Genomic DNA, 57108 nt, shown 5'->3' on the forward strand with positions numbered 1-57108 from the left:
TTCAGTACTCACAGATACAGATACCGGAAACGGCAAATCAGCCTGCGGCAAGGGCAAGTCTGATCCGGCTGCTTCAGACCATTCAACCGGAGTCGGCGGAGGAAGCTGCCCCGGCTGAGGCAGCTCCCGCAAATGTCCGGCAGTGTATACCTTCATTCCCGCGATTAACGCAGCTTCAGCCGCATTGCCGGGCGGCACCAGAACAGCATGAATTCCGGCCTGCCGCGCAGCCTGGGCCATGGATAATACCCCATTTACCGGCCGCAGACTTCCGTCGAGCGCAAGCTCACCAATCAGCAGCATCTGCCCGGCTTCCGGCATGACAAGTTGGCCGCTTGTCGTCAGTATCCCGAGGGCAATCGCCAGATCAAACGCAGAGCCCTCCTTGCGCAGATCGGCCGGGGCCAGATTAATCGTCACCCGCTGCTGGGGATAGCTGTACCCGCAATTTTTAACGGCGGCCCGTACCCGTTCTACCGCTTCCCTGACTGCCGAATCTGGCAGACCGATAATATGGGTCTGCGGCAAGCCGTTAGCCAGATCCACCTCCACTCCAATCATTACACCTTCAATGCCATACAGGCATGCGCTATGCATTTTTCCATACACAAATAAGCACCTCTTCTCCAGAAATACACCCGCAGCGGGTGTTCATTTCCAGGAAAAAAGGTGCTTCCTCTTTTTCCGTAAGCTCAATTACACTCAGTATACCCACAACCCTACACAACATGCAAGGTTATTGCGCATAAAATGCTGCACAAAATTCAGAATTCAATCATCTTGCATAATCATGCAACCATGACCAAAGAATCATTTTTTAGCCTTCTTCACTGGCTACCACTGAATCCCTGATCTGTTCAAAGGACAACGGAGTGTAATTCCAATGCTCCACACAAATATTAAAATGATGATTGCCTTCATATTTCTGTCCATGAATATGTCCGTGCACATTCACGTAAGGCATATGCTTGTTCATATACATTGGCTCATGCGAGAGCAGAAAAAACTCCTTGTATATCAGCGGATACTCACTGACCTCATCAAACCCGGCTTCCAGCCACCAGCCCCGTCCGCGTCCACGGTCATGATTGCCAAGTATCAGAATTTTGTACCCGTTCAGGGCAGCCACAATGCTCAAGGTATCCTCTTGATTCCTGAAGGAAAAGTCTCCAAGATGAAAAACCGTATCCTCCTTGCCTACCACAGCATTCCAGTTCGCAATCATCACCTTGTCCATCTCTTCCGCACTGCTAAAAGGCCGCGATTCAAAATCAATGATCAGCTTGTGGCCAAAATGATGATCTGAGGTGAAAAATACTTTGGACAAGACCGTTCCCCGCTTTCGCTAAGTGCTTTATTCCTTAATCATTCCACTTCCGCTTGGCTCCTCGCCGGTTCACATCCATTTGTATTAATTCCGCCACCGGCGGCGCTTCCTCATGCTCGATCAGCCATTTGCGCATTTCCTTAATGGCCTCCACTTGTCCGTTGCCCTTGTCGCGCCAGGTCAACAGCTCGATCACATTGATGACCAGTGACAAGAGACTGCTGTTGCTGTCTTGGGTTTTCTCAGCACGCATCTTGTGGAATAACGCTTCATTCTCCCAGTCAATCAATATCTCTTCCGCTATTGCAGGCCGCATAACGGTAAATGTCTTATTACAATTACTGCAGCATACAACGGATAAGGGCTCTGCGCCAAGTTCCGCTACTATATTATGCTCACAATTTTGGCAAGTAAAGCTTACTTGTATATTCATTGGTTGATTCCTCATTCCGGCAGCCCTCCTCATGGTGGCATTAAAAGTTACACTAATGTTTACCCACTTCTTTTGAGAAATGACCCATGAAGTCCGGCATCTGTCAAGGATAATTGTTAATTTTTACCCGATTCTTGCAATCAGAGACAGCTAAAAGGCTTCCCGGAGATGCCGCAGAGAGGCGATGCTTAAATCCGGCTGAAGCTGTACAGTAATCACATCGAATGCAATTGCAGCCGGCTGGAGTCCCTGCATGTGCAGGTAGACCCGGGCCGTCTCTCTCACCTGACGGATTTTGCGCGCATCGACCGACTCCTCCGCCGTGCCCTGAAGGGCTGATCCGCTCCGGCTGCGCACCTCAATGAAGACCAGCGTGCCGTCATATTCCGCGATAATATCCAGCTCTCCGCTGCGGCAGCGCCAGTTAGAATCCCGGATGAGGTAGCCCCGCGAAGTCAGATACATTCGGGCCGCCTGCTCGGCAGCAGCGCCTTTCTCCTGGCGGGTGTAAATTCTGCCGTCCCCGTTAAGGCTCACTTCTGTCTCCGTTCCCCGGCAGTCCGGTCACTCTGGTATACATAGCTGAGAATCTCAGCCACCAGTTGGTAGAGCTGAGGCGGAATCTGCTGGTCGAGATCGAGCTTCGACAGCACCTCTACCAGCGCAGCATCCTCCTGGACCGCTACTCCGTTTTCCTTTGCCTTTTGCAGGATGATGTCCGCAACCGAGCCTTGCCCCTTAGCAACAACCACCGGCGCTTCGCTCTGGCCCGGAATATATTTGAGCGCCACTGCCTTCTTGAGATTCTGAGGAACCTTCTGTTCAGACTCACTCATATGCGGTAATCTACTCCTTTGTACTCCTGCGGAGCATAATCGGACGGCTTCACCGCAGCAGCGGCCACGCTCCGCTCCGGCAATGCCTCCGTGCGCAGGCTGGACAGCTGATAGCCTATCCCTTCGACCGCCGCCTTCATCTCTTCGCGGCGGCCCTCCAGCAGCTCCAGTACCCAAGGTTCATCGTTATGCAGCTTCAGGCTGACGATGCGGTCCACCACCTGCACATCGATCATCGTCTGGCCGAGCTGCTTCATGTCCAGATCGAACCACAAGCGGCAATTCGCCGCGTCGAGCTCTCCTTTGCTGCCGCGCCGCGACTGGATCTGGACGGAGGCCGTCTCCCGGCCATCCGGTCCGTGCAGCGGCAGGAACATCGTCACCTGCGCGAACGGCGCGGTGCGGTCTGTATTCAGCAGCAGCTGCTGGCCCGTCAGCTGCTGCACCAGCTGGCCCGCGGCTTCCTTGACCGCGGGCGGGGCCTCGCTGCTGCCCAGTACCTGCAGCAGCACGCCCTTGAGCGTACCGGCGGCATCTTCCGCGCCGCCGGACGCTGCCTGCGCAGCGGCGGTATGCGCCCCGCCGCTGCGCAGGAGCTGCTGCTCGTGCTCCGCACCGAGCAGCTTCAAGATCCGCCCCACCCAGGGGTCAATCCCCTGGGTGGCGGCGGATTCCCCCTGCGGCTGCGCCGCCGCAGGGGCTGCACTGCCGCCCGCCGCGCCGGAGGCGGGCGGCGCTTCGGCGAGCTGCGGCAGAGCGCCGCGCAGCTCGGAGAGCACGCCCTGCAGCTTCGCGAGCAGGGCAGGCCCCGCAGCGCTCTGCGCCTGCGCGGCAACGCCCGCGCCCTCACGCACTCCAGCTGCGTTCCCCGCACCTTCGCCACGCGCTCCTGCTACATTCCCCGCACCTTCGCGCGCTCCAACAACAGCTCCCGCTCCTTCACCACGCGCTCCTGCTACATTTCCCGCGCCTTCACGCGCTCCAGCCACGCTTCCCGCTCCTTCACCACGCGCTCCTGCTACATTCCCCGCACCTTCACGCGCTCCAGCCGCAGCTCCCGCTCCTTCACCACGCGCTCCTGCTACATTCGCCGCACCTTCGCGCGCTCCAGCCACAGTCCCCGCACCTTCGCCACGCGTTCCTGCTTCATTCCCCGCTCCTTCACCACGCGCTCCTGCTACATTCCCCGCTCCTTCACCACGCGCTCCTGCTACATTCCCCGTGCCTTCGCCACGTATTCCAGCCACGCTCCCTGCACCTTCACGCGCACCCGCAGCATTCCCGCTTCCTGCCGGTTCTGCGTCTCGCGCTGGCACTAATACAGCTTGTCCATTTGCACCCAATGCCTGAGAGATGCCAGCATTACCAGTCTGTCCCGCCTGAGCATTCGCCCCGGCAGTCCCTCCATTGCCAGCCAGCCCGGCATTTGCTCCGCCTGTCAGCAGCCCTGCCATAAGTCTGCTATTCCCCGCAGCTTGACCTGATCCGTCGCCGTCCACACCTTGCTGCAGCCAGACGTTCACCGCAGTCTCCAGCTTTGCCAGCAAATCATGCAGCTTCGGCCCGAATACAGCCTGCTGCAGCCCCTTCACCGTCTCCGCCGTTACAGGCAAGCCGCGCTTCACTGAGATTACAGCCGCTTCCAGCCATTCTGAGGCAGGGACACCGGGAGGTTTGGCATTCATTACAGCATCCAGCTTCGCCGCAGTCTCCTTAGTGAAGGCGAGTCCTCCGGCTTGCATCGCTTGAACAATCTCCCGTCCCGCCTTGGAATTGGCAAGTCCAAGTGACTCCAGCGCCTCGCCCATACTCTGCGGTGAGACCATAGCCGCTTCCCCCAGAGAGACCGGCTTAAGCACCGGCAAGCCGCCTTCTCCTGGTGCCCCCACCTGCAGGTTAAGCGTCTGACCGGCTGCCAGCGGTGTTTCCAGTTCAGCCCGTACCGGCGTCCCCTGAATCTGCACCACCGCTTCTTTTCCGGAATCGGATACGCTTAGCACAACGCCGCGAACAACCTGACCTTCCTTAAGCTCTACAGATTTGGCCTCTCCCGCCTTGCTGTCGCCAAGCAAACCGCGAACCAGTGACCCGATGTTCATGTTGTCCGCCTCCCTTCTTTTTATTTATATCGGTATTTCACCTACAATTGTGATTATCCAGATTACACGCCAATTGGAAACTGCTATGCCATCCTTTTTTAGAATAAAGACAGCTGTTCCTGCTCCGCCAGAATATTGCCGATAAAACTGCGCCGGTGCATCGGGGTTACACCAAGTAGCTTGATCTGCTCACGATGCAGCTTGGTAGCATATCCTTTATGTACTTTGATCCCGTAATCCGGGTATAATTCCTCCCACAAGCCCTCACAAAGCCGGTCACGGGTCACCTTGGCTACAATGGAGGCGGCAGCAATCGACTGGCTGTTGGCATCACCTTTGATGATGGCGCGCTGCGGCAAGGGCAGGTCCACCTTTTCCGCATCAATCAGCATATAGTCCGGCTGCTGGCTTAATCCTTCAACCGCCAGGCGCATCGCCAAACGCGAAGCCTGTTTAATATTAATTTCATCGATTATAGCCGCCTCTACATGCCCTAAGCTTACTGCCAGCGCCTGCTCCATAATGGTCTCATACAGAGCCTCACGCTTTTTGGCCGTCAGCTTTTTAGAATCATCCACACCCTCAATAATCAGTCCCATTGGCAAAATTACAGCTGCAGCCACTACATCTCCGAACAAACAGCCACGGCCTACTTCATCCACACCCGCGATGTGACGGAAGGATTGTCCCCAGCCTTCTTTTTCATACCCAAGCATATCTGTCTCACTCATCGTCTCTCCACCTGCCCACTAAAAATAAAATAAGCTACATCTATGATCTTCTTACGAATATATGACATAATGCGAATTCTAAAAAAGCTTCAAACTCGCACTTACTTCCATCCATTCCCAGTCTCCGATTCTTAAAATTCTGCACTAAAGACAACAATCCCTTCATTAATACTGCGAAAATTCAAAAAAGTTGTATGAAAAACAGCATTTCTACTCCCCCAAGCCGCCAAAACGAGGGCATTCCTGCATTTCATACAACACTTCTGGTACTCCGTTCAATATCAATAGAGAAGAGTTGTAATTCTTACAAGATTACTTCGCGCACCCTCTCATCCCCCCATTCTCAGCAACTTTCACAATATCTGTTTGCTCCTTCTCACACCACCCAGCACTAACGCCTTCTAGATCTATCTTCCTCAACCCTCTACACGCAAAAAAAGAACCACCCCACATTCACGGATGGCTCTTCCATTCCATACTACAGTCTACTATTCAGGTGTCTCCAGTGTAAAGCGTCCAAGCTTTCCGGCACGAAGCTCATGCAGCAGCGCGCGTGAAGCCTTCTCCAGGTCTACACGGCCGCCGCTCATCAGACAACCGCGCTTACGTCCGACCGCTTCCATAACGGCCACAATTTCGTCCGGGTTCTCTAAGTCCTCCGGCAGCTTACTGATATCAAAGCGCTCCTGGAACCGGCTTCCGTAATCCTTCACCAAATATTTCACCGCATAATAAGCGATATCCTCGATATTCAGGATTTCTTCCTTAATGGCCCCGGTTACTGCCAGCTTATAGCCTACCGTCTGGTCCTCGAACTTCGGCCAGAGAATCCCCGGTGTATCCAATAGCTCCAGACTGCCGCCGGTCTTTATCCACTGCTGGCCCTTGGTAACCCCCGGACGGTCACCGGTAATCGCAATACTTTTTCCAGCCATCCGGTTAATGAGAGTCGATTTGCCTACGTTGGGAATGCCCACAATCAGTGCCCGCATCGCACGCGGATTCATGCCCTTGGCAATTTGCCGGTCGATCTTGTCCTTCAGCAGCAGCTTCACCTGCTCCGGAATCTCTTTAATCCCAGTGCCAGTAGAAGCATCTACCGGATAGGCAACATGCCCCTGCTCCTTGAAATAAGCCAGCCACTTGCGCGTAACTTCCGGATCGGCCAGATCTGCTTTATTTAGAATAATCAGTCTTGGCTTGTCCCGCAAAATATCGTCAATCATCGGATTGCGGCTCGAAATCGGCAGACGGGAATCAAGCAGTTCTATCGCAACATCAATCAGCTTCAGCTTATCCTCGATTTGCCGTCTAGCCCTCGTCATATGACCAGGAAACCATTGAATGGCCAATGCCGTCACCTCCTTTGACTTCTGTCAGCTTCATAAATGAATTAATGATTTATTAATGAGATATTCTTCACCGGCCAGAAAATAAGGTCTGCACGGCCGACAATATCCCCCAGCGGCACATAACCGATCATCCGGCTGTCCGTACTGTCAGAGCGGTTATCCCCCATTACGAATACATGGCCTTCCGGCACCTTATTGTCCGTAAACTGCTCATTCGGGAAGTTCTTATCGTTGTACAAAATGTTGTTATTATGCGCATCATCAATCGCGCCCTGGATATACGTTTCGTTCACAGGCTCTCCGTTCACTGTAACGACATCCCCTTCAACCGTGACTGTATCGCCCGCCACACCAATGACACGCTTAATGAAATCCCGGCCCTCTGAGGGCACATGGAACACAATGACTTCCCCGCGCTCCGGCTTGCGGATATCGTAGAGAATTTCGTTAACAATCACTCGTTCGCCGGTATGGAAGTTAGGCTTCATGGAAGGGCCGTCTACGATAAACGGTTTGAACAAAAGCCAGCGTATTAGAATAACCAGAACCAATGCAATCGCTATCGCTTTAATCCATTCCAGGACTTCATTCTTTGGCTTCCGGGGGCTCTGGCCGTTAGAATCAATCACTTCGCCTTGCCCTTGCTGCAAATCCTGCTGCATAGTTCACCGTCCTCTCCAATAATTGTTATCTCCACTATACAATACAAAAAAGCTCCTGCCAAAAACTCCCCCGCGATTACTCCTTCAGGAGGCCTTTTCGGAGAAGCTGTTCCTAAGGCACATATGTCTGAAAACCCGATTCTTTAATTACAAGAAATAAACGAAAGGGGCTTGAATTCAAGCCCCTTTCCTTTGTCACTATTCTAGCGACGAATTTCTTTAATTCTTGCAGCTTTACCGCGCAGGTCACGAAGATAGTACAGCTTCGCACGACGAACTTTACCGCGGCGAGCCACTTCGATTTTCTCGAGTTTAGGGGAGTTGACTGGGAATGTTCTTTCCACACCAACACCATAAGAGATTTTACGAACCGTAAAAGTCTCACCGATACCGCCGCCGCGACGTTTGATTACAACGCCTTCGAACAACTGGATACGCTCACGAGTTCCTTCGATAACTTTTACATGCACCTTCAAAGTGTCACCCGGGCGAAAACTCGGGATATCTTTACGAAGTTGCTCTTGTGTAATTGCTTGTAGGATATTCATTAAGGACTTCCTCCTTCCGTACAGGTGTTCTTGCCTCTTCCGGAGAGCCATTGCTCTCCCTCATTATCCGCAGAGGACCACCGTATTCCACACAACAGAAGTAATTTTATCACAAACAAAAGGCGTCTGCAATAGTTATTTTTAGTTTATAGAATTAAAGCGGCAGCATATCCCGTTTCTTCGCCTTCACCTTACAATCCTTGCAGAGTCCGACCACACTTCCGTCATCCTGGGCATAAAAGATCAGCTTGCCGTTCTTCTTCTTGCAGGAGGAGCACTGCTGATCCGCAGCATTCTGCTTGGCCTTACGGTGCCCTTCCATAGAAATTACGTTACTCGCCTTCCCCTGCTTCGGCGCTTCAGACTGTTCTTGGCTCATCCGGCTGCGGTACACGGTATAGACAACTGCGCCCACCAACACAACGATCAGGAATGCTGCATACTGCATTTGGCTCATCCGCCCCTCTGACTTATTCAGTCAAAATAGTAAACAGACCGTCTCCCGGGTCTGCTTCCGTACCGGCCCTCCAGCTGTCACATTTCATTCTTCCGGTCCTTCATCTAACGCAAGTGTACCATAATGCAGGATTGAAATGTAGCCGAACGCTTACTGGACTATAGTCTAGTAGAACAACCCGCCGCCAGGCTGTTATCCAGTGTTTTCCCATAATATATAATATTGAGTATACATAAGCAAATAATCATGCCTTTAGGAGGGCCTATATAAAATGAAGAAACATCACAGTACAGCAATTATTGCAGCCATGGCCGTATTTTCTATTGCACTTACCGGCTGCCGGGAGCTTCCCGGCAAGGAAGCGGCGGATAATCAATTGGAGCAGACGATCTCCGGCAGCTTCACACAAGAGGCAGCCGAAGCCGTGAAGCAGAGTCTCAGCGATGCCAGTGCTGCTGTAGGTGACGCGACCCAGAACATAACAGGCATGATTGAAGATCAAATGAACACTAGCGGAATTAGCCGGGAATTCTCCACCTCCCTGCCTATTGCTTCGGCTTCCGTGCTTAAGCTGGACAATGCAGTGGGTGAAGTGGAAGTAGTGCCAGCTTCAGGTGATGAGATAACTGTCCAGGCCACCGTCATCGTGCATGAGCAGACAGGCCACAAGCTGGTATCCGGCGTGCTGGATCATACGGAAGTTTCTATCGAACACAAAGGAGACGCCCTAATCGTCTCTGCTCATGGTGAAGGCAATGCGAAGAAGGACCTCTGGGAATGGGCGCAGCATGAGTACGGTGATTCCAACTTCAGCATTAATTATGTAATCGGGATTCCAGAGACCGTTGACCGGTTTGAGATTGATAATAATGTAGGCACTGTTCAGCTCCGCGGGCTAGAGGGGACTTTTGAGATTAACAGCAATGTGGGCAGCATCATCCTGCAAGACACCGTGTTCACAGGCAAGTCCAGTGTAGAGTCAAATACGGGAAGTATTGAGCTTGGAGTATCCAGCATGACAAAGGGCAGCAGCCTCAAGGCTAAGAGCGATATCGGAAGAATCTCCGCCGATCTGTCAGCATCAACCGCATGTACGGTCAAAGCCCGCAGCGAACTCGGCCATATCTCCGGCACCGACAACGGTACATCAAAGGATTATAACGGCGGCGGTCCGCTGGTATCGTTAACCACGCAGATCGGAGCCATATCCGTTAACTAAATCAACCTGTCATTACGCCAAAAGTGGGCCTTCCTGACTTCCAGGAGCCCACTTTTGTCTTGTTCAGCCTATCGTCAGATTAGTGCAATTGCCAAAAGCGTGAACAGGCTCAAGGTAAGGATCTGACTGCCGTAGCCATAGTAGCCGCCATAGTAGTTTCCCGCACCGCCCGGGTAAAAGGCCGAGGTTTGCATTCTGCCATTGCCCTTTGTTTTAAGATACACATTGTTCCGGTCCACATCCACAATAATTCCTTCATGGCGTTTGCCGTCAGAAGTCATAATACGTACACGCTTATCTTTGCAATGGAGACAATTATAATAAGCTTCCATCTGCTGTTTCCTCCTTAATCGTGGTTCTGTATCTTATGAGGGGAGGGATAAGCCGGTAACGGCTATCGTCACGCAGCAGCTGTCTATAAGTAAAATAGCTGTGAAATGAAGAACTTGTGAACATTGTGTATCAATTTTGTGGAAAAAGGGGTAATATTAAAGTAACAAAAACAATTAACCGCTTACGGTTGTGAACAATCTTCTACAATCCATAAGGAGGCAGGAATCATGAGTACAGCAGGCAGACGTTTTATTAATGAAGGAGTACTGCGGATCGCCTGGTTTATCATCTTCGCTTCGCTCACCTACACGGTGCGCAATTATACTTGGGCCATTGTATTGCTTATGGTTGTTGCCTTGTATTCACTGGTCACGGGAGTCATCATGCTTACCCGCCGGGATGGAGACAGGGGCAGGTATTAACTTAACCGCACCTGGGTCTTATCCTCAAAATAAAAACACTTCCTACAGAGCGTAACACGCTGACGGAAGTGTTTTTTATGTAAGTTATTTGTAACGTCTCATCAATACTAATAGTGTTTGTTTGTGTTGTAATGTTAATTGGACGGCTCAACTCTTTTTGTCGCTAAAAACACATCTGAAAACTTGTCTTGTGGTATACGTCTGTTCATACCTTTTTTGACTTTAAAACAACGCAAAAAAGAGTGGAAATATCTGCCACTCATCTAAAAAATATGATATAATCACAGAAGCAATAGAATAGGCTTATAGAGGCGTGTCGGCTACCTCTCTAGAAGGGAGGGATGCCTTGTGGAAGTTAAAGACACTTTAACGCTAATGATCTCATTTGCGACTCTGGTTGTTCTAATACATTCATTCCATAAACGCAAATAGACCGCGCCCCGGTTAGGAATCGGTCTATTTGTATCCGTCATTCCACTAAAGCTGACCGCCCTTAAAAGCGGCTCTATTGCGCAGGGGAGTCGTGTTGACCGCACGGCTCTTTTTGTTGACTATAGTATATCACGTTTTGTTTTACTTTGTAATACAAGTATTACACCTTTGTATTACAGTTTGTATTATAATTCGAGACTACTAGCATCCTCTTCTGCGTCAAACAAAATTTTAACAACAAAATAAAGCTTCCTTTAAAAAGTGGCTATAACCTTGATACATTAGTATAATCGGAGTAACAGGATTTGAACCTGCGACCTCACCCACCCCAAGGGTGCGCGCTACCAGGCTGCGCTATACCCCGACATTTCAAACAGAATCCAATACAATACAGCGGCCTTACGTTTACCGCGTACCTATGATTAAGATACGTTCACCCGATGTAAAATATGCCAGTAAGCGGTTACTTGCTGCTTATACTATAAATATACCCTACTCACGCAGCCGTTTCAAATAGAGTTCAGTATTTTTATAGAGTTCAATATTTTTTCGGATGTTATTAAAATTTAATGGATTTTCCGTAAAGGCTGTGCTATACTCTTGGCACAAGGAAAGGAGGTGCGTTCACATCAAGCATGACATGCTGAACGTATCCCTTACCCGGACCAACGGCTGAATGTTGTAGCCTTGGTGGCGCGGGATACGGATCAAAGTTACAAACTAGCGCCTCGGGTAGAGAGACCGTCTTCGGACGGTCTTTTTTTATGTGGTATCATCTTAAAAATAACCGCTTGAGCCATCAGGATCTTACGTCCTTCTGCTCAAGCGGTTATTGGTGTAATCTGCTGTATTACTGAGGCTATGGAACCTGATACCAGGGTCTAATTCATTCCTTGCATATCTTAGTTATGATTTACGATTCTTATAGAAATCGATAATATCACTCACTGTGCGGAGCGGCTCCGCCTCTTTGTTGTGGACTGTGTCCACGGCTGGCTTGAATGGTTCATGCGTATTCGTAGTCACTTCAGTCATTCCTTTCGATAGTTAAGCTAGCTGTGTCTTAAGCTGCATCTACTCTTGCGGCGCCTCTTATTATTACCCTTGCACACGGGTACCGACACACCCCTGCTTCTATTTTCAAAATAAAAATCTACTCTTCCTGCCTACCTGTCACCTCCATGAAACATGTCTTACAATCCCCAGCACACAGCAAAAAACGCCTCCCTAACGTAATATACGTTAAAAAGACGCCAGCTATGACTCTATTCAGGCCCAAATTTACAATTAATTATTTTTGAGGCTTGCCTGCTCCTGCAGCCGCTTCAGCGTCTGCTTGTCCTTCACCGTCAGCTCAGCCGTCTCCAGCAGATCCGGTCTGCGTTCAAGGGTACGCTGAAGCGCCTGCTCTCGCCGCCACACCTCGATATTGGCATGATGCCCGCTGAGCAGCATGTCCGGCACCTTCCAGCCCCGGAACTCTGCCGGGCGGGTATAATGCGGGTACTCCAGCAGCCCGGTGCTGAAGGAGTCGGAGATGGCAGAGGTCTCGTTCCCCAGGGCCCCCGGCTGCAGCCGCACGATCGAATCTATTACGGTCATAGCAGGCAACTCACCGCCGGTCAGCACATAGTCGCCAATTGACAGCTCGTCCGTCACCAGATGCTCACGGATTCGCTCGTCATAGCCCTCATAATGACCGCAGATGAAGATCAGGTGCTGTTCCTGTGCCAGCTCTTCGGCGATCTGCTGGTTATAGGTCCGGCCCTGAGGGCACATCAGAATAATACGCGGCTTCACTGCCTCTGTATCCCCGCTCTCACCTTGCTCCCCTCCGGCGGTACTCTGAGCCAGCACATGCTCCACCGCTGCGAAGATAGGGTCAGGTTTCAATACCATCCCTCCCCCTCCGCCGTAAGGCGTATCATCCACGCTGTTATGCTTGTTGCCCGAGAAGTCGCGGAAGTTCACAGTGTTCAGTGAAGCAATGCCTTTCTCACGGGCCTTACCGAGAATGCTGGTGCCGAAGACGCCTTCACACATATCCGGGAACAGCGTCAGCACGTCGATGCGGATCATGGGAGCAGCCCTTCCATAAGGTGCACAGTAATTTTTTTGGCTGCAATATTGACGTCCAGCACTACATCGTTAATAACCGGAATCAGAATATCCTGGCCCTTCTTCGGCTTCACTACCCAGACATCGTTGGCCCCGGGCTGCAGAATCTCTGTAATCGTTCCCAGCGGCTGGCTGGCATCTTCATCTGTGTAGACTTCACAGCCTACGATCTGGTGGAAGTAATATTCGTTCTCCGGCAGCTCAACCAGATTATCACTAGGTACCTTAAGCATACTGCCTTTATACTTCTCAATCTCATTAATGTTCGTATACCCCTTAAGCCTCGCGATATACATCCCTTTATGCTCTCTCGCCGCTTCGATCGTAACCTCGAATTTCGGGCTTCCGTCTGCGGGAATCAGCAGCAGCTTGTTGCCGGGAGCAAACCGAACCTCCGGAAAATCGGTATGCGACAGGATTTTGATCTCCCCGCGGATGCCGTGCGTATTCACCAGTCTGCCTACGGTTAACTCTTCTGTCATATGTTCATCTCCTTCACTTTAATTATTCAGCTTATAAATTCTTATATTTTCAACAAAAAGGAGCCGGGATATACTATCCCTAGCCCCTCCTTGTGCGCATCCTTAAGATAAAATATCCACGGTAACGCGTTTATCACTTTTGACTGCTGCAGATGTGACTACGGTACGAAGCGCTTTGGCGATCCGTCCCTGCTTGCCGATGACCTTGCCGACATCATCAGGATGCACGGATAACTCATAGACTATCAAGTGATCCTTCTCCACGGTCCGTACGGCCACATCCTCCGGATGATCCACTAAAGCCTTAGCAATAACACCAACTAATTCTTCCATAGAGGACCCTCGCAATCAGTCATTATTTCTGAAGCTTTGACTCATGGAACTTCTTCATCACGCCAGCTTTGGAAAGCAGGTTGCGGACGGTATCAGATGCTTGTGCACCTGTCTGAAGCCATTTAAGAGCCTTCTCTTCATCAATCTTAACGACTGCCGGTACTTCGATCGGATTATAATAACCGATTTCCTCGATAAAACGGCCGTCACGAGGAGACCGGGAATCGGAAACCACTACACGGTAGAAAGGCGCTTTATGTGCTCCCATTCTTTTCAAACGAATACGTACTGCCACGAAATTCACCTCCTTAAAAGAATATCGAAATATAGGGAAAGAAGATCAACGGAACGGGAACTTCATGCCGCCTTTGCCGGCAAGGCCCTTGAGCTGCTTCATGGCGTTCTTCTTACCGCCCTTGCCGCCTCCGCCGCCCATCATGCCGGAGAACTGCTTCATCATCTTGCGCATTTCATCGAATTGCTTGATGAGCCGGTTCACTTCAGCGACGTTGGTACCGCTGCCTGCTGCAATACGCTTGCGGCGGTTATGGTTGATAATCTCAGGCTGGGCTTTCTCGGCCTTGGTCATGGAATGAACAATGGCTTCAACGCGGCCCATCTGCTTATCGTCCACCTTCAGGTCCTTCATGCCCTTGGCCTTGTTCATGCCAGGCAGCATATCAAGAATCTGATCGATCGGGCCAAGCTTCTTCACCTGATCCATCTGCTCCAGGAAATCATCGAACGTGAACTCTGCATTACGCATCTTACGTTCCATTTCCTTGGCCTTCTCGGTATCGATGTTGGCCTGAGCCTTCTCAATCAGCGACAGCATGTCGCCCATGCCGAGAATCCGCGAAGCCATCCGCTCCGGATGGAACGGCTCCAGCGCATCGATCTTCTCGCCCAGAGCGGCGAATTTGATCGGACAGCCGGTGACCGCCTTGACGGATAACGCAGCACCACCACGGGTGTCGCCGTCAAGCTTCGTAAGCACTACGCCGGTAAGCTCCAGCTGCTTGTTGAAGCTGTCCGCCACATTCACAGCATCCTGACCGGTCATAGCATCGACTACCAGAAGCACTTCATCCGGAGTTACAACGTTATGAATCTGCTTCAGCTCTTCCATCAGCTCTTCATCAATATGCAGGCGGCCTGCCGTATCGATCAGGACATAATCCAGGTTATTATCCTTCGCATGCTGAACACCTTGTCTGGCAATCTCTACCGGACTGGTCTGATCACCCAGCGAGAAGACAGGAACCTTAATCTGTTCTCCGAGCACCTGCAGCTGCTTAATCGCAGCCGGACGGTAGATATCGGCAGCTACGAGCAGCGGGCGGTGATTGCCCTTCTGCAGCAGCTTCGCCAGCTTACCGGAAGTGGTCGTCTTCCCTGCGCCCTGCAGACCCGTCATCATAATGACTGTCGGCGGCTTGTTCGACTTAGCCAGCTTCGCCTGGCTTCCACCCATCAGCTCGGTCAGTTCCTTGTTAACAATATCGATGATGACCATGCCTGGCGTGAAGCTGTCCATCACTTCCGTGCCAACAGACTTCTCTTTCACCTTGGACACGAAGTCCTTGACGACCTTGAAGTTAACATCGGCTTCCAGAAGGGCCAGCCGCACTTCACGCATCGCTTCGTTTACGTCATCTTCGGATACTTTCCCTTTGCCGCGCAGTTTGCTGAACACATTCTGCAATCTTCCGGTTAATCCTTCAAATGCCATAGGCGGCTCGCTCCCTTCTTCCTACTCTAACTTCTGCAGCCGGTCCATGAGTTCCATGAACTGCTGTTTATATTGCTCAGGCAGCATTGCCGTATCCTGCAGTCTGCGCATTTCTTCTAAGTATTTGTTACGGTCTTCATGCTTGGACAGGAGTCCAAGCTTCTCTTCATAATTCTCAAGCACTTGCTCCGCCCGCTTGATATGCTCATACACAGCCTGGCGGCTAATTTCAAATTCCGCTGCGATCTCCCCCAGGGAGAAATCATCATGGAAATAATATTTGAGAAACGTCTGTTGCTTGTCAGTAAGCAGCCGTTCATAGAAAGCGAATAACAGGTTGATCCGGTTGGTTTTCTCGAGCCTATTCTCCTGACTCATTAAGGGCACTCCCTTCGTCAAGGAAAAACACTTTACAGCTTCACAACGTCCCTTATGATACCGAAAACAAAGAAAGATGTCAAGTCTTTTTACTTGTCATCTTTCACTTTGTCTAAAACCGGCATTCCTGCGCTGAAATCCGGCGCCATTCCTGCCTCATATATTCCGCTTTTAATGAATAGGGAGAATATATAACAATACAACGAAGAAGTGCAGGACGGTTCCGGCAAGCACGAATAAATGCCAGATCGCATGATGATACGGGAAGCCCCGCCATACATAAAAGACGGTGCCGAGCGTGTACATCAGCCCCCCTGCTACCAGCAGTGTCATCCCGCCGCTGGCAACAGCCTGGGACAGAGGGCTCCAGGCGATTACGATCATCCAGCCCATCGCAATATAGAAGATGGTGGACATGAACAGGAATTTTTTGACGAAAAAGGCCTTGAAGAAAACACCGAATACCGCCACGCCCCAAGCGATACCAAATAAAGTCCAGCCCAGCGGTCCGCGGATCGCCACCAGCATAAACGGGGTATACGTTCCGGCAATGAATAAATAAATTGAGGAATGGTCAAGAAATTCAAAGAAATCCTTCGCTTTCCCCTCCCTGAGACTATGCACCATCGTTGAATTAAAATACAGCAGCAGCATAGTAGCGCCATAAATGGAGAAACTGACTACATGCCAGGCTGTGCCATTCTGAGCAGCATATACGACCAGCAGCACCAATGCAGCAATGCTTAAGACAGCGCCGATCCCGTGAGTAACCGCATTAGCAACTTCTTCCTTGCGGCTGTAAGTGTGAGTATTAGCCATACCACGATTCCTTCCGTTTGCGGTTTCCTTCTATTATAGCCGTTTCTCCGAAGTCCTTCCAGCTTACGGATGCCGCAGGGCAGGCTGCTGCTGTATCATTCAACCGCCTAGAAGCCATCATTTGCTGATGCAGCAAGGCTTATTCAATTCTTATAGCTTGTAAAGCTCGGTATACTTCGCTTCCAGATAATCTGCCAAATAATCGGGATTCAGCGGTTCGCCTGTGACTTGCTCGATAATCTGCGAAGGGGTCAGGCTCTGGCCGTAGCGGTATACCTTGCCCGTCAGCCATTCCTTGATCGGCAGCAGGTTACCGGCGGCAATCAGCTCCTCGAACTCCGGCAGCTCCTTACGCAGGGTGTTCAGCATCTGGGCCGCATACATGTTACCCAGGGAATAGGAAGCAAAATAGCCGAAATCTCCACCGGACCAATGCACGTCCTGCAGCACACCAAGCGCATCCGTAGGCGGTGTAATCCCTAAGTATTCCTGATACTTCGCGTTCCAGGTCTTAGGCAGGTCCTTAACTTCAAGGCCTTCATTGAAAATCAGCTTCTCAATCTCATAGCGCACAATAATATGCAGGTTATACGTCAGTTCATCAGCTTCGATCCGAATGAAGGAGTTGCCTACACTGTTGATCGCCCGGTAAAAGTCTTCCATCTCCACGTCCGCAAGCTGCTCCGGGAAATGCTGCTGCAGATCGCCATAGTAACGCTGCCAGAAAGCCCGGCTGCGGCCGATCATATTCTCCCACAGCCTGGACTGGGATTCATGAATTCCCATGGAAGCACCCTGTGCCAGCGGTGTACCAATCAGCTCTTCTCCGAAATTCTGCTCGTACAGGGCATGTCCGCCCTCATGCAGCGAGCTGAAGATGGAGCTGGTCACATTGTCGAGCAGATAGTTCGTTGTGATGCGTACATCGCCTGGATTCAGGCCTGTTGCGAACGGATGCACACTCTCATCCAGACGTCCTGCCTCAAAATCATAGCCCATCTGCTCTAGTAAGAAGAGGCCGAATTTCTCCTGCTGCTCCTTAGGGAAGATCTGGCTCAGGAATTCCGTGTCAGGCTTGTGCGGCGAGGCATTGATCGCTTCGGCCAGCGGAACAAGGCGGCTGCGCAGACGGGTGAAGATGGCATCCACCTTCTCAACCGTCAAATCCGGCTCGTACATATCCAGTAGTGTGTCATAACGCGAGCCTTGCACACCCCAATAATCAATGAACTCTTGTTTGAAAGCCACAATCTTGCTTAGATAAGGCTCGAAGGAGGCGAAATCATTATCATCCTTAGCCTCTTCCCAGACGGTCTGCGCATGGGCGGTGAGCACCGAATATTCCTCGAAGGTCTTGGACGGAATGCTCTTACTGCGCTGGTACTCCTTGCGGGTATCCTTCACAATCTTATTCTGATTGCTATCCAGTTGCTCCGCTACTTCGGGGCGGCTGAGATACTCTGTGAACGCCCTGATCTCTTCCGATACCTGGAGTTTGAACGCCTCTGCACTCAGCATACCAAGCGTGGCGGAACGGATCTCTACGCCTTTGCGGGGCGCACCTGTACGCAGATCCCAGCCCAGAAGTCCAATTGCTTCATAATAGCCTTTGATTTTAGATAATAACTCGCTGAATTTATCCCATTGTTCCCGGACCTGCTGTTCCATGTCTGAGCACCTGCCTTGTCATTTTTTTCTACTCCTCTTGATGATACTTTTTATAATCGCTATAATCAAATTCGGGCGATATCTCTTCAAATTTGAATTAGTTAACGGCTCACAGGCGCGGAGACAGGCTCCGCTTAGATTTTGCAAAATTTGATTACAGGAAGCCCTTTATGTTCACGGCTAGACGCAGTACAATGGATTACAGTTTAATCAATTAAGGAGGCGCATGCTCATGAGTCAGATTACAGACATTATGGAGTTCAACAAGCATTTTGTAGAGGAAAAGGCATACGAGAGCTATCTGACCAGCCGCTTCCCGGATAAAAAAATGCTGATCATCACCTGCATGGACACACGGCTTGTTGAGCTTCTGCCCAAGGCCATGAATTTCAAGAACGGTGATGTCAAAATCATCAAGAACGCCGGAGCCGTCATCTCCCAGCCGTTCGGCAGTGTCATGCGCAGCGTCATGGTTGCGCTATACGAGCTGGATGCAGACGAAGTCATCGTCGTCGGGCATTATGAATGCGGCATGGCTTCCCTGAACGCGGACAAGATGATTAACTCCATCAAGGAGCGCGGCGTCTCCGATGAAGTGCTCAGCACGCTGGAGAATTCGGGAATTAAGCTGACGAAATGGCTGCGCGGGTTTGACAATGTCGAGGAGGGGGTAATTCAGACTGTGGAGCTGATTAAGCGCCATCCCTTACTCCCCCCAAACGTACCTATTCACGGCATGATCATCGATCCGGCTACCGGAGCGCTTGAGCTTGTCTCGGACGGATACGCGGACTAAGGCAACTCTCTGATACTGCTGTTTGCGCGGGTCCCGGACCCGCGCTTTTTTTGTGTAAATTCTTATTTATTAAAATTTGAAACCTCAGCCTCCGCTCTGCGTATTACCGGGCAACAGCCGGGTAAACTGGGTGTTACCAAACTTCTAGGAGGTTCTTGTACTCAATGAAACCAATGAAACGTGTAATGATGATCGTTATGGCCTTCACGCTGTTCTTCGCTGTCACTGTTCCTGACTTCGCAGATGCCCGCCGCGGCGGCGGGGGCTTCAAATCAGGAAGCCGGGGATTCACGACGACCCCGAAGAAATCAACAACAAATAATGTGAAACAAAGCGATAGCACTAAAGGCAGTACCACAGGCACTGCAGCGAACGCGAACCGTGGCTTCTTCAGCGGCGGCAGCCTGATGAAAGGCCTGATGATCGGCGGAATCGCCGGCTTCCTCTTCGGCGGAATGTTCGCCGGCATGGGCGCTTTTGGAAATATCATCGGATTCCTGATTAACATGCTGGCCATCTACTTCGTAATTACGCTGATTATGTCCTTCTTCAAGCGCAGACAGGAGCGGCGCCGGCTGGAAGAAAGAGACGGACGCTACTAATGGGTGTTACTGTTCTCAGCATGGACGAGATTATCAATGCGATCTGCCTGCATATGGCGGAACGTAAGGCTGTACGGGTAGAGGAAGTCCAGGTGGAACTGAGCTGGGATGAGGACACCGGCTACACCGCAGAGGTCTGGATACAGGGAAGAAGCCAGTACCTGGTGGAGTCCAACATGATTGAGTCTATTCTTCGCTACGTACACAGCGAATACGGCATCCGTGCCTACCGTGAAGATGTACGGCTGGAGCTGGACGAAGAGATTACAGCGGTTGTGAACACGTAAGTGTTGCAAGACTTGACTCGAATAAAGGGATGGCCCCGTGTAGCGGGGTCATCCCTTTTATTGTCACTGCCTCATAATCACAAGATAACTTATCCTTCCGGCGGATGGAACCCGGCCAGTACATCGTCCCTGCCGGCCCGCGCAGTGCCGCTTCCATGCAGCTCAGCCCAAGGCACACGCTGCTGCCGCAGAATCGCCGCAGTTCCTTCAGAAGTGTACTCCGCATACCTGACCATTTGCTCACCCCCAGGCTCGCCCCAATGAGTCCAGCCTTGGGGGTGGATATGCTGGCCCATCCGGCAATCCACAAAGGCAGTCTTGGCATGCTCCCGCCATGGACGGCCCAGGAATACCGGGGCTGTTCCCGGCTCAGCGCTCAGATAACATTGATTGAACACGTAGCCGTAGGCCTGCCCTTCGGGAGTGGAGGCTGCCGTGATGTAGCCTGCATGGCCTCCGCTATTCCGCAGGCTGTGCAGCGTGCAATGCTCGAAGCAGGCCGTTGCTCCCCCAAAAATATAATCTACCGTTCCCTCAATATAACAGTACTGGTATAACTGGCGGTACTGTGCGTGATGCTCCCGCAGCGGAACGCCGCCGAACAGCAGACGCTCTCTGGGGGCCGGCGGCAGCGGGCCGGTGAACAGCGTGTCCTGATGGCCCTTGAAGGTACAATTTCGGAATACCGTCTCATCACAATGGGCGTACACCGCTACTGCCTGCCCTACCTCGCTGCCTTGCCCCGCTGTATTGGAGACGGTCAGATTCTCCAGGACCAGCTTCCGGCCGCCAAGGAACAGGGTGGGAGTCGCAAAGGTCCCGATCTCCTCCCCCTGCTCATCCAGCTCCCGGGCATAGCGGTTCATCGTGATCTCCACTTGTCCGATGCCGATGATACGGAGAAGGGAGCGGTAGACCCGCACCTCCTCCTTATACACGCCCGGCATAATGTAGAGCGTGGCCTCTATCTCCGGGTCCAGCCGTTCCAGGGCATCGACTGCCGCCTGAATGGTAGAGTAATCGCAAAAGCCCTCTTTGCCCACCAGCATTCCTTTTCCCATCCTCTCTCGCACTCCGGACTTCGTTTATAGCTTGCTTACTTCTTTGTCAGTTTGTATGCAGCTTCATATTCTTCGGTGATCTTGGTTCCGCCCGAATCCTTCCAGGTCTGTACGGCTTTCTTGAAGGCCGCCTCATCCGATTGGCCCATGATATATTTGAAGGTAGCATCTGTGATGATCTTTTGCAATTCCGTTCCCTGCTCATTATTGGTTGCCGAATCCAGCGGAACGGTTGGGTCAAGCACGGCGAACTTGTCATTCTCGCGGATCAGCTCATTGGCCAGCTGCTTCTCAGGGTTCGCATCCTTAAGCGTATAGGCAATTTCACTAGGTCTGCTGGAGGAGAAAGGCTGCACATCCGCCTGCCACAGCTCGGTGTTCAGAATTTTGAAGGCCCCGTTCTCATCATATTCATAGTGGGTGCCTTCGATCCCGCCGGTCATCAGCATGAACGCCTTCTCATCGATCAGGTCATTGACGAACTTCAGCAGCCGCTTGAGCTCTGCTTCAGTCTTCACCTCAGATTTCGGAAAAGCCATCAATCCGCCGATCCCGCTGCCCTCGGACCAGATATGATACTGTCCATCTCCATTAGAAATCTTGTTCACCGGCACCAGCTCCATGCCCGGCTGCAGATCCTGCGCTAATGTTCTCAGACTGGTGATGTCCACCATCCCGGTATAGATCCCGGTCTTCCCTTGCGCGAATTGCTGCTGCTGGTCCGTTTTGGCTGTAACTGCGAAGTCCTGCGCCAGATATCCGTTCTCGTAGAGCTTTCTGGAGTAATTCATCGTGTCGATATACTCTTGGGTATCGAATTCAGGGGTAAACTTGCCGCTATCATCCACCTTCCAGCCATTCGGCGTGCCGAAGTAGGAGCTTAGTGTTTTGAAGCTGCTGTATTTCAGCTCTGATCGATCCCCGAAGCCTGTCGTATCCTTCACACCGTTGCCGTCCGGGTCGTCCTCTGTGAACGCTCTGGCCACTTCATAGACCTCATCCAGCGTCTTCGGAACCGGCAGACCCAGCTTATCCAGCCAGTCCTTGCGGAAAATCAGACCGGAACGCGCCAGATTCTTCTGGAAGGGAACGCCGTACAGCACGCCTTCAATCGAAGCCGCTTCCTTCAGCTCAGGAGCAATCTTCGCCAGATTACTGAACTCTGCGAGGTACGGCCCCACATCCCAGAACAGTCCTGATTTCAGTGAGCTTCTAACCGATGAATTGGTCATCATGGTCAGGGTGACAATGTCTGCAAGCTCCCCGGAGGCCAGCGCCGTAGTGATCCGCTCTTCCTTGGAAGCATCGGGCACCCAGTTGAAGGTGATTTTGCTGTTGGTGTATTCCTCAAGCAGAGATTTGATCGTATCGGTCGGCGGCGAAGCGGTGTGCAGAATATTCAGCCAGGTTAATTCCAGTGTCGAGTTCAGATCCTCTGCAGCGGCAGTCTTCTTCTCTTCTTTGTCTCCGCCGCATGCCGAGAGCACAGTGGTAGCCATTGTAGCGATTGCAATTAGAGTGACCCATCTTTTGTTCATAACACTTCTCCTTTGGTAGATAGAAATAGTTAGCCTTAGCTTTAATACACGCCGTCTTCGCCCATTCTTTTGGCCAGCTTGTTGGAGAGCATCACGAGAATCAACCCGACAACACCCTTGAACAAACCTATCGTGGTGCTAAAGCTTAATTGCCCGTTCTTGAGGCCCGCCGTATAGATATAGGTATCGAAAATCTCGGCGACACTCCGGTTCAGTGAATTCAGCAGCAGATACATATGCTCGAAGCCAAGATCCAGCGTGCTGCCGATTTTGAGGATCAGCAGCGTAATAATCACGGGACGGATGGCCGGCAGTGTAACATGCCAGGTCTTGCGCAGACGGCTTGCCCCGTCCATCTCGGAGGCTTCATAAAGCTGCGGGTCCACTACAGTGATGGCTGCCAGATAAATAATGGTCGACCATCCAAGCTCCTTCCAGATAATCTGCAGGATATAGATCGTCCGCAGCCACTCGGAGGAGGTGAGGAAGCTGATCTTTTTGCCGCCAAGACTTGCGATCATCTCATTGATAACCCCGCCATCCACCGTCAGGAACACATACGTAATGGAGACAATGATGACCCAGGACATGAAGTGCGGGATGTAGATAATCGTCTGAATCCAGTTTTTGAGATAGCATCCCTTCAACTCGTTCAGCATCAAGGCTACAATAATCGGCAGCGGGAAGAAAATTACAATGTTCATGGCAAACAGAATCAGGGTATTGCGCAGCAGCTGCATGAACGTAGGCTCCGTAAATAACCGGATGAAATGCTTCAGACCGACCCACTCACTCCCGGTAATTCCCTGGAACGGCTGATAATTCTGGAACGCAATGATCAGCCCGCCCATGGGCAGATATTTAAAGATGATGAAATACAGCAGCCCGGGCAGGATCATCAGATACAGCAGCTTGTATTTGTTCAGAGCCGTTAGAGCGCGTGCGCCTTTCCCCTTTTCTATGGTCAGATTTGGTGTTGCGGTGATGCTTGTTGCTTTCACATGTCAGCCTCCTTTGCTCGTTCCTGTTACGGTTCCAGCGTAAGAAATTTCTTACATTACGTATATAATCATTATGTGATAGCGTTTACAGAACCCGCGCGGCTGCGGGGTTAAGGCCGATCAGATCTCCTCTGAGGATTACCCGCCTAGGCTAATGATTATTCTGCAGAGACGGGCTGGACAGGGCTGGCCTGCGAACACCTCATGCCCGGATTATATACGTAATTTCTGCTCCTTGTTACAGTGAAGAGGTACTGAAAACCGAGGAGGATCACAGAATGAACCATAGCTCACGTAGAAAAGAATCGGTCGGCGGAAGGATCTTCACCTTCGTTAATACGGCCATACTCGTTCTGATTGCGCTTGTCTGCTTATTGCCCTTCATCAATATCATTGCCAGCTCCTTCGCTACCACCCAGGAGGTCATGGCCAAGCGGTTCATCTTATTCCCGACCACGTTCTCCCTGGACGCGTACCGCTACATTCTCTCAACGCCGACCATCTTCCGGGGACTCGGGGTATCCGTGGGTGTCACTATTGCAGGAACCGTAGTGAGTATGCTGCTTACCGCGCTGATGGCCTACGGCTTGTCCAGGAGATACCTGCCTGCCCGCAATACGATTAACTTCATCGTCGTCTTCTCCATGCTGTTCAGCGGCGGAATGATCCCCACCTTCCTGGTCGTCAAAAGCGTCGGCCTGATCAACTCGTACGGGTCCCTGATCTTCCCGGTTGCCGTCAATGCCTTCAACATGATTATCATGCGCAACTTCTTCCAGGCGCTGCCTGACAGTCTGGAGGAGTCCGCTAAGATCGACGGAAGCAATGACTTCGGAATCTTCATGCGGATTATGCTGCCGCTGGCCCTGCCTTCCATCGCCACCATCTCCCTGTTCTACGCGGTTGCTTACTGGAACACGTACATGAACGCGATCCTCTACATGAATGATTCCGCAAAATGGCCGATCCAGGTGCTGCTGCGCCAGATCGTCATTGTCTCCAGCGGGATGCAGGCAGAGGGAAGCTCGGTCGATATTGTGCCGCCGGCCCAGACGATCAAAATGGCGGTCATTGTCATCGCCACTGTGCCGATGCTGGCCGCTTATCCTTTTGTCCAGAAGCATTTCACCAAGGGCGCTCTGCTCGGAGCAGTCAAAGGCTGACGGCCCGCCGTTCAGCGTCCATCCAAACGTATAGAGCATATGCAGAAACGGTACCGCCTTGAAGCAAGGACGGTACCGTTTCTCTATGAACACCTGATACAAGCTCCTATGCTAATCCCCTGTTCCCGCTAAAATCCACTGCTATTCGCCTTGCTTCAGCTTCCGGTAAGCACCAGGCGTAACCTGCTCCTTCTTGCGGAAGGACCGGATGAAATTCTGCGGATTATGATACTGCAGCCGCTCGGCAATCTCCTTGATCGTCATATCCGTCTCTGTCAGCCACCGTTTGGCCATCTCCAGGCGGTAGTTCATGAGGTATTCGCTGAAGGCGGTGCCGTACTCTTTTTTGAAGATGCTGCTTAGATAATTCGGATTGTAATGCAGCCGCTCGCCAATCCCCTCCAGTGTAAGCTCACGGTCATATTCCGCATGCACAATGTCTGTGATCTTATCCGAGAGACAGCGGAACTGCTGGCTGGTCTTGTCCTTCATGCTGTACATCATGGGGTAAATAACCTCCTGCACCAGCATCCGCTCCATCTCTTCGGGATTACGGATGTCGAGCAGGCGGTGATACAGCTTATTGTTATCCTGGGTCAACAGGACGCTAACCCCCAAATGCTGCTCCAGCTGAATCAGATTATTCACGAGCCGCACCAGCATAACCTCGAATTTCAGGGTACTTTTGTTCTTGCCCATCAGCTCCGCCAGGAACGGATAAAGCGCAGCGGTAACCTGCTCCTTGTCCCCCAGCCGGATGGCATTGAACAATTGCGTCTCCAGCTCTGCCGGATAATGCAGCGACACCGGGCCGGAGACAACCATGGATATATCCTCATAGAAAATAATCGATTCCTTGCCCAGATTCAGCCGCTGATGCAGAGCCTGCTTGCTCATCTCCCCGGCTTCCTTACTCTCCAACAGATTGCTGTAAAAGTTGCTGATGCCGATGCTGATTGACACCTTCAGATAATCGCGCACCGCCTTCAGAAGGGCTGCCGCATAATCCGTCACTTCCTTGTTCATCGCGGCATCGCTGTACCCGGCGAAGGTCAGGATCGTGGCCTGGGTGTCATCATTCAGGATAATAGGCAGCAGCCGGTGACCAGCCGGAATCAGCTCCTCCACCATCTTATTAACGGCCAGCAGCAGGACATCCTTGTCCGAGGCCTCCCGGTCGCCCAGACTGTCCAGCTGAATCAGCATCGCCGCGTAACGGTGCTTCTCTGACAGGTTGTACCCGAACCGGAGCAGACTCTGCTCCAGCTCCTCTGCCGAGACACGGCTGCGGAACAGATTCAGGATCAGCTGCGTCTCCAGCCGCGGCATCTCCGATTCGATCAGACTCTCAAGCGAAGCTTTCTCCGAGATAATCGTATCAATCGAATGGCGGATATAATCCAGCTCATTCCTGGCATTCACCTGCGGAATAACAGGCAGACTGCGCTTAAGCTGCTCGATCGGCTTGGTGAAATATTGGGAGATCATATAAGCCACCACCCAGATCAGGAGAATCGACAGCAGCCCCATCGCGGAGATCCCGAACTTGGTCATCTCCAGGGAGCGGGTAATCTCCGCCTGATCCAGTACAGTCAGATAGATCCAATTATTATAAGAGGATTTGGCATAGATAAGCTTCAGACTGTCACGGCCGGAGACCTCCTGCTGGACTGTCCCCTTGTCCTCCATGGAATTGATCGTTCCGGCAAGCTGGCCGAATTGCTCAGGGACTAACAGCCCTTTGCCGGGATCGGATTCATACATCAGTTCACCATGCTTGTTCAAAATGTAGACATAGGCGTCCTCCCCGCTGTTTATCGTGGCATTCAGGGTATGTAATGAAATATCGGATAAGGCAATCGCCTGCTTCTTAGTGGAGAACACTGGCAGTGTGTTCACGAACCGGATGCCCTTGTCCGTCTTCATCCAGAAGAGGCTCTGCTCCTGATTCTCAATGTACTGCTCCCGGAGCTGCTGAACCTCACCGGCACTGAGATTGCTGAGCTTCTCATTGAGAATCTGCCAATTCTGCACCAGACTGATTAGCGAATATTCCGTCCCTTCGGCCGCCATGGAGGCGATATAATTCAGCTGCGAGTTCACATTCCGGTAAGCAATGAAGTCCTGCTCGGTAATCGGATGGGTCACGACCTCCTGAAAAGAGCTGGTGGTGCTGTAGGTGTTGAACGCGTATTCTATCGTTTGAATCTTATGCTCCAGATTGTTCTTGATCTGCTCGATATAGCTCTGCTTACTGCTGGAGAACCGCTCGACCACAGAATCGATGGTACTGATGTAAATATAACTTCCGAAGCCGACCACCAGGCCCACGCCCAGAATTAATATAGGAATAAAGATGCCGTAGAACATTCTTCCTTTGCTCATTGTGTTTCCCCTTTGATTTGATAGACTCCATTAAATTATAGCGTTTTCATGAATGCGGTTCCATGATTATTTTCACGTGTGCAATTTGCAGACCGCACGGTGAATACCGTTCGCGCAGCTAAAAAAACGGACCAGCGATAGGCTGATCCGTTCTGTTCACATCCTGTGTCATGAGCCTTGCTTAGAGTAACGAAATCGCCAGCAGCTCGAACAAAACCAGCGGCATAATCACATTGCTGTTCACCGTACCGGGGTACGGATAACCCGGGCCCGGATATCCCGGACCTGGATAAGGCTTGTAATACGGATTGTAATATCCGCGGCCCATATCCGTGGCTATGGTTACAGCCAGATACATATGCTTGCTGTCCATACCGGCAATCGTACCCTCATGCATCTGACCGTCAAGGGTCTGCACCTGCACTTTGTGATTCAGATACGGCTTACAGGACTGGTGAAGCGAATCGCGGACCCCGTTCAGTTGCTGGACCACCGCCGGGTCTGCCTGATAGATTACCGGCGATTGCGTGCCGGAAGAAGTTGTCGACATAGGTGTATGACCTCCGTGTAATTGGATTTGCTTCATACTATGCACCTGCCCAGCCCAGTGTGCCTAGCCTGCTACCCGCCGTACCTTCTACCCGCATACAGACCAAACAGCCGTACACCGGAAAGTCCGGTATACGGCTTAGTAATTAATACTTTACAAGTGCTTTACTCTGGGAATAAGGACAAAATCACCCTGCGGGCGGGTAAGATTACCTTCGCGCGAGCACAATGTATGCTGTTTTTAACATACATTCAGGCCGCATGCCTGCTTGTAAGCACAATGTATGCTGTTTTTAACATACATTCAGGCCGCATGCCTGCTTGTAAGCACAATGTATGCTGTTTTTGACATACATTTAGGCGGCATGCCTTCACACGAGCCGATGGTATGCTGTTTTCCACATACATTTGGGCCATATGCCTTCACACGAGCCGATTGTATGCTGTTTTCCACATACATTTGGGCCATATGCCTTCACGCGACGCGATCCGATTGTAGCTGTTTTCCACACACATTGGGTTCAACACACACCTTTTCCACAGCAGCAGGAAACTATAGTTTCCTAATATAATTAAAATGCCACGCCGATTCCGCCCTGGCCGGCATAGGTTCCCATCACGGGTCCCATCGTGGACAGCAGAACCTCCTTGAAGGGATGCTTCTCCAGAATACGCCGCTTGATCTCCAGTGCCAGCGTCTCACAATTGCTGTGAACAATCGCGATTACCGCCTGCTCATAATCATGCTGCTTCTGGTCCAGCTTAGCGAGCAAATGGGTCAGCGCCTTAGGCAGTCCGCGCGTCTTCTCGACCACTTCAACAATGCCGTCGTCGCTGATTTTCAGCAGCAGCTTAATGTTCAGCACGGAGGCCACAGCGCCGGAGATCCGGCTCAGCCGTCCGCCCTTGATCACATTCTCCAAGGTATCCAGCGTGAAGTACGCAGTCGTTTCTTCTACCTTCTTCAGCACTCTAGTCTTCAGTTCAGCCAGACTTGCTGCGGTAAGTGACCATTTGGCCGCCATGGCGACAATCAGGGTCAAGCCTCCAGAGAACAGCTTGGAATCTATAATTTCAATCGCATTCGGATGTCCTTCTTCCTCGTACATCTCCTTGGCAATCATTGCGGTCTGATAAGTACTGCTAATATTAGAGGACATGCAGATGACCAGAATGTCAGTGCCTGCTTCCACTTGCTTGAAGCTGTCCAGGAAGGTCTGCGGACTGGGGCTTGCAGTCGTAGGCAGCTCCTTCGATTCATGCATTTTGTCATAGAAATCCTTGGCGTTCATATCATCCGGCATCAGCTCATGGCCGAAATGGACCGGCAAATGAACAATGGAGATGTCATACTGCTTCGTGTATTCAGGGGGTAGATCCGAACCGCTATCCGTAATTATCTTGATGGGCATCAGAATGCTCTCCTTTCAATTCTATACTATTATAGTTACCCTTTCCCGGGATCAATAGTACAATTTATAACTTGTCAAAATCGGAGTTTTGTGCTTAGTCCCAGTTGTGATATGGTTGAAGCATATGGTTACAGAAATGGAGTGTACTAAGATGAGCAAGAATAGAGTATGGAACCGCGGCAAGCATAATGGGGCCGGCCTGTCCAAGAAAACCCCGGCTGCCATGGACACGGACAGCACCGCAGAGGCTGCTCCGGCTGAGGATAGCCAAGCTGAGGAGATTAACGAGCGGATTGATACGGTTAAGCCGATGAACCGCAGCAACTGGGTCACCCGGCCCGCCCGCGTGAAGCCGCAGGACCCGGAGCGTAATAAGAAGTAAGTTAACCGCTGACATGCTATATTCCCCCCCAAGCGGGCTTCCCGCAACCCTTGTTATTTATGGCAGACACAAACGGCTACGCCGTCCTTATGAGGATGGCGTAGCCGTTTCTGCATACGAGGGAAAGTGCCCGGACAGCTAATTAGAACGGGGAATATCCAGCCGGGTATCGGCTACAAGGATTCAGACAGATGATCCGGCACATACCTGTTCTGCCGCATTAGCTCCCGCACAACCTTCAGCGTGTTCCGCTGAACCGGGACACCCGTTGTCCGGTGCAGCTGAAGCCAGCGCAGAGCAGCCAGTGCCTCGAACAGCTCCAGTTCTTCCGGGCTATAACTGCTTGAGGCGGCAAAGGCTGACCGGTAAACGCTGGCATTCCGCTCCGACAAATATACTCTAAAGAGCAGAATAGACCACGCGATATCATACCTCGGATCGCCAAGCTGAACATTGGTCCAGTCGATGATAGTGAACTTCCCGGAAGACTCCAGAATATTGCCCAGATGATAATCGCCATGAATGAGCTGATGAGCGGTCAGCTTGCCCCGCTCCGCCAGCTCCTGCACCAGCGCTCGGATCTCCGGCTGCTCCGCCCAGGCAGGGAAGAAGTAATCTGTGAAATCATATGAAGGAACCTTCAAGCTGCTGGAAGAATCGATCTCCAGCTTATGTACATCGAGCAGATTGGCTGCTATGGCTGTAAGACTGGCAGCATTCACCTTCTTAACAGGCGTACCATCGAAGCTGGTTAACAGCACCTGATGACCCTCAGCATCTAGGCCCCAGGCGTACGGCCGTGAGACCGCGCAGCCCTGCCGGAACAGCTGCTCCAGCACCTTATATTGAAGCGAAATATCCGGCCGGGAATCACGGTTCCAGCTTTTGAGTACCAGTTCTGTATCCCCAAGCGTGACCCGCTGTACCTCAGCCTCCAGCCCTCCCTTCATGGCGGTGATTACCGCCCCGCTTGCCAACTTCAGCAGCTCCTCCCCTTCCGCCGACTGCTCTTTCCACTCTATTTCACCAAGCCTATAACTCATGATTATGGACACTCCTCTCGATTAACACTTCCTTGATCTAGGCACTTTCCCTATAGTCCTGAATACTATATCCCCATAGGACCATCAATCGGTAAATGGGGGGAAATCACATGGAGCATTGGATCAGAGTCGAACCGGATGTGAAAATCTATGTCAACGACATCAACCCGCTGGGCAGCAGAACCATTCTGTTCATCCACGGCTGGCCGGCCAGCCACCAGATGTTCGAATACCAGTATAATCATCTGATTCCGCTGGGCTACCGCTGTATCGGGGTGGACATGAGGGGCTTCGGACAATCGGATAAGCCGGTCGGGAGGTACGACTACAACCGGCTCGCCGATGATATCCGCTGTGTGATCGGCGCGCTGGGATTACAGAATATTACGCTCAGCGGCCATTCTACCGGCGGAGCTGTCGCCATCCGTTATATGTCTAGGCACAAGGGCTACGGAGTCTCCAAGCTCGCGCTGTTTGCAGCAGCTGCCCCCAGTCTGATCCAGCGCCCCGGGTTCCCATACGGCACGACCAGAGAAGTGATTGAACAGATTATCCAGGCCACCTGGCAGGACCGGCCGCAGATGCTGCGTGATTTCGGCGACATATTCTTCTATCATAAGGTCTCGCAGCCGTTCTCGGACTGGTTCTTCCAGCTCGGGCTGGAAGCGGCAAGCTGGTCTACGATGGCCGTCTCCGAAGCCTGGCTTGCAGAAGAGTTATTCCGGGATCTCGCCTGCATTCAGGTTCCGACCCTGATTATGCACGGCATCCACGACCAGGTCTGCTTGTATCCACTGGCCGTGGCGCAGCATCAAGGAATCATGCATTCGGTGCTGATTCCGTTCGAGAACAGCGGGCACGGACTCTTCTATGACGAACGGGAACGCTTCAACCGGGAGCTGTCCGCCTTCACCCGTTAGGCAGCCTCCATACGAATACAGCCGTCCCTTTGCCGGAGCAAAGAAACGGCTGTAGCTTTATTTTGACAGGGGAGATCATTGACCTTACAGCTCAAGCGACTCTCCGTAAGCCAGCGCTGTGCCCCGGATTCCCGCTTCCTCCAGCGCCTTCACGAAGGCCCCCGCATCCTGGCGGATCGGCGGGAAGGTATTGTGATGAACCGGAAGCACCTGCTTCGCTCCCAGCCACTTCGCCGCAATTAGCGCATGCTCCGGCCCCATGGTGAAATGTCCGCCAATCGGCAGGATCGCCAGATCGATAGCGTACAGCTCCCCGAACATCTTCAGGTCACTGAACAGCCCGGTATCTCCGGCATGAAGCACCGTGCGCCCGTCCGCCTCAATAATGAAGCCCGCCGGGGTTCCGCCGTAGAGACTCTGTCCATCCTCCAGTGTAATGCTTGAAGTATGGAAGGCATGAATCATCGTCGCCTTGGCAAAACCAAGATCCACCGTCCCCCCAATGTTCATTCCAATCGTCTGCGCGCCTTGGGATTCAAGGTAACCCGCCAGCTCCACGATCGCTACAATCGGTACATTATTGCGCTTAGCAATCGGTGCAGCATCCAGCATGTGATCCATGTGGGCATGCGTCAGCAGCACCGCATCAGTCTTAATCTCCTCTACAGTCGTCACCGCCGCCGGATTACCGCTAATGAACGGGTCGATGATTAAAGATTTGCCGTTCACTTCAATCTGCACACAGGAATGGCCGTGGTACGTAATGTTCATGAGTTTCCTCTCCTTTTCACGATTCAGATTTGACAGGGCTAACGGAATGAAGCCATGCTTTTACAATAGCTTATCCAGTTTACCATGGCAAATCTTGTATTCGCTAGACCTCTCGGCTGGTCAGCAGCTCCCGGACCGCTTCCTTGTTCGTTACCGGTGCCCGGCAAGCAAAGTTGCGGCAGACATAGGCAGTTGCTTCCCCGCGGATAGCCGGTTTGTCAACCAGATGCGGCAGCAGACGGAGCATCTCCCCGCTGTCCCCTTCCCAGTTGACGATGAGCGCTGCGTCCGGCAGATAGGCCTGCTGGACCTGGGCTAGCATAGCGTGCAGCGCGGGATCTTCTTTTTTGCCGGAGAGGACCCATTCTCTGCCGCCGGAGACCATGCCCAGATGGGCCTGCAAATACATCGCATACCCCGGCGGATACTCTGATGCAGCGGAAGCAAGCACCGCAGCGGTGCGCTCCGCGATCTCTTTTAACTCCATATCCTGAGTAATAACTGACAGCTTCCATAGCAGCTTCGCCGCTACCGAATTCCCCGAGGGCATCGCACCATCATACAATTCCTTCGAGCGGACCGGCAGCTTCTCCCCCTCATGTCCGGTGAAGAAGAATCCGCCGCCTTCCGCATCATGGAACAGCGCCAGCAGTCCATCCTTAAGCACCAGTGCCCGCCCCAGATCATTCGTCTGCCCCGTGGCTTCATATAACTCAGTGAACCCCCAGATTAGGAAGGCGTAATCATCCACATAAGCGAGAATTCCGGCCTTCCCGTCACGATAACGGGCCAGCAGCCGCCCATCCTTGCGCCGCAGCTTGTTCCAGATGAACTCCGCAGCCCGCGACGCGGCCTTGGCGTACTCCGGCTTCTGCAGGGCTTTGGCCCCCCGGGCCAGCGCCGCAATCATCAGCCCGTTCCATGAGGTCAGCACCTTATCATCCTTGAACGGATGAATACGCTGCTCCCGGTACTCGAACAGCTTCTCCCGCCATTCCTCCATCCGTGTCCGCAGCCCGAGAGGGTTCATACCCATGCGTTCCGCGATCTCCTCCGGCAGCCCCTGTAGCAGATTCGGAATATTTGCACCTTCGAAGTTACCCTCCGGCGTAATCCCGTACACATGACAATACGAATGCATATCCTCCAGCCCCAGAGCTTCCTCAATCTCCTCACGGGAGAAGACATAGAACTTGCCTTCCACCCCTTCGGAATCGGCATCCTCCGCAGAGTAGAAGGCACCTTCCGGCGAAGTCATATCGCGCAGCACATACGTGAAGATCTGCTCGGCAATCTCCGCATACAGTGGCTTCCCTGTAAGCTGGAAGGCTTCCAGATAGACATTCGCGAGGAGAGCATTATCGTAGAGCATTTTCTCAAAATGCGGCACCAGCCACTCCCGGTCGGTCGAATACCGGGCGAAGCCGTAGCCCACATGGTCGTACATGCCGCCCTTGTACATCGACTCCAGCGTATGCTCCACCATCCGCAGCGCCTCCGGCTGATCATGCAGCTGGCTGTACGCCAGCAGGAACGACAGATTATGCGGCGAAGGGAACTTCGGCGCATTGCCGAACCCGCCATATTCCTCATCGAACTGCCGCCGGTACAGCTCATACGCCTCATGCAGCAGCTCCGCTCCGGGAATACCGCCCGCAGTATCAGGGTTGTACGCATTCTTGCGGTCAAGCGTGTGCAGCTCAGCCAGCAGGTCGTCGCCCAGCTTATCCAGCGCCTCGCCGTCCTGCTCCCACTTCGTATGAATCTGCTCCAGCACATCCATCAATCCGATCCGCCCGAACATCTGCCGCTTCGGGAAATACGTCCCGGCATAGAACGGCTTCTTCTCCGGCGTCAACAGCACCGTCAGCGGCCATCCCCCGCTCCCCGTCAGCGCTTGACACACCGACATATACAGCGCATCAATATCCGGCCGCTCCTCGCGGTCTACTTTGATCGCTACGTAGTGATTGTTGAGGAGCTGGGCGACTTCGGCGTCTTCGAATGATTCGCGTTCCATTACGTGGCACCAGTGGCAGGTTCTTGTGGATCAACAACTAGCTGTACCCAATAGAAAGGAAAATCGGCTTGTTGTCGCGCTTAGCGACTTCAAAAGCTTCATTCGACCAAGGGAACCAGTTCACCGGGTTATGTGCATGTTGCAGCAGATACGGAGACTTCTCCTTGGCTAATCTATTGGGTACTTTGTGAGTTGTCATGGGGCATCACCTCTTTTCGTTGGGATTTGGGTAAAGTATTGCTTAGGGTTAGTTTACCCAAAAAGGTGGGGGAAGGCTCAGAATATCAAAAAAGGTACTCCAAGAGGACCAAGAGGAATTCCTTTTCTCATTTAATATTTTTTCGAGCTGTATTTAATATTCAGTTAATTAATCCAGAGTAGGTGCTGCCTCAAAAGTCATCCCTTGTGTGGGAATAAATAATTCCAGTATTTTATTTAAGTTTCTTAACTTCTTTATAAGTGATATCTCTAAGGTTTTGATGATATTTGTACCATTGAGACATTCCTGAGTAGCGTATAGAATCTTCAAATCAAGGATTTCCTCCCTTGCAATTAAGATCGCGGAAAAACAATTTGCCTTCCACATATGTAAGCACATCTTGAAAATCTTTTCTATACTCTATAGCAAGCAAAAGTCCATACATTAAATGCTTACCAACAAGTTTATCATTAAGTACACTGTCCTTAACTTTCTTCAGATTCGGAAACGTGTTAATCTCGATAGGGTTGCCGAACTTATTACCTGAAAATCAGTATGTGGTAGCAAAACTGCTAAATCCCATGATGTTGTTTTCTTCAATTTTATCTAGTCCTCATTTTGGAATGTATTCTTCAGAGTGCATTAAAAAAGAAATGAATTCTAATTTAGCTGAATAAACCCTGTTCAATAAGTTATACAACTATATAGTTACCTAAATCATATTACAGAAGCCCACTGTGATTATCTGACACATACAAAAAACCACTTTAAACAACACTTATTTGTTTGGCTACAAAACTTAAGTAGGAGAAGTCTCTTATCTTCACCATTCAGTTTTGCAAAAGTAATTTTCAAAAATACATAAACATTTGAATTAACGAGCAGTTTCACCTCGCAGAATTGTCCTAAATTTATTAGAAGCTCTAATAAAGATATATAAAATTCTGTTCCTGAATTCTTCTTCGGTCAAAGGGATGGGTCAAAATCAATTTCGTGATAAAAAACGTATCACTTTAGACATATATTCCATTCTGGTTTATAGGTCATGATCAACTGAGCTTCTAAATCAATTATTTCAGTTACGTCTGTTAATTCATGAACGAAAAATTTAATGTTGTTCTTATGTACTGTTACTAAATGATTAAGATGACAATTGGTTGACTGACCATCAATAAAACAATTCTTGGGGTTTATCTTTCCATATCCTTGGTTTATGCGTTTTCCAAAAGGATCTTTGCTTCTACCGATATATTTTATTTGGTCGTCATATGTATATAGATATAATCCTTTTTGCTTCTTTATCATTTCATCCTTAATAAAGAATATTGAATAGTGTTGATCTCCATTCTTGTTCAAAAATTTCAAATAAAACGGATCATTTTTTTGCTTTAACACTAATAAAAAAGACCCAAGATTCATATTTAAGAACTCTGAATACTTGCTATCGACTATCGTTTTAAATTTAATATACCTAGCATTTCTTATCGTCTCTGATAGTGTTCTATTGTTCATGTTTGCAAAGATATTTTCTTGGCTACCCTCCGTAAAAAATAATTGCACCTGTTTGAATTTTATTTCTTTATGACCTGTAAGTAATTTCATTACAATCACTCCATCTAGGCAAGTAATTCTAGGATTATCTTTCACCTAATGTTTCAGACCTAAGAATATACACTAACAAACGTAGCCAGGTTCACTAACATACATAAATTTACATTAAAATTCGGCTACAACATGGTTATACTAATATTTTTACGCGTGACTTCTTGGCAACAAAAACTCATTGCCAGTTATTTCGGCAGCTATTTCATCCATAAATTGTGATGGACTGTTCCTAATAAATTCTGATAGCAGCCAATTGCTTCGACTTTCTAAAGTTTTTGATAGTCTGATTGGATCATAACGCGATAATTCACTTAGTCTATGCATAGCAGCCATGATGAGAAGTAAAGGACTTAACTCTATGCTATTTTCAACTCCATATCGTTTGATATACCAACGCCCTGACGATCCAGCTATATATTGAGTGCGGCGGCGGATTTCTTTATGGTATTCAATAAAAATGGCATCGTTACATAATTTAAGAGTACTAAATTTACCCGGTGACAAGTTTAACTCAGTGTTATATTTTATACTATTTAGTTCGTATATGTTACCAGAAGAAAAATGCGACGATATTTTATTTAGACTATGGCCACTTACATAACTGCTATCTACAAAAGCGTAAAAGCACAATTTATTATTGTCTGTATCTCTAACAAAGAATGAATCTTCTAAGGGTATAAACAATTCCTTATTCTCGTCGTTAGGATACGTTAGACAATATGCCCGATGAATGAACACTAAGTTATATAATAATTGTCTGAGTGAATATTCTTTTTTTACTGTGATCGGTTGTTCAAAGTAATTACATAACGCTGGAAATACTCCTCCTATGCATAGAATAACACCTTCATTATGTAAGCCAATAGCTTTATTTAGTGTTTTACCTTTCAAACCATGCCAATTTTCAAAAGGAATGTCCTTAACTAATAGCAATGCTTTCACAGCATTCAAGAAACAATAGTAATTTGAAAGTGGGGATGCAGTTAATGGTAGTAACTGAGAAGCTTTATAGAATTCTTGGGCTTGTTGCCAATAAAAATGCGCATCATGATTTTTTTCTCTTCTAAGCCATAAACTTACATATTCAAAAGGATCTGTTACTAATACAGTTTTACTATCAAAATCAGGACTTTGTATTGCTTTTCTGAGTGTAATATTTCTCTTTGAAAGTACTAATTTACTTAACAAAATATCGCTCCCTTGTCATTATCTCAAAATCAAGAGTTCAATTGACTATATGAAATCGGTCAACATAGCTTCCTGTTCCAGTTTGACACGATTTTCTATCATATGGTCAATGCAGGATAAACAATCGACAAGCTCGTTATGCCGCTTCAAGCTACATAGCTTTTCAATATATTTCGGCTGTACTGATGCTGTTAACAAAGAATATCTTATCAATTCCGATTTATCCATGCGGTACGGAATAACATCGTTCTTAATTTCCCGTCTTAGTCTTGCCAGCATAGAAAATCCACCAAAGTCGATATCTCCCCAATGATACCAATGGCTATTCGTAGGTATGGATGCAGCAACAGCCATTAAAAATTTCCGCTTAGCAGGGCTAAATTGCCCTCCGTGGAACACAACTAATTCATGGTCATTTTTTTGCTTATAGATATACTCAATATAGTTTGCCCTATTTTCTATTGAGATCACACGTTCTATTGTTGGAGATAATCTTAACTGACCTCGTTGGAAATCTTTCGAGTTCACAACGCCCCCAAAAATCAAATGTGAAAAGTCAATGGTTCCGCTATCAAATGACATGGTTACTTGCCCACAAAACTCCAATTGTTCTGGATACTTCGTAATACCAACTTGTCTAAGAATCCCCTCATCAGTATTATCATCTTCATAATCTAGATATTTGGACAATATGCCCAGCAGCCGTGCTCTTATCGCCTTCTCGAATCTTTTTGAATCTCCGAAACATTGAAGCGAAAATACACGCTCAAGCATTTCTAACTCACCCATTTGATCAATAAAACATATTGCACGAAGGAGATCACTACGCTCGCTTCTATCTTCTGGTAATCTATTTCCAATAGAGCGTTTTCTAGAAATGATGTCATATGCATCGCTCAAAAACTGTTTTGCCCATCCGCTACGAACTTTATCTATTGAATTCAACAGTTCTAAACAAACCTCATCCACCACATCGCCCTTTGGTTGCCGCCCAATCAAGGAGTACGCAGAGGAGATATTCTCAAAATTCAGCCATACCTCTGCTATGATGTGACTTTCTTCACCCTTCATCCATCGATATGATAAGAGCTTCGCCTCATACAAGGCCTGTACTGCAAAATTTATCATACTGCGCTTTTCATATTGCTCTATATCATACTGTGGGAACTCTGTTTGCCCTCCATCATATAATTTCAGCATAATTCGACGTGTCGGACGTTTTTCCGTGTAAAAAAAACTGCTTCGCTCATATTTATCAAGTAAGGCTGAAACTAATTGGCGCTTAAATCCTTCACTCATATTCAAGCTCCTCCAACTTCCTAGGGTCGAAACTACGCACGCATGCCTGCTTTCCTACACGTAACACGCATAAATTCCTATCTACAAGAGTGGCAATATCCCCAATTTTATCAGGTGGTGCTGAAAGTACCACTTGAAAGTTAAACTCACGTAACAATTCAACACTACGCACAATTCGCTCGCCATCCATCTTGGAAAATGCTTCATCAAACAGGATGATACGAGATGTATTAGCTGTCTTGTCCCGGCCAATGCGATACAATTGCGCAAACGATGCTAATACTGCAATATAAAATGGCGTCTGAGTTTCTCCACCAGATTTTTTCCCAAGTGTTTTAGAGAGTCTTTGTGATTCCCCCTCGCGGTTAATGACCTCTAAATCGAAAGAAAGGTAAGTACGATAATCCGTAAAAGCTTGTACTCGTTTTTCATAATCATCGCGTTCCTGCGCTTTCGAACCGGTTCCTTCATTCGTAATAATTGCAAACAGTTCTGCAATCTCATCCTTGTATTTTGCATTAAACTGATCAGACAAAAGATTATACCCGCCTTCCAGAAGCATTGGATCTACAATCATATCATAATATCTTTTATATTCCTGTTTTGGAATAATCAGAAAACGATATGTATCCTCGCCAAAAGAACTTCCGCTTAATGCACTGTTTAGTCCATCAATCTGCCGCCTTGCATCCTTAATGTTATATTGTAGACGGCTTAAAAAATCCTCCTGAAACTGCTCAAAAGCTTTACTTCGGGCATCGGCGATACGAGTCAAATATTCCGGAAGTTTAATATCGCTGAGCTCAATCCACGCATTATCGTAAGCGTCATTACTCACGACGTTAATATCATACCCCATTATATACTTATCATTATATTGGCGGCGCAATGTTCGCAACCCGTCCCACAAAGCGTTTTTAGCGTTTACGGAGCGGCTAAGTTCTCTCGGAAAAGCCCGTTCAATATCAACTGCATTACCTCTACTTAAGAGCTCCCGGTGATATCTTGTATTTCCTGTGCTCAGGAGCCATTCTGCTTCGTATTTTCTAGAAAGTTCTAACTCCATCGTTTCCAGCTCTTTAGAAAGTCTTGGAATTGTTTCCTCTATGCATACACGCAAGCGTTCTTCGAAGGTGCTGAATTCGTGCTTATATACGTCAATCTGTTTATAAAGAACCCCTAGTTGTTGATCCAATGAATCGATGCTTTCCTGCATTGCTTCAACTGCACTTTTATCAATAGACTCTATACTTTTATTCAGTAAAATGACTTCTTGTTCTATATCTGGAATCTGTCCAACATTTACCGCTGCCGTAACAGTTTGTTTGGCGTCCGATTCGCTTAAAATCATTAGAGCATTTCCCGATTGAAAGGCAATCTTTACTGATGCACAAACAGCTATTTTATCAGTTAACTCTTTAATCTCTCTTTTTACATCTTCCAAGCGTTGCTGAATCGCACCTTGGCCAATGGCAGGTTTAGCCCATCTATCTGGATTCATCGCTCTTACAACAAAATTCTGGTATAACATTCCATCGTCTGTAATCGCTGTTCGATGCCGTCGTAAATCACTGACGCGGTCACATTTTTTCACACGACCAAGTGTAAAATCTAAAAATAAGCGCACATTGGGATCATCTGTTTCAAGTTCTTCAGCAAGGCTTCCAGGTTCTGCTATGGGATCTATTCTCTGAAGTTTTTCAATATCCACAATACCAGTGTTATAGATGTTTCGTTGTCTCTTAATATCATCATAAACACGAAGTGCAGTGTCAAAGTGCTCCGGGGGAACAATTAGATAGAATTTTTGTGTATTAAGATATCCTTCAATAACATTACGCCAGCGTTTATTCCTAAGTTCAGCTGCTTCTGACACTACTACTACCTTAACTGATGAACCAGTTTGGGTATGCAAACGCCCTATAACAGCTTCCTTGAGATCAAGTACATCCTGTGGAAAGCGGTAGATACCATTTTCAAGGGACTGCTGCTCCGTCTGTAATCCTTTACGATTATCTGCAACCTTCTGTTGTTCTTCAGAGAATCGTGAAACAAGGCCGTTGCACTGCATACGTATAGCATCCGCTCTGGCTGCATAGTGAATGAGCCCTTTCTCCCCAACTGTTAAAATGGCTGCTGCATCACTATTTCCGAGTATTTCAAGTTTGGCATAAAACTGTTGTCCTTCGTAAACAAGGTCATGAACACGAGTCGTCAATATCGGATCGAGAAAGCTAGTATCTGTCCCTTGAATTTTCTGAATGAACCCGTTAATGTTCATCCTCCATGAAGCAATGCTTCTTGAAAGTAATGTAGAAGTCCTACCGAAATCCCCATGAAGCGTAGATATTAGTTGCTCTTTCTCTGAGATTTGAGATTGAAGATTCTCTAGAACTTGCGCTTCCTTGTTACTGAGCAGGTTGGCTTGCATGATATTACGTTCACCCTGCAGTTTGCTCTGTCGCTCAGTTTCCTTAGCTACCGTATCCTTCAATACAGTTAGCTGGGCGGAATAAGCGGTTACTTTTTCTTTCTCGCCTGCACTAGTAGTCAATTTGATATCTACTTGCGCGCGGTCAATCAGATAGGAATATAGAATTTCATTTTGTCTGTGGGTTTCAAAGGTTTGATGATCCGTAACAATATGTTCAAGCAAAGTGATTCGATCCTTAAGGACATCAGCCTCTTGCTCCAGGCTTTTATAGCTTCTAATATTTTCCTGCATACGGCTGACATCAACTATTTGTTGCGTATCACAGACGAATTCTGAGATAAATTTTTGTATGTCAACATCGGGATTAAACGAAACAGCTTTCCTCAATAATTGGCCGAAGCGATCACGCAAGCCTCCAAGTTTCCCATATAAATCCTGCCTGAAATCCCGATTTACATCGGTAGTATAACTACGTCCTATCGCATAGTGTTCCTTGATATGTGCCCTCAAAGTTGTAATATCCATCGGCTTCCTATTAATAACGAACTCATTTGACGGCATGGCTCCGTCAAATCGAAAAAATAATTTTTGCATATCGTTTTCCGAATAAGTATCAAAGCAACACCCTGCGGTAAAATATTTTTTCTTTTCCTCATCAAAGAACTCTAAAGCGATATAGCTTGTAAAACGTCCATTACGTAGATATTTAAAACCTGAATCCTCATCGTCACCTAATTCACCACGTAAATATCCATTTAAGGTTCGATTACCACGTCCACTGGCAGCTTTGTTGAAGAAGCTACCACTAGTATCGGCAAGCAGTAACAACTGCAGAGCATCCATAACCGTCGACTTCCCTGAGGCATTTTTCCCTGTCAGAAAATTCACTTTATCTAACTCAATAACTTCATGGACAAAGTAGTGCCAATGAATCAGTAAGAGTTTTGTCATCCGTTTCATTTCTATTCCTCCTATTCTCCAGTTGTGCTAGTATCGTCATCTACTCCAAGCTCATCTAATTCTGTTATCATATCGTTGATGCCTTGATTGGAAATAATAGATAAGATGGATGGGAGAATGAGAATTTGATTACCTTCATTGTTCCATGCAGAAGATTCCATTTTTTGAATAATATTATGATGCGCAAGCGTTCTTTGAGCCTCAATACGTTCTTTTTGTGTTGTTTTCCCCTTATCAAGAAGACCAAGCATTCGCATTTTTTCAACAACTGCTTGAGTATCTGTTTTAACCGTATGGAAGCTACTTACTTGTTCTCGCTCTTCTTCGTATATGAGACGGCAAGTATATAAAAACAATGTAGTGAATCGATCAATCCTCAGGCGATTATGGTCAAATATATTTATTAAGGACATGATCCCATAATTATCATCTTTTTCAAGCCTCCAGCCAGTGACCGTAAAATAATCTTGCAAAATTCCAAATAGACGTGAAGCTACCTGGTAGTCGTAGTTTGGCAAGGTCATCTGCTGTGAAGACTGATATTCATAACGCACCATATATGTATGAGATAATAGGTAATTCGCCAAACGTTTGAACTCGCCTTTCTCATAAGTAGTAAGTCCTATGTACTTCTCATTCCACATTGTGCCCCACCTCTCTTTTGCTGAACGTCATATTAGGAATCATGTAACCATTTCTATCAAGTCGACCATTGTTCATTTGCACCTTGTAATTCATGCCTCGTTCATTAGCGCGAACCATAGCCAGTATCAGAAGTATAAAGTCCTCATCGTTATTAATCGATATTGTCTCACTATTAATAGAAGATTCATTTTCTTTAAAAAGACTGTTTACATATGTTCGAATTCTTGCCACGGGGTATCCATTTTTAATTTGATGTAGCATTCCAGTCATAGCCGCTTTAGAAAACGTATTATCATCTGTGATTTCCAGCGGTTCAGAGTAGACACGCCTACTACGTACATTTTTGTGATAGAGAGATTTTCCATCAATAAATTCTTGTCGATTGACTCTTATATTCTTTTCAAGCATTTCAACGATTACAGTGCGCTTAGTATCTGAGGATTTTGAGTATTCTTTCAACAGCTCAACCAGTTTTCCCTTGATACTTTGGTCTGCAGTCATCAGATATTGGATCTTTTCAATAGAGCTTTTTGTGTATGTGCTGTGCTTTCTATCAATTTCATTCACAATTACTCCAATTGACTGGTATACATCCAAAACATAATCAATTGCAGATATGATCTCCTGCCCCGCCTCATCATCATTCTCATATTTTCGGATCGTCATGGCTCTTGATCGCATTCCATCCATGAGTTCTTCATCCGCAAGAATATCTGACAATATCTCCTGAATTGGTGCCATATAACGATGAATAGAATCCATTGTTTTGATCGGATGGTAAATACTGTCGGACATCCTTTTGTATTCTTCAAAATGGTTTTTCAGCAGCACATTCACTTCGCTCTGCTCCTGTATTCTCCGCAAATAACTACGAATTCCATGATAAAGCCTTTTTAGCTCGTAAGTAAGTTGCTCCGTGTTTGTCTTTGCGGACAAGACTGCCTCATACATTTGCCCTTGATGTTCATTTTTAGCTTGCTTGAGACCAGAATAAGTCGCGAATACGAGGGAGTTATACTCGTGAAGGGTCTGATCACTTAGTTCACTCAAGAGCTTCATTACTTTAATGGCATAATCACGTGGAGTAATAATTTCAATAAATGATCCATCTAAAAACTCCTTATCTATCCATCCCGTTTTAACCAGGCGGTTCAATATCAAACGCGCCTTAACATTAGATGTTAAGCTGACTTCGGTTACTTCATCATCTTCTTCGAGCATAAAGGACTTATCCTCAATTTGAGCTATCAAAGACGAGATATAATCGTCTACCCGTATATTAAGTTCATACTTGAACATCTGATTCAGCAGTAAGAGCGCATCAACATAAATTTCTTTGTTTCCTGATGCAAGCACAGAGAAAAACTTTTCGGGAATTGTGTCAAAAATGCTCATGTATCCACCTACCAATCCATTTGATATTATATTAATTTGATTGCAATAGTCCTTTCAATATAGTCATATTATACTATGAATTGGTAGAATATGACGAATTTTGTTCTTATACTTCAAAACAAAAAACTCCTGCTAAAACACCAGCAGAAGTTTCATTAATTAATTGATTTACGCGAACATCTCATTAATGACAGGTTGATTAAGACCAAAACTACGGATACCCCGCAAATAGAAGAATCGGATTACCGTCAACGTGCGACTTAGCAGAAGTTTCGTCTCTCCATGATTACTAATCCATTGAATTGTGAGCCTGTTGCAACGGTTAGGGCAATTTTTCGTACGCTAATCTATTGCTTTATAGTTGTCACCAGGCGTCCCCTCGTTCGGATAAATTGGGTAAGATGTTGTCTCGGGATAGTTCACACAAATTGGTGGGAAGTACCGCGACAAATGTTTTAAAAATTCACTCAAAGAAAATCCAAGTCTCAATATCGTCTAGGTTGTTCCAATCAATAAGCATTTGTATTAGCTCATAGCACACGACAAAGGTAAGTACCAGTCCGACAATCGTTCAAATCAACCAGCATGCAAAGCTTCCGTATGAGGGTGAATACGCCCGGTTTCCAGCTACTCGGAGTCGTTCCCATTTGAGTACCAATGTATCCTATCTGGTGATTCACGTTCTGAAAAGTCATGCATAGAGGGTAGCACGAACCATTAAAACCAACTCTTTTTTCGTTGTCCATTGGTGAATTATGGTATATTATAAAACTAACAACTTAGCAATAAGTGGTATTTAACATTCACCTTCAATAATTTTTAAAAAATTAATATACCTGAATTGATGAGGAGTTAAGTATGGAAAACATGGAGATTATCAAAAAAGCATATACAATTTTGAAAACCGATTATGCTTTTCATAACTGTACGAAACGTGTACAAGCGTCTTTTTTCAATGGATTATCCGAAGGCGACTACAAAAGGTTGGATTATAAATTAAAAGCAATCAGACAAGATTATACAAAAATTCTTGTGATTATGAATAGCATTGATAGAACTTATTCAGCCTACCAAAAAAATGAATATGTTTTCTCATACTGTTCTAGTATGAATACTCAACCAACTGATGAGCTAGGATGCTTTATTGAGTATTTATTTGCAAAATATCGTGTAATATTAGAATATGTTCAACAAATTCTGGAGATCTGTATACCTCCTAAATTTAATGATACTCAAAATAATGATTATAATCAGCTTAAAAAGTCTCATACAAAATACAACTTTTTATTGAAGTACGTGGCAGCGAATATTGGAGAAAAAAGCAAACTCTTAAATATGAAGTGGTTTCAACAGCTTAGAATAGAGAGAGACTTTATAATACATGATGGTGCAACCTGTTTAGTTTTCGGGGATAAAGAAAACTTATTATTTAAAGTTATGACTACAGATGCTTTGGACAAAGAAGAGGAAGATAAGCCAGATATTTTTTTTACAACCGACAATGGCTTAATATATTATTCTCGTTTTTGGGGTTTATACATCTCAAAATTGATTCTTTTTGTTGAAACAGTTTTTGAATATTTGCTAAGAGACAGTGAAATGTCGGATGAAGCAAGGCGGATATTAGAGCATCCGTCAATGCAAGGAAAAAATGTATTGATTGACGCTAACGATATAGAGTTAGCAGACATACAAGATGTTCTTGTAAAACTAATTAAGTCAATTATTGAAACACAGAAATTCAGCTAATTTTACAACTTAATTGATACTACTTTATTAATATAATCTCCCACCAGAGAATTACACTGGTGGGTAATTGATATTCTGGGCCATCTTGGTTAAAGTTATGCAAGTGCTTTCTGGTCGTCCACACGGTCACAGTTTCTTAGTTATGGCGGCGGCCTCCTCGTTGGCACTTACTTCATAAACGAATTTTCATACGGCGAATTACCAGCTAAGAAACGTCAAAAGCGTTGCACTTGTAAGCTTCGCTAGTATGCCTGTAATTGGGATATTGTTCTAAATCGGATTTAAGGAAACGGCACGGACTCAGGCAGTAAAGCTGCACATTTCCCAGGGTAGTCAATCCATTGTTACTCTGCCCATATTCCCCTTAATGATTTCAACTGGTCTTTATGCAGAGTCTTTAATTGGCTTTTGTGCTTGTAAAAACAGGCATAATGAAATTTGGGGGCTCAGAGGTATTCGATATGTATCAACGTATCCGGGATTTACGCGAAGATAAGGATTTGACGCAAACTCAAATGGCGGAGTATCTGCAATGCAGCCAGCGAATCTATAGTAATTATGAACGTGGTGATGTCGATATCCCCACGGCGATTCTTATCAAGCTGGCAGACTTTCATATGACGAGTACTGACTATTTACTTAACCGAACGAACCAAAAGAAACCTTACTCCAAAAGTTAAACTAATCTTCGTAAGCGCCATAAACTATGTTTATAGCGCTTACGAAGAACTCCGGAGGACTTAATTAAATGAAAAAACTTCTGTTTATTATATCTGTTTGCTTTCTTTTATTAGGATGTTCAAATACCAAAGCTACAAGCAGCAATAATTTGTCTAATAGCGATCCCGTGACTTGGCTCACAATTGATGGAAATAAATTTTTATACAACTACTTATGACAAGATGGATGAGACCACTCTAGTTGATACGGGAAACGTAACTGATAAGGAAGACGGAATTCAACTTGGTCTTAAAATCTACAAAAGCATTGACTTCGAAGACCGTTATTTCATAAAAAGCCAAGACTATGAAAACGTATGGCGGGAATATAAATTACGCGATTAACAATGTTCCCCATTTGAGTTAAGCCAGCCAATAATATAATTGAATCTTTCTTCGGTTAACCCATGACTGCCTTGAAATCTCATATGTTGCAGGTTATGTAGAGCTTTCTGTTCTAGATAGGCTGGACTCGATTTTTCAACAATATATACAGCATCTCTTGAATATTTATCATCATCCGCAGATACAATAAGCAGTCGTCTTGGTGCAATACAAGATACTAAATCATATATATCGTATTTACTATGGAAGTTCGGAATTACACTCGCCATCTCGATCCCAATATTATTACTGATTCGATTTGCATAAGTACACGCACTGCCACTTGCACAGCTAAAAGCTATTCGTTCGTCTAACGCAGATAGAAATAGAACAGTATTACCTCCATATGAATGTCCAAGTGTGCCAATACACTCATTGTCAACAAAAGAGAAACTAGAAAGCAATGTTATACTATTCATAGCGTCATCTATCACTTTTTTCATCAAACAATCGCCTTGTATTATACGGTAGCACATTTCATTATAATGTTGCCAAAAGTCCCTGTCGCCTGAGAGAGGTTCAATTCCGTGCGCATTTTTACGTCTGTCCTCAAAGCATATGGAGTCAGGCGCTAACACAACAAATCCCTTTTTAACCAATTCAGATCCGAAAGCCTGCAACGGATTCCCTGCTAATCCACACACTTCGCTCTTTCCAAAATGATGCTCCCTATTATGCTGGTGATGGATGAGAATCGCTGGGTTTTTATCAAGTACTTCTGGAAGCAAAAGATAGGCAATAACTTTGTCTCCGTAAGAATTATATTCAATTAATTGCCTTGTATATCCATCTTCCTTCGTTGAATCCAGTATTCTATATTCGATATTAGTTATGGGATTAGGAGATGTTATTCCAATGGCTTCTGCTATTTCATTTCTTAGATTCGCTATGTTACTCACCTCTTTCATACATACAGCTCGCTAGGTTGAATGCGATGCTGACCAGTATGCAATAGCTCTGGCAAACGCCCTACGCGCTCAGCCAAGCGGGAGAGTTGTTGCTCATGAAAATAAGATAAGCCTGTATGAATCCGGTCCTGGAAAGGTTCTAGCCATCTCGGTTCCAAGCTGTCCGGGCCGAAATACACCCCGAGCAGCGAGCCTGCTGTTGCTCCGAAGCTGTCGGTATCGTTGCCTTGCATGACCTGTTTGCATATTCCGTCTCCGGCATTGTCAGCAAATCGAAATGTATTGATCAAGGTTCCGATTTCCTGATACACCTGACAGTGGGAATGATTCGCGTACTTCTGATGAATGCACTGATAAGCTTCCAGCCAGTTATCTGCATCCGCTACGATCTGTAGGCAATCCGCAGTAATCTCATAGAATCGGCTTCTTCTAGGGACAAATTGAAGTGCGGTCCTTATTATTTCAAGCGGATCACGCAGCACGTGGGCGGCAGCAATTGCAGCGGCTGTGAACATCGTGGCATAGATTCCCGTCCGGCGATGTGTAAAACTGGCATCACGCCAAGCCAGCTCGGCCGCAAGAGCAGGTTGACCAGGGCAGGCATAGCCGTAAGCATCTGCACGAATTGCCGCCCCGCATAGTTCGGTATCTTGCACCAGGAAGTCAGGCCAAGCCTCTATTTCAGAGTGATTGAATAATTCCCGGTCATGCTCCAAATAGCTAATCCCCGACCGAACCAGGATGGCCCTCTCCGGTCCCCAGGTTGTACTGATCGGAAGATGATTGATCCATAAATCTCTTAGGTTTCTTTTCGTAAAACCCTTACCGAATTGCTCTAACGCCATCATGCCCATTAAGGTGTAGTTGATATCATCGTCAGGTGCCACATAGCGAATCCGCCCCCGCGCCGTCTCGAACCAGGATCAATGGCGACGATCCAACGCATGGAGAGCTTTTTCAGAAATATAATCATTCAACGGCCATTCCCCTACAGCGGTTAACGCTTGACGTAACTCCGACAAAGTGGGATTGACCTCAATCGGTTTGCCCAGCATTGAACCACAGACTGAAGCGAGGAAGCCTGTCTCTACACGCTTGGAGCTGTCCTTCAAATTCAAGACTCCGATCTGCCCGAGAGGTTTGTCCGGATCGCATTCCCGCCATATCTCCTGCAAATCGTCCGGCTCATAGTAAGGCCAATTGTCCCGCATTGGAATAGCAGCCAAGCTATGGGCGAATTCCAGATAAGCATCGTAGCTTGCAGAAAGCTGTTCCAATCGGGCTAAATAACCGGAGGTCTGGTGCCCCTGTGCAAATTTATTACGCTATCCTCAAATTGATATCTCAGGAACGATAGTGATGGCAGCATGTTCTAGTTCTTATCTCATTTATATATAAATTCACTTTTGTGTACTCTATTTCCTAGTAGTTCGAGTCGATTTACGAGCAATTCAGAGCTTTTACATTTCATTTTTTCGGTCTTCCCTTATCCTTTCTAATGCTCTTTTGGCTGCTATTTTCCCATTATGCATTCCGTTTTTGGAGATCTTCACCAGCTTTTCCTTAGCTGGTATATAAGTATGAAATCCAATAATCTCACATGCTCTTTCTTGAACAAACATATCTTCATCGTCTAGATATTTTATGATGGAATTAAGATTTCCTTTTGGCGTTAATGCCATAATCGAAAAAATATACTGACAGCGAATATCATCGCTTATAAGTTGGTCAGAGCTTATCATTCGATTCAACTCGTCAATACAAGCGAGGTCTTCATTCATTTCAGTTTGACTAACTTCAAATTCTGCTGGATAGTCTTTATTCAAATCATGCCAATCCAGATCAGGATATTCTTCGATTTTCGTTATAAATGAACGTATACTTCTAAAGGCCGGAGATACATCCGTTTCCTCATGATCGATATAACATATCCTGTATTTGCATGCGCCTTGTACGTACAAGCCAATATAGTTTGAATGATCGTCACTCCACAAAGGAATCATATCCCGATAAGCCTCTATTTTGGACAAATAATCAACTAATTCGACAATTTCGTCAGCTTCCATTAATCTCAAAAAGTAGTTTTGATCCTTTTGTTTCTCCTTGTGCAGCTCCAACTCCTCAACTAATGCAACAGGCAATGTAAGGCCAAGTCTGTGAATAAGATCTGTAAGCATGCGACTACTCCTCATAAAATAGTTTTTCACAACCTAGTATCACTTTATGATTGACTTTTGTGGTACTTTTTCAGAATGAGATAGTCCTTTTCTAGGAATCCTCCCAATACTCTACCGTCACATCTGAATATTCATCTTCGCTCAGAACAAATCCAAAACCCAATTCCTCCGATACGACAATCAAGTCATTGTGCATTTCAGACATTAACTTCATAATTACTTCTTTACAATCCCGTAGTGGAGCTGCTATAGCCAGTGGAAAGTTCAAATATAGTTGGTCGCCAGTCCTTAAATTCAAACCACACGTAAAAGTAGAAGGGTAAAATAGCACTGTTGTACTCTCGCATTCGATAAAATAATCAAATATAAAATCAATCTTCAACTTAAGCACTTCTTGATCATAAGGAAATTTCACAATTTTGATATCATCCGCCTTAATACACTCATACACTTTTCTGCGGACTTCCTCAGACCGTTGATAATCAACGAAGTCCTTTTCTGGTAGGTCAATGTTGTGGTACTTTTTCAAGTCACGCGTGAGTTGTAGCTTCGCTTGCTTTAATTTGTTGTCCTTAAGTAACTGCTCTAGTCTTCTTCTTCCATCATCAGTGATGCTGTCCCCTCTCCTTTCTTCGAAACTCAAATATCATAACATCAGCTCATTGTTATATTTCAATTTGATAGGATCAGGCAACTGATTATAAATATGCATTGGTAATCCACTATCTTTTTTCAATACTTTTTCCTTACCCGCTAGATACTCACTAAGGAACTCCCAGTAAGCAATAAATAGAACATCCTCGTGTATAAACTCCATCCACCCATCAGCAACTAATTCATCATTAGCATCAAAAACCATGATATTAGAGAAATTTTCTACTGCACCATCTAAGTACTTGGTTCGATGTCCTTCTATACAACAATCAGACCAATCAAATCTATACTTATCCTGGATGTGTCCATACCACTTCAAATCCTCAATTAACTGCCTCTCTACTTCCGCTTTTAATTGAATACCCATACAGTCAGCAAAGCTGAAGTGGGAATGCTCTGATGCCATCTGAGTTCCTCCCAACTATAAAATCTGATCTACACGCCCCTCTTCACACTTACTAAACATCACTTCAAACTCACCACTCATGATAAAATGTGCAATCACCTCTTCAATCCGCTTACGGCTGCACTCGTCCACGAGCACCATGTCACTTCCCCGAAAATACTTCCCGTGCAAGCACTCTCCCGTTTGTTTATTCTTGTCAGCCAGTGTCTGAATGTTCTGATATGTAAAAAATGAAGCCACCCACCGTGAACTGTCTTCAAAGGTTACTATAGCATCCGTGTTACCATCAACGATGTTCCATTCCCCTTCGGCCCATTCTTCAGCTTCAATCCAAATCGAATATTTCATTTCATTCATCTCAGCCTCTCCCCATTCTGCCTCACAAAACAAACACAACCGCAATCACCAAATACGAATACCGCACATTCTTTTTCAACATTATGTATATCGTTCCATATAAAATGGACATGAAGAACGCATAAACGCCCGTCGCCCCGCCCTGGAGCAGAATGTGAATCAGCCCCCAAGTGAGTGCGAGGAATATCCCTCCATAGGGCAGGCCGCCCCGTTTGAATAGCGTTTCACCGAATTTCTGTCCAAAAGCAATCGTCAGCAGGATCAGCGCAGCTTCGAACAAGTAATAGATATTCTGAAAAACGAACCTCACCGCATCCTTGTACTCCTGAACCGGCTTGAAGCCCTCCCATACAATAGTTGTCGCTGCAATAGCGATTACAGATACCACTACCGCAAACAACCATCCCTTGGCATCTGGCTCTGCATTTAACTGCATCATGTCAAAATCGTATTTTCGCTTGGAGAGCCTGATCAGGAATACCGCCATGCTTCCCCACAACAAGCAGGTAATTCCCCAGTGTATACATTGATGCAGCAACGTATATTCGGAGCTTTTAACTCCTAAGATTGAAGGCAATACCATCGACAATAGCACTTCCAGACCAAATCCTGCAAACGCATACAACGCCAAAGCCAGATAATCGCTTGCTCCAATTTTCTTTTCTGCCACTACGGTGTCCCCCATTATACGAATCCTCCAGTTAACTTAATTTCTCCTTCATTTGCCAAAAGCTCATCCATCCCGCCACTCTTACCAATCTCCCCGTTAATCCCCCTCATACTTCCTCATAATCCCCTGCATATATTCCTTGAACCCGCTGCGGATCTCGGGTGGCCCAAGCACTTCACATTTATCTCCAAAAGCAAGCAGCCGGTCGTAGCCATAGTCATTCGCAATAATGGGATACTTGGCCCAGCAGTGGTGTTCATCCACCCGCAGGATATGGTCGGCGCCGAACCGTTCGATCACGCGATCCATGACGGAGCGGTCCAGCCGGATGGTAACCTCCACCCAGTCCTGACTTAGCCAATCTCCTCCGTCCATGGGGAGAGGGATGAACGCTTTTGGAGCGAACTGTTCCTCCGTTACTTGAAGACCGCTCATTCTGGCCAGCTTGAAGACCCTGTAGTCCTGCTTGACCAGACAATAGGCTTGCAAGTACCAGCTACTCTCCTTGAAAACCACCTGATACGGCTCCACACGCCGTTCACTGATCTGCCCCAGCGCATCCGTATACGCAAAAGCCAGCACAGCGTGCTCATTCATCGCCGTCTCGATCATCCCGAACAGGCTGCGCAGCGACTCATTCCCTTGATTCAAGGACAGATCCATGACGAACGGCGCAATCGGCCTGTTCTCTGCCTTGTCCGGGTAGAGAGAATTCAACTTCTCCGCTGCATACACCATTTCCCGTCTTCCAAAAAGCTGCTTGTAGCTGTGCAACCCATTCATCAGGTTCTGGATTTCCTGCGGGGTGAATACGGTTTTGCCGACTTTGTAGGACTTCATCAAGCCGACACCGCCCCACGCCCCCATCAGCGTATAGATCGGCAGGCCGGCCCTATTTAGCGTATCAATATCGCGGTAAATCGTTCGTCTGCTGACTTCGAGCCGCTCCGCTAACTCGCGCGCACTTATCTGCTCATGCTCCAGCAGGATCATAATGAGCGCAATCAAGCGATCCATTTTCATGATGACCACCTCAAATCAAGTATGCCATACAGCTGTCACAGTTGGTAGATTATGCTTGCTTGGAATACACCAATCCCACAATATAGGAGGTACATTGTCATGATTTCGACCAGAATTGAAACGAAGGCAGCATTCCGCATCATCGGGTACAAGACCACTCTAAGTGAAGGTGGGGCGATGCACAATCCGGCGTATTCTCCGCTCAAAACGGCTTTTTTCAAAAGCACGCTGGAGAACGGCTCCATGGCCGCCCTGCGTCCCCTGTCTGAGAGTCCCTACGGCTTCGCCGCGATTGCCCGGGAGGATGGGAAGATCCTGTATGTTGCAGGCGTTCAGTCGCCCAGACCCCAGCCAGAGGCGGCGGGTGAAGTACTTTTTCCGGGAGGAGAGTATTTGGTGTTGTCGGGTCAGGGCGGGTTGTCGCGTCTCGCATTTGACCGGCTGGAGGATGAGGCATTCGGTGGTATCCTGAACGATGAATATGAGTATGAGTATACCGGACATCCGATTGCGGAGGTACTGACCAATGGCAACCCGATGGATGCCGAAGTTGAAGTATGGGTGCCGGTGAAAAAGCGGGATGCGGTTTGAAGACTCCACTATGAGGAAATAACGTTTACGCTATAGGTAGAAGCAGCTTCGTTACGTTGTAGCGCGTTGGATCAGCGGCATTTAGAGTTTGAGGTGTGGCTGATCCAGCGCGTAGGCCATCTGCTCATGTCTAGCGGCTGTCGCGCTGACCCGCCCAGTACGTTAAGGTGCAGGCGTATAGGATGGTAAAGGCAATGATGCTTAGGACAACGGGGGCAACAAAATTAATGTTAAGCAGAGACATCATATTTAGCTGCACGACAGATAAGAGGATAACGAACAAGAAGCTTGCTGTAATCATAAAATCCGACCAGGCACGGCGGTAAGTTTCGTCTTCTCTAAGCTGCTTCTTCCCTCTGCGGATACTCCAATACTCAAATATGAACAGAAGGGTTCCTAACACCTGCATGATTGTAGGTATAAACACAATACTATAAGATTTATCTGCATAGCGGTCTACGGTAAAGCTGCCGTCGAAATGGACCGGAAGCTGGTCAGGAATCAGATCGTAGTTGCGCAGCACTGTTAGAATACTAACCACAATAATAACAGCATGAATGAGAAACCAATGACTAGGCAGGCCAACATTCCCTTTACGTAATCCAGGTTCCATCTCCATGACCAGTGATTCGGGAGCAGAAGGCAGCGTAGGCAGTACGCTTTTCATTTTCGTATGATAGCTAATGTTAATAACCAGAGAGATTACGAGCATGACGAGTGAACACAAGATAATGATCCAGCTTATTTGCTTCGTATGTTCATCGCTGTAGATTAGGCATAGGATGCCGATAGTGAATAGAATGATATGTAAGGTTGTACTAATCCTGCCATATGACCTCCGCATCTGGCGCAATGGCTCACTGTGGAATTGTTCAGTGCTGACGGTGACTCCGAAACTAATCGTCTCTTTTGATAAATAAGGCATACTCACCATGATGATAATGGCAGGTACAAACACTAAGATAAATATTATAACTGGCAGCATCGTTATATCACTCACCTCATTCTACATGGATATTATTTTACATAATCCTCGAAAGCGATCTTATACTCGGCATACTTTTCAGGATTACTTTTTTCATATATTTTCAAATAAGCGGGTTCCCGAAAATCTATATCATTTACATCAAAATTGATACTCTTGATATCTCCATTCTCATTATCTTCGGTCTTATAGGGCTGTATGATTTCACCCTCCTGTTTCAATTCCATGGCTAACCTCTGAGCCCATCCATCGAACAAGTAAGCAGAGAATGAAATATGATCATAGCCGATAAATTTATACACTTCATTTATAGATGAGATCCTACCATAGTTCTCGTATAGATCGCTTGAATATATGGCCACATATCTGTAAGGTGTATCAATAAATACGCCCATGTATTCAAATGCACTATCGCTATTGGCCGATGACAATACAGGCAATTTGAACTCTTCACCGATATAGCCAGGATCTCTTTTGCCTTCATTGATCGCCTTCATAATTTGATCATCAGTCAAGCTATAGATATATCCGTAACCCGATTTTACTGTTGCTGCTATTATATCTTGATCTATTATTGTCAATGAATCTTCTGTCCTACTTGTTCCATTTCTACTTATTCCAGTACTACTTGTGTTAGGCATATCAATAGAAGTTGAAGCTGACTTAGTGATACTCGAAGTTGAACTTCCTTTCTCAACTAAATCAAACTTCGATAATCCATAAAATATCACTACATTTACTGTTAATGAAACTGTCAATAAAATAAATAAAATCTTAACCTTCATTATGTATGCCACCCTCAATTTCCGCGTAATGCAATAACCCTACCATAATATGGGGTACGTGTCACTTCCCCGCACCCCGCATCATCAGAGCAATTCACTAACCGATACCTGATACAACTTATGATCTGCACAGAACAACACGCGGTCTTCCCGGAAATCTTGCGACATCAGTTCAAGCGGCTCCGATTTTTCATTAAGGAACTGTATCTTATGTCCTTTGGTCAAGCTTGATTGTTCAAGCTTCTTGATAACATATTCTCCGTGTTTGCCGTAACCGCCATCGAACAAGAAGTGATAACCATCCGTGCAGAACCCGGCCGAACCGGAAATCTCAGGATTCATAAACGTGACCTTGGGCTGACCGGTTCCGCCTGAGACGCAGCCGAGCAGAAAGTCTGTATAATAATAGAACCAGACCTGCTCTTCACGAACCACATTCAAAGCGTAACAATCGGCAATATCAGATACATGATCTTCGTATAATTTGTTGCCATGCTCATCCCAGGCCACAAGGCCGTGTTCACCGACAGGCTGATCCCACCCGTTGTTCCCGAACACACCTTCGTCAAAATAACTGGTCCAAATGGTGCCCTTTTCGGTCACTTGAACATTCTGAATTCCGTCTCCAAGCAGGAACTCACGGACAGTGCGTCCTGTGTAATCACATACCTTGGCATTCAGATCATATTTGCCTGCACCATAATACGAGCTGCGCGCTCCAACCAGCAGCAAATGTCTGCGAAGCGGCTGAACATAATGATAATTGAACTGCTGATCCGGAAATGCAATTTCATCGATATAATCTTGACTTTCTACCATCAGAACCTTGTAGGTATGCGGTTGATTCAGAGCCGATTGGACGAACATTCCGCGTTTGCGTTCCGGGATCTGGTTAATCAGCAGGACATATACGCAGCCATCTCCACCTAATTGAGCTGAGACGATCTTGAACCCTTCAGTGTACCCCGAAATGTCTGCAAAAGGCTGCAGCGTCACTGTTTTATGAAACATGCCAATTCCTCCTTAAGCGCTGGTGTGAAACCGTCCTCTGTTCTATTACCGTATTATGGCAGAGTAGCTGGAACCGGAACATGGCGGAAGTATGGCGAAGCTTAGGAACATACGAAAAAGACACTAACATGGAGTCAGCGCCTTTTTCCATTCAACTCAATTTAAACCGAATCAACTCTTATTTAAAAAAGGGCTTGCCTACAGGTATGCCCCTGCTTCTGCCGCCAAGCAGCAGGCCGTTGATGCAGCTATACAATCCGGTGATAGTGACGATAAGCCCAAGCCACTGGAGGAGCAAATTCCAATGGGTGTTTAGAATATTCAGGCTCACTAACCCGGTAAAAGTAAGAAAGCAAGCCGCCGCCATATAGCATATAACCGTCACTTTATCCGCGCTTGCGCGATTAATCCATACCACAGGCAGGATGGAAATCCCACCCAGGATGAAGGGAAGTGCTGTCATCTGCGTAGAGATCGGCCAACCCATAATTTCTGAGACGCCAATTGTTATATTGGTAAGACCTCCTACTCCCCCGAAAAGGGTAGCAAAGATCAGGAACACATTGCCGTTGGTGGAATCACCTTTACAATAGTACAGTATTGCACCTATCAGATAAGGAATAAAGCAAGCGATCTGCACCATTCCAACTGCC

General features: G+C 47.5%; 64 protein-coding genes and 1 tRNA gene (2 of these 65 only partly in view). 13 read left to right on the forward strand and 52 right to left on the reverse strand.

Translation table 11 applies throughout. The features are described from left to right. The 11 genes from MKX63_RS31280 to MKX63_RS31330 form a co-directional block, all read right to left on the reverse strand. Positions 1-609, reverse strand: the 5' end (the start) of a protein-coding gene (locus MKX63_RS31280; protein ID WP_341022715.1) for a YifB family Mg chelatase-like AAA ATPase. The gene continues 1089 nt to the left of window position 1, outside the view; only the first 609 of its 1698 coding nucleotides appear in the window; its start codon is at positions 607-609; its stop codon lies off the left edge, out of view. A gap of 208 nt (positions 610-817) precedes the next feature. Next, positions 818-1327 carry a phosphoesterase gene (locus MKX63_RS31285; protein ID WP_341022717.1) on the reverse strand — a complete coding sequence of 170 codons (510 nt, stop codon included), beginning with the start codon at positions 1325-1327 and terminating at the stop codon, positions 818-820. 34 nt (positions 1328-1361) lie between these two features. Then, the gene (locus tag MKX63_RS31290) at positions 1362-1643 is read right to left on the reverse strand and encodes a hypothetical protein (RefSeq protein ID WP_341022720.1); all 282 of its coding nucleotides are present in this window, start codon (positions 1641-1643) and stop codon (positions 1362-1364) included. Between the two features lie 267 nt (positions 1644-1910). Beyond that, positions 1911-2297 (reverse strand): YraN family protein, encoded by a 387-nt coding sequence (locus MKX63_RS31295; RefSeq protein WP_341022721.1) that lies wholly within the window; start codon positions 2295-2297, stop codon positions 1911-1913. Next, positions 2294-2596 carry an EscU/YscU/HrcU family type III secretion system export apparatus switch protein gene (locus MKX63_RS31300; RefSeq protein ID WP_036692460.1) on the reverse strand — a complete coding sequence of 101 codons (303 nt, stop codon included), beginning with the start codon at positions 2594-2596 and terminating at the stop codon, positions 2294-2296. The genes MKX63_RS31295 and MKX63_RS31300 overlap by 4 nt, the downstream gene beginning before the upstream one ends. After that, on the reverse strand, positions 2593-4695 hold the full coding sequence (locus tag MKX63_RS31305; protein WP_341022724.1) for a hypothetical protein: 2103 nt from the start codon (positions 4693-4695) through the stop codon (positions 2593-2595). Before MKX63_RS31305 ends, MKX63_RS31300 begins: the two co-directional genes overlap by 4 nt. A gap of 98 nt (positions 4696-4793) precedes the next feature. After that, complete coding sequence (locus MKX63_RS31310) at positions 4794-5426, reverse strand: ribonuclease HII (protein ID WP_341022727.1); 633 nt, start codon at positions 5424-5426, stop codon at positions 4794-4796. Between the two features lie 488 nt (positions 5427-5914). Continuing rightward, positions 5915-6778 carry a ribosome biogenesis GTPase YlqF gene (gene ylqF, locus MKX63_RS31315; RefSeq protein WP_341022728.1) on the reverse strand — a complete coding sequence of 288 codons (864 nt, stop codon included), beginning with the start codon at positions 6776-6778 and terminating at the stop codon, positions 5915-5917. A gap of 41 nt (positions 6779-6819) precedes the next feature. Then, positions 6820-7440, reverse strand: coding sequence for a signal peptidase I (gene lepB / locus MKX63_RS31320; protein ID WP_341022729.1), 621 nt, complete (start codon positions 7438-7440; stop codon positions 6820-6822). 203 nt (positions 7441-7643) lie between these two features. Then, a complete protein-coding gene (gene rplS, locus MKX63_RS31325; RefSeq protein ID WP_036701215.1) occupies positions 7644-7988 on the reverse strand; it encodes a 50S ribosomal protein L19 in 345 nt (114 codons plus the stop codon). A 154-nt stretch (positions 7989-8142) separates the two neighbouring features. After that, on the reverse strand, positions 8143-8436 hold the full coding sequence (locus tag MKX63_RS31330; RefSeq protein WP_341022732.1) for a hypothetical protein: 294 nt from the start codon (positions 8434-8436) through the stop codon (positions 8143-8145). A 280-nt stretch (positions 8437-8716) separates the two neighbouring features. Between MKX63_RS31330 and MKX63_RS31335 the strand changes: the two genes are divergently transcribed. Further along, entirely contained in the window at positions 8717-9664 is a 948-nt protein-coding gene (locus MKX63_RS31335) for a hypothetical protein (RefSeq protein ID WP_341022733.1), read from the forward strand. 74 nt (positions 9665-9738) lie between these two features. Here the strand turns inward: MKX63_RS31335 and MKX63_RS31340 are convergent, their stop codons facing one another. Further along, positions 9739-9996 carry a hypothetical protein gene (locus tag MKX63_RS31340; RefSeq protein ID WP_036701211.1) on the reverse strand — a complete coding sequence of 86 codons (258 nt, stop codon included), beginning with the start codon at positions 9994-9996 and terminating at the stop codon, positions 9739-9741. A 228-nt stretch (positions 9997-10224) separates the two neighbouring features. Here MKX63_RS31340 and MKX63_RS31345 point away from each other — a divergent pair, with 228 nt between their 5' ends. Beyond that, positions 10225-10419: a hypothetical protein gene (locus MKX63_RS31345; protein ID WP_341022734.1), complete on the forward strand. Its 195-nt coding sequence runs from the start codon at positions 10225-10227 to the stop codon at positions 10417-10419. A gap of 348 nt (positions 10420-10767) precedes the next feature. Then, positions 10768-10851 (forward strand): putative holin-like toxin, encoded by an 84-nt coding sequence (locus tag MKX63_RS32625; RefSeq protein WP_445323571.1) that lies wholly within the window; start codon positions 10768-10770, stop codon positions 10849-10851. 290 nt (positions 10852-11141) lie between these two features. On the opposite strand, the gene MKX63_RS31350 is transcribed toward MKX63_RS32625, so the two are convergent. The 10 genes from MKX63_RS31350 to MKX63_RS31395 all read right to left on the reverse strand — a co-directional run bounded on the left by MKX63_RS31350 (position 11142) and on the right by MKX63_RS31395 (position 18381). Further along, a tRNA-Pro gene (locus MKX63_RS31350) sits at positions 11142-11215 on the reverse strand. Positions 11216-11757: 542 nt separating this feature from the next. Further along, positions 11758-11886, reverse strand: a complete 129-nt coding sequence (locus tag MKX63_RS31355; protein WP_341022736.1) for a hypothetical protein — start codon at positions 11884-11886, stop codon at positions 11758-11760. A 252-nt stretch (positions 11887-12138) separates the two neighbouring features. After that, positions 12139-12927 (reverse strand): tRNA (guanosine(37)-N1)-methyltransferase TrmD, encoded by a 789-nt coding sequence (trmD, locus tag MKX63_RS31360; protein ID WP_341023378.1) that lies wholly within the window; start codon positions 12925-12927, stop codon positions 12139-12141. Continuing rightward, complete coding sequence (rimM, locus tag MKX63_RS31365) at positions 12927-13451, reverse strand: ribosome maturation factor RimM (RefSeq protein ID WP_341022738.1); 525 nt, start codon at positions 13449-13451, stop codon at positions 12927-12929. Before rimM ends, trmD begins: the two co-directional genes overlap by 1 nt. Positions 13452-13553: 102 nt before the next feature. Further along, complete coding sequence (locus MKX63_RS31370) at positions 13554-13784, reverse strand: KH domain-containing protein (protein WP_020432321.1); 231 nt, start codon at positions 13782-13784, stop codon at positions 13554-13556. Between the two features lie 22 nt (positions 13785-13806). Next, a complete protein-coding gene (gene rpsP, locus MKX63_RS31375; RefSeq protein WP_036701203.1) occupies positions 13807-14079 on the reverse strand; it encodes a 30S ribosomal protein S16 in 273 nt (90 codons plus the stop codon). A gap of 45 nt (positions 14080-14124) precedes the next feature. Then, positions 14125-15516: a signal recognition particle protein gene (ffh, locus tag MKX63_RS31380; RefSeq protein WP_340753146.1), complete on the reverse strand. Its 1392-nt coding sequence runs from the start codon at positions 15514-15516 to the stop codon at positions 14125-14127. 21 nt (positions 15517-15537) lie between these two features. Next, on the reverse strand, positions 15538-15894 hold the full coding sequence (gene ylxM, locus MKX63_RS31385; RefSeq protein ID WP_341022739.1) for a YlxM family DNA-binding protein: 357 nt from the start codon (positions 15892-15894) through the stop codon (positions 15538-15540). Positions 15895-16065: 171 nt separating this feature from the next. Continuing rightward, complete coding sequence (gene trhA, locus MKX63_RS31390; protein ID WP_341022740.1) at positions 16066-16713, reverse strand: PAQR family membrane homeostasis protein TrhA; 648 nt, start codon at positions 16711-16713, stop codon at positions 16066-16068. 150 nt (positions 16714-16863) lie between these two features. Continuing rightward, a complete protein-coding gene (locus MKX63_RS31395) occupies positions 16864-18381 on the reverse strand; it encodes a carboxypeptidase M32 (RefSeq protein ID WP_341022742.1) in 1518 nt (505 codons plus the stop codon). Between the two features lie 232 nt (positions 18382-18613). Between MKX63_RS31395 and MKX63_RS31400 the strand changes: the two genes are divergently transcribed. From MKX63_RS31400 to MKX63_RS31410, 3 genes are all read left to right on the forward strand, one after another. Then, on the forward strand, positions 18614-19177 hold the full coding sequence (locus MKX63_RS31400; RefSeq protein WP_036701195.1) for a beta-class carbonic anhydrase: 564 nt from the start codon (positions 18614-18616) through the stop codon (positions 19175-19177). Between the two features lie 164 nt (positions 19178-19341). Then, complete coding sequence (locus tag MKX63_RS31405) at positions 19342-19779, forward strand: hypothetical protein (protein ID WP_445323549.1); 438 nt, start codon at positions 19342-19344, stop codon at positions 19777-19779. Next, complete coding sequence (locus MKX63_RS31410) at positions 19779-20066, forward strand: YxcD family protein (RefSeq protein ID WP_036701193.1); 288 nt, start codon at positions 19779-19781, stop codon at positions 20064-20066. Before MKX63_RS31405 ends, MKX63_RS31410 begins: the two co-directional genes overlap by 1 nt. An 89-nt stretch (positions 20067-20155) precedes the next feature. Here the strand turns inward: MKX63_RS31410 and MKX63_RS31415 are convergent, their stop codons facing one another. The 3 genes from MKX63_RS31415 to MKX63_RS31425 are packed head-to-tail and all read right to left on the reverse strand — an operon-like array spanning position 20156 to position 23564. Continuing rightward, positions 20156-21115 carry a pectinesterase family protein gene (locus tag MKX63_RS31415; protein WP_341023382.1) on the reverse strand — a complete coding sequence of 320 codons (960 nt, stop codon included), beginning with the start codon at positions 21113-21115 and terminating at the stop codon, positions 20156-20158. 47 nt (positions 21116-21162) lie between these two features. Beyond that, positions 21163-22665: an extracellular solute-binding protein gene (locus tag MKX63_RS31420; protein WP_341022743.1), complete on the reverse strand. Its 1503-nt coding sequence runs from the start codon at positions 22663-22665 to the stop codon at positions 21163-21165. Positions 22666-22706: 41 nt separating this feature from the next. Continuing rightward, the gene (locus MKX63_RS31425; protein WP_445323572.1) at positions 22707-23564 is read right to left on the reverse strand and encodes an ABC transporter permease; all 858 of its coding nucleotides are present in this window, start codon (positions 23562-23564) and stop codon (positions 22707-22709) included. Between the two features lie 380 nt (positions 23565-23944). Between MKX63_RS31425 and MKX63_RS31430 the strand changes: the two genes are divergently transcribed. Further along, positions 23945-24829 (forward strand): carbohydrate ABC transporter permease, encoded by an 885-nt coding sequence (locus MKX63_RS31430; RefSeq protein WP_340753137.1) that lies wholly within the window; start codon positions 23945-23947, stop codon positions 24827-24829. A 141-nt stretch (positions 24830-24970) separates the two neighbouring features. Here MKX63_RS31430 and MKX63_RS31435 read toward each other — a convergent pair whose 3' ends face one another. From MKX63_RS31435 to MKX63_RS31445, 3 genes are all read right to left on the reverse strand, one after another. Beyond that, on the reverse strand, positions 24971-27214 hold the full coding sequence (locus MKX63_RS31435; RefSeq protein ID WP_341022747.1) for an AraC family transcriptional regulator: 2244 nt from the start codon (positions 27212-27214) through the stop codon (positions 24971-24973). Between the two features lie 181 nt (positions 27215-27395). Continuing rightward, a complete protein-coding gene (locus MKX63_RS31440; protein WP_341022750.1) occupies positions 27396-27764 on the reverse strand; it encodes a hypothetical protein in 369 nt (122 codons plus the stop codon). Between the two features lie 571 nt (positions 27765-28335). Next, positions 28336-29175 carry a DegV family protein gene (locus tag MKX63_RS31445; RefSeq protein ID WP_341022753.1) on the reverse strand — a complete coding sequence of 280 codons (840 nt, stop codon included), beginning with the start codon at positions 29173-29175 and terminating at the stop codon, positions 28336-28338. A 151-nt stretch (positions 29176-29326) separates the two neighbouring features. Here MKX63_RS31445 and MKX63_RS31450 point away from each other — a divergent pair, with 151 nt between their 5' ends. After that, positions 29327-29557 carry a hypothetical protein gene (locus MKX63_RS31450; RefSeq protein WP_341022755.1) on the forward strand — a complete coding sequence of 77 codons (231 nt, stop codon included), beginning with the start codon at positions 29327-29329 and terminating at the stop codon, positions 29555-29557. A gap of 173 nt (positions 29558-29730) precedes the next feature. Here MKX63_RS31450 and MKX63_RS31455 read toward each other — a convergent pair whose 3' ends face one another. Further along, positions 29731-30600 (reverse strand): phosphotransferase family protein, encoded by an 870-nt coding sequence (locus tag MKX63_RS31455; protein ID WP_341022756.1) that lies wholly within the window; start codon positions 30598-30600, stop codon positions 29731-29733. 110 nt (positions 30601-30710) lie between these two features. On the opposite strand from MKX63_RS31455, the gene MKX63_RS31460 reads away from it, so the two are divergent. Then, positions 30711-31520, forward strand: coding sequence for an alpha/beta fold hydrolase (locus MKX63_RS31460; protein WP_341022757.1), 810 nt, complete (start codon positions 30711-30713; stop codon positions 31518-31520). An 84-nt stretch (positions 31521-31604) separates the two neighbouring features. On the opposite strand, the gene MKX63_RS31465 is transcribed toward MKX63_RS31460, so the two are convergent. The 10 genes from MKX63_RS31465 to MKX63_RS32630 form a co-directional block, all read right to left on the reverse strand. Beyond that, positions 31605-32291: a metal-dependent hydrolase gene (locus MKX63_RS31465; protein WP_341022758.1), complete on the reverse strand. Its 687-nt coding sequence runs from the start codon at positions 32289-32291 to the stop codon at positions 31605-31607. A gap of 103 nt (positions 32292-32394) precedes the next feature. Next, positions 32395-34311 (reverse strand): thioredoxin domain-containing protein, encoded by a 1917-nt coding sequence (locus tag MKX63_RS31470; protein WP_341022760.1) that lies wholly within the window; start codon positions 34309-34311, stop codon positions 32395-32397. 37 nt (positions 34312-34348) lie between these two features. Beyond that, the gene (locus MKX63_RS31475) at positions 34349-34510 is read right to left on the reverse strand and encodes a DUF255 domain-containing protein (protein ID WP_341022761.1); all 162 of its coding nucleotides are present in this window, start codon (positions 34508-34510) and stop codon (positions 34349-34351) included. 1008 nt (positions 34511-35518) lie between these two features. Further along, complete coding sequence (locus MKX63_RS31480; RefSeq protein WP_341022762.1) at positions 35519-36112, reverse strand: GIY-YIG nuclease family protein; 594 nt, start codon at positions 36110-36112, stop codon at positions 35519-35521. A 150-nt stretch (positions 36113-36262) separates the two neighbouring features. Continuing rightward, positions 36263-37303 carry a YaaC family protein gene (locus MKX63_RS31485; RefSeq protein ID WP_341022763.1) on the reverse strand — a complete coding sequence of 347 codons (1041 nt, stop codon included), beginning with the start codon at positions 37301-37303 and terminating at the stop codon, positions 36263-36265. 45 nt (positions 37304-37348) lie between these two features. After that, a complete protein-coding gene (locus tag MKX63_RS31490) occupies positions 37349-38602 on the reverse strand; it encodes a Wadjet anti-phage system protein JetD domain-containing protein (protein WP_341022766.1) in 1254 nt (417 codons plus the stop codon). Further along, on the reverse strand, positions 38595-41996 hold the full coding sequence (locus MKX63_RS31495; protein WP_341022768.1) for an ATP-binding protein: 3402 nt from the start codon (positions 41994-41996) through the stop codon (positions 38595-38597). The genes MKX63_RS31490 and MKX63_RS31495 overlap by 8 nt, the downstream gene beginning before the upstream one ends. A gap of 11 nt (positions 41997-42007) precedes the next feature. Further along, positions 42008-42640, reverse strand: coding sequence for a DUF4194 domain-containing protein (locus tag MKX63_RS31500; protein WP_341022769.1), 633 nt, complete (start codon positions 42638-42640; stop codon positions 42008-42010). Next, entirely contained in the window at positions 42630-44036 is a 1407-nt protein-coding gene (locus MKX63_RS31505) for a Wadjet anti-phage system protein JetA family protein (protein ID WP_341022771.1), read from the reverse strand. Before MKX63_RS31505 ends, MKX63_RS31500 begins: the two co-directional genes overlap by 11 nt. Positions 44037-44499: 463 nt before the next feature. Beyond that, positions 44500-44604, reverse strand: a complete 105-nt coding sequence (locus MKX63_RS32630; RefSeq protein WP_445323573.1) for a hypothetical protein — start codon at positions 44602-44604, stop codon at positions 44500-44502. A gap of 290 nt (positions 44605-44894) precedes the next feature. Between MKX63_RS32630 and MKX63_RS31510 the strand changes: the two genes are divergently transcribed. The 3 genes from MKX63_RS31510 to MKX63_RS31520 all read left to right on the forward strand — a co-directional run bounded on the left by MKX63_RS31510 (position 44895) and on the right by MKX63_RS31520 (position 46849). Beyond that, complete coding sequence (locus MKX63_RS31510; RefSeq protein WP_341022773.1) at positions 44895-45785, forward strand: hypothetical protein; 891 nt, start codon at positions 44895-44897, stop codon at positions 45783-45785. A gap of 410 nt (positions 45786-46195) precedes the next feature. After that, complete coding sequence (locus MKX63_RS31515; protein ID WP_341023383.1) at positions 46196-46465, forward strand: helix-turn-helix domain-containing protein; 270 nt, start codon at positions 46196-46198, stop codon at positions 46463-46465. 222 nt (positions 46466-46687) lie between these two features. After that, a complete protein-coding gene (locus MKX63_RS31520; RefSeq protein ID WP_341022774.1) occupies positions 46688-46849 on the forward strand; it encodes a hypothetical protein in 162 nt (53 codons plus the stop codon). Here the strand turns inward: MKX63_RS31520 and MKX63_RS31525 are convergent. The 9 genes from MKX63_RS31525 to MKX63_RS31565 form a co-directional block, all read right to left on the reverse strand. Beyond that, positions 46846-47796 (reverse strand): alpha/beta hydrolase family protein, encoded by a 951-nt coding sequence (locus MKX63_RS31525; RefSeq protein WP_341022776.1) that lies wholly within the window; start codon positions 47794-47796, stop codon positions 46846-46848. The two genes, MKX63_RS31520 and MKX63_RS31525, sit on opposite strands and share 4 nt — an antisense overlap. Continuing rightward, positions 47793-48683, reverse strand: coding sequence for an ADP-ribosylglycohydrolase family protein (locus MKX63_RS31530; RefSeq protein WP_341022779.1), 891 nt, complete (start codon positions 48681-48683; stop codon positions 47793-47795). The genes MKX63_RS31525 and MKX63_RS31530 overlap by 4 nt, the downstream gene beginning before the upstream one ends. A gap of 36 nt (positions 48684-48719) precedes the next feature. Continuing rightward, on the reverse strand, positions 48720-49073 hold the full coding sequence (locus MKX63_RS31535; protein ID WP_341022781.1) for a hypothetical protein: 354 nt from the start codon (positions 49071-49073) through the stop codon (positions 48720-48722). A 183-nt stretch (positions 49074-49256) separates the two neighbouring features. Then, positions 49257-49973, reverse strand: a complete 717-nt coding sequence (locus tag MKX63_RS31540) for a HEAT repeat domain-containing protein (protein ID WP_341022782.1) — start codon at positions 49971-49973, stop codon at positions 49257-49259. A gap of 91 nt (positions 49974-50064) precedes the next feature. Further along, entirely contained in the window at positions 50065-50616 is a 552-nt protein-coding gene (locus MKX63_RS31545; RefSeq protein WP_341022783.1) for a hypothetical protein, read from the reverse strand. Positions 50617-50619: 3 nt separating this feature from the next. After that, complete coding sequence (locus MKX63_RS31550; protein WP_341022785.1) at positions 50620-51033, reverse strand: hypothetical protein; 414 nt, start codon at positions 51031-51033, stop codon at positions 50620-50622. A 15-nt stretch (positions 51034-51048) separates the two neighbouring features. Next, positions 51049-51390 carry a hypothetical protein gene (locus MKX63_RS31555; RefSeq protein WP_341022787.1) on the reverse strand — a complete coding sequence of 114 codons (342 nt, stop codon included), beginning with the start codon at positions 51388-51390 and terminating at the stop codon, positions 51049-51051. 22 nt (positions 51391-51412) lie between these two features. Next, positions 51413-52060, reverse strand: a complete 648-nt coding sequence (locus MKX63_RS31560) for a hypothetical protein (RefSeq protein ID WP_341022791.1) — start codon at positions 52058-52060, stop codon at positions 51413-51415. Positions 52061-52156: 96 nt separating this feature from the next. Further along, the gene (locus tag MKX63_RS31565; protein ID WP_341022794.1) at positions 52157-53083 is read right to left on the reverse strand and encodes a helix-turn-helix transcriptional regulator; all 927 of its coding nucleotides are present in this window, start codon (positions 53081-53083) and stop codon (positions 52157-52159) included. Between the two features lie 99 nt (positions 53084-53182). Here MKX63_RS31565 and MKX63_RS31570 point away from each other — a divergent pair, with 99 nt between their 5' ends. Further along, positions 53183-53674, forward strand: coding sequence for a GyrI-like domain-containing protein (locus MKX63_RS31570; RefSeq protein WP_341022795.1), 492 nt, complete (start codon positions 53183-53185; stop codon positions 53672-53674). Between the two features lie 130 nt (positions 53675-53804). On the opposite strand, the gene MKX63_RS31575 is transcribed toward MKX63_RS31570, so the two are convergent. The 4 genes from MKX63_RS31575 to MKX63_RS31590 all read right to left on the reverse strand — a co-directional run. Next, positions 53805-54341: a DUF1648 domain-containing protein gene (locus MKX63_RS31575; protein WP_341022798.1), complete on the reverse strand. Its 537-nt coding sequence runs from the start codon at positions 54339-54341 to the stop codon at positions 53805-53807. Positions 54342-54691: 350 nt separating this feature from the next. Beyond that, entirely contained in the window at positions 54692-55444 is a 753-nt protein-coding gene (locus MKX63_RS31580; RefSeq protein ID WP_341022800.1) for a hypothetical protein, read from the reverse strand. A gap of 84 nt (positions 55445-55528) precedes the next feature. After that, a complete protein-coding gene (locus MKX63_RS31585) occupies positions 55529-56455 on the reverse strand; it encodes a hypothetical protein (protein WP_341022802.1) in 927 nt (308 codons plus the stop codon). Between the two features lie 178 nt (positions 56456-56633). After that, positions 56634-57108, reverse strand: the 3' portion of a protein-coding gene (locus tag MKX63_RS31590) for a hypothetical protein (protein ID WP_341022803.1). The gene runs 164 nt beyond the window's last position; the window shows 475 of its 639 coding nt (coding positions 165-639); its start codon lies off the right edge, out of view; the stop codon is at positions 56634-56636.

It is taken from the genome of Paenibacillus sp. FSL R7-0179 (genome assembly GCF_038002265.1).
Taxonomy (GTDB): Bacteria; Bacillota; Bacilli; order Paenibacillales; family Paenibacillaceae; genus Paenibacillus_AQ.

Bases quoted from the DNA above. Each gene is read 5' to 3' on its own strand.
- MKX63_RS31290 (WP_341022720.1), bottom strand. From the start codon at position 1,643: ATGCGGCCTGCAATAGCGGAAGAGATATTGATTGACTGGGAGAATGAA.
- MKX63_RS31300 (WP_036692460.1), bottom strand. From the start codon at position 2,596: ATGAGTGAGTCTGAACAGAAGGTTCCTCAGAATCTCAAGAAGGCAGTG.
- MKX63_RS31305 (WP_341022724.1), bottom strand. From the start codon at position 4,695: ATGAACATCGGGTCACTGGTTCGCGGTTTGCTTGGCGACAGCAAGGCG.
- MKX63_RS31310 (WP_341022727.1), bottom strand. From the start codon at position 5,426: ATGAGTGAGACAGATATGCTTGGGTATGAAAAAGAAGGCTGGGGACAA.
- lepB (WP_341022729.1), bottom strand. From the start codon at position 7,440: ATGCAGCAGGATTTGCAGCAAGGGCAAGGCGAAGTGATTGATTCTAAC.
- rplS (WP_036701215.1), bottom strand. From the start codon at position 7,988: ATGAATATCCTACAAGCAATTACACAAGAGCAACTTCGTAAAGATATC.
- MKX63_RS31330 (WP_341022732.1), bottom strand. From the start codon at position 8,436: ATGCAGTATGCAGCATTCCTGATCGTTGTGTTGGTGGGCGCAGTTGTC.
- MKX63_RS31335 (WP_341022733.1), top strand. From the start codon at position 8,717: ATGAAGAAACATCACAGTACAGCAATTATTGCAGCCATGGCCGTATTT.
- MKX63_RS31340 (WP_036701211.1), bottom strand. From the start codon at position 9,996: ATGGAAGCTTATTATAATTGTCTCCATTGCAAAGATAAGCGTGTACGT.
- MKX63_RS31345 (WP_341022734.1), top strand. From the start codon at position 10,225: ATGAGTACAGCAGGCAGACGTTTTATTAATGAAGGAGTACTGCGGATC.
- MKX63_RS31355 (WP_341022736.1), bottom strand. From the start codon at position 11,886: ATGACTGAAGTGACTACGAATACGCATGAACCATTCAAGCCAGCCGTG.
- rimM (WP_341022738.1), bottom strand. From the start codon at position 13,451: ATGACAGAAGAGTTAACCGTAGGCAGACTGGTGAATACGCACGGCATC.
- MKX63_RS31370 (WP_020432321.1), bottom strand. From the start codon at position 13,784: ATGGAAGAATTAGTTGGTGTTATTGCTAAGGCTTTAGTGGATCATCCG.
- ffh (WP_340753146.1), bottom strand. From the start codon at position 15,516: ATGGCATTTGAAGGATTAACCGGAAGATTGCAGAATGTGTTCAGCAAA.
- ylxM (WP_341022739.1), bottom strand. From the start codon at position 15,894: ATGAGTCAGGAGAATAGGCTCGAGAAAACCAACCGGATCAACCTGTTA.
- trhA (WP_341022740.1), bottom strand. From the start codon at position 16,713: ATGGCTAATACTCACACTTACAGCCGCAAGGAAGAAGTTGCTAATGCG.
- MKX63_RS31395 (WP_341022742.1), bottom strand. From the start codon at position 18,381: ATGGAACAGCAGGTCCGGGAACAATGGGATAAATTCAGCGAGTTATTA.
- MKX63_RS31400 (WP_036701195.1), top strand. From the start codon at position 18,614: ATGAGTCAGATTACAGACATTATGGAGTTCAACAAGCATTTTGTAGAG.
- MKX63_RS31405 (WP_445323549.1), top strand. From the start codon at position 19,342: ATGAAACCAATGAAACGTGTAATGATGATCGTTATGGCCTTCACGCTG.
- MKX63_RS31410 (WP_036701193.1), top strand. From the start codon at position 19,779: ATGGGTGTTACTGTTCTCAGCATGGACGAGATTATCAATGCGATCTGC.
- MKX63_RS31415 (WP_341023382.1), bottom strand. From the start codon at position 21,115: ATGCTGGTGGGCAAAGAGGGCTTTTGCGATTACTCTACCATTCAGGCG.
- MKX63_RS31420 (WP_341022743.1), bottom strand. From the start codon at position 22,665: ATGAACAAAAGATGGGTCACTCTAATTGCAATCGCTACAATGGCTACC.
- MKX63_RS31425 (WP_445323572.1), bottom strand. From the start codon at position 23,564: ATGATCCTGCCCGGGCTGCTGTATTTCATCATCTTTAAATATCTGCCC.
- MKX63_RS31430 (WP_340753137.1), top strand. From the start codon at position 23,945: ATGAACCATAGCTCACGTAGAAAAGAATCGGTCGGCGGAAGGATCTTC.
- MKX63_RS31435 (WP_341022747.1), bottom strand. From the start codon at position 27,214: ATGAGCAAAGGAAGAATGTTCTACGGCATCTTTATTCCTATATTAATT.
- MKX63_RS31440 (WP_341022750.1), bottom strand. From the start codon at position 27,764: ATGTCGACAACTTCTTCCGGCACGCAATCGCCGGTAATCTATCAGGCA.
- MKX63_RS31445 (WP_341022753.1), bottom strand. From the start codon at position 29,175: ATGCCCATCAAGATAATTACGGATAGCGGTTCGGATCTACCCCCTGAA.
- MKX63_RS31450 (WP_341022755.1), top strand. From the start codon at position 29,327: ATGAGCAAGAATAGAGTATGGAACCGCGGCAAGCATAATGGGGCCGGC.
- MKX63_RS31455 (WP_341022756.1), bottom strand. From the start codon at position 30,600: ATGAGTTATAGGCTTGGTGAAATAGAGTGGAAAGAGCAGTCGGCGGAA.
- MKX63_RS31460 (WP_341022757.1), top strand. From the start codon at position 30,711: ATGGAGCATTGGATCAGAGTCGAACCGGATGTGAAAATCTATGTCAAC.
- MKX63_RS31465 (WP_341022758.1), bottom strand. From the start codon at position 32,291: ATGAACATTACGTACCACGGCCATTCCTGTGTGCAGATTGAAGTGAAC.
- MKX63_RS31470 (WP_341022760.1), bottom strand. From the start codon at position 34,311: ATGGAACGCGAATCATTCGAAGACGCCGAAGTCGCCCAGCTCCTCAAC.
- MKX63_RS31475 (WP_341022761.1), bottom strand. From the start codon at position 34,510: ATGACAACTCACAAAGTACCCAATAGATTAGCCAAGGAGAAGTCTCCG.
- MKX63_RS31480 (WP_341022762.1), bottom strand. From the start codon at position 36,112: ATGAAATTACTTACAGGTCATAAAGAAATAAAATTCAAACAGGTGCAA.
- MKX63_RS31490 (WP_341022766.1), bottom strand. From the start codon at position 38,602: ATGAGTGAAGGATTTAAGCGCCAATTAGTTTCAGCCTTACTTGATAAA.
- MKX63_RS31495 (WP_341022768.1), bottom strand. From the start codon at position 41,996: ATGAAACGGATGACAAAACTCTTACTGATTCATTGGCACTACTTTGTC.
- MKX63_RS31500 (WP_341022769.1), bottom strand. From the start codon at position 42,640: ATGTGGAATGAGAAGTACATAGGACTTACTACTTATGAGAAAGGCGAG.
- MKX63_RS31505 (WP_341022771.1), bottom strand. From the start codon at position 44,036: ATGAGCATTTTTGACACAATTCCCGAAAAGTTTTTCTCTGTGCTTGCA.
- MKX63_RS31510 (WP_341022773.1), top strand. From the start codon at position 44,895: ATGGAAAACATGGAGATTATCAAAAAAGCATATACAATTTTGAAAACC.
- MKX63_RS31520 (WP_341022774.1), top strand. From the start codon at position 46,688: ATGGATGAGACCACTCTAGTTGATACGGGAAACGTAACTGATAAGGAA.
- MKX63_RS31525 (WP_341022776.1), bottom strand. From the start codon at position 47,796: ATGAAAGAGGTGAGTAACATAGCGAATCTAAGAAATGAAATAGCAGAA.
- MKX63_RS31540 (WP_341022782.1), bottom strand. From the start codon at position 49,973: ATGCTTACAGATCTTATTCACAGACTTGGCCTTACATTGCCTGTTGCA.
- MKX63_RS31550 (WP_341022785.1), bottom strand. From the start codon at position 51,033: ATGGCATCAGAGCATTCCCACTTCAGCTTTGCTGACTGTATGGGTATT.
- MKX63_RS31555 (WP_341022787.1), bottom strand. From the start codon at position 51,390: ATGAATGAAATGAAATATTCGATTTGGATTGAAGCTGAAGAATGGGCC.
- MKX63_RS31565 (WP_341022794.1), bottom strand. From the start codon at position 53,083: ATGAAAATGGATCGCTTGATTGCGCTCATTATGATCCTGCTGGAGCAT.
- MKX63_RS31570 (WP_341022795.1), top strand. From the start codon at position 53,183: ATGATTTCGACCAGAATTGAAACGAAGGCAGCATTCCGCATCATCGGG.
- MKX63_RS31575 (WP_341022798.1), bottom strand. From the start codon at position 54,341: ATGAAAAGCGTACTGCCTACGCTGCCTTCTGCTCCCGAATCACTGGTC.
- MKX63_RS31580 (WP_341022800.1), bottom strand. From the start codon at position 55,444: ATGAAGGTTAAGATTTTATTTATTTTATTGACAGTTTCATTAACAGTA.
- MKX63_RS31585 (WP_341022802.1), bottom strand. From the start codon at position 56,455: ATGTTTCATAAAACAGTGACGCTGCAGCCTTTTGCAGACATTTCGGGG.